Annotated in this window: 46 protein-coding genes, 1 tRNA gene and 1 pseudogene (1 of these 48 running past the window's edge); 18 read left to right on the top strand and 30 right to left on the bottom strand. The window is 35.4% G+C overall.

Going from position 1 to position 57,671, the window contains the following annotated elements:
- The 3 genes from acs to B2145_RS11490 all read right to left on the bottom strand — a co-directional run.
- Positions 1-740: the 5' portion of an acetate--CoA ligase gene (acs, locus tag B2145_RS11500; protein ID WP_291102331.1), read on the bottom strand. It extends 1,168 nt beyond the left edge of the window; the window shows 740 of its 1,908 coding nt (coding positions 1-740); the start codon lies at positions 738-740; its stop codon lies off the left edge, out of view.
- Between the two features lie 125 nt (positions 741-865).
- Positions 866-1,426: an acetate uptake transporter gene (locus B2145_RS11495; RefSeq protein ID WP_291102329.1), complete on the bottom strand. Its 561-nt coding sequence runs from the start codon at positions 1,424-1,426 to the stop codon at positions 866-868.
- Between the two features lie 468 nt (positions 1,427-1,894).
- A tRNA-Phe gene (locus B2145_RS11490) sits at positions 1,895-1,967 on the bottom strand.
- Between the two features lie 98 nt (positions 1,968-2,065).
- Here B2145_RS11490 and B2145_RS11485 point away from each other — a divergent pair.
- The 6 genes from B2145_RS11485 (at position 2,066) to B2145_RS11460 (ending at position 8,329) form a co-directional block, all read left to right on the top strand.
- Positions 2,066-2,800, top strand: coding sequence for a type III pantothenate kinase (locus B2145_RS11485; protein ID WP_291102327.1), 735 nt, complete (start codon positions 2,066-2,068; stop codon positions 2,798-2,800).
- Positions 2,793-4,043, top strand: coding sequence for a hypothetical protein (locus B2145_RS11480; RefSeq protein WP_291102325.1), 1,251 nt, complete (start codon positions 2,793-2,795; stop codon positions 4,041-4,043). Before B2145_RS11485 ends, B2145_RS11480 begins: the two co-directional genes overlap by 8 nt.
- A gap of 49 nt (positions 4,044-4,092) precedes the next feature.
- Positions 4,093-4,647 carry an LPS export ABC transporter periplasmic protein LptC gene (gene lptC, locus B2145_RS11475; RefSeq protein ID WP_291102323.1) on the top strand — a complete coding sequence of 185 codons (555 nt, stop codon included), beginning with the start codon at positions 4,093-4,095 and terminating at the stop codon, positions 4,645-4,647.
- Between the two features lie 16 nt (positions 4,648-4,663).
- Positions 4,664-4,858, top strand: a complete 195-nt coding sequence (locus B2145_RS11470) for a hypothetical protein (RefSeq protein WP_291102321.1) — start codon at positions 4,664-4,666, stop codon at positions 4,856-4,858.
- Positions 4,859-4,861: 3 nt separating this feature from the next.
- Complete coding sequence (locus B2145_RS11465; protein WP_291102320.1) at positions 4,862-6,121, top strand: hemolysin family protein; 1,260 nt, start codon at positions 4,862-4,864, stop codon at positions 6,119-6,121.
- A gap of 108 nt (positions 6,122-6,229) precedes the next feature.
- Complete coding sequence (locus B2145_RS11460; RefSeq protein WP_291102319.1) at positions 6,230-8,329, top strand: peptidylprolyl isomerase; 2,100 nt, start codon at positions 6,230-6,232, stop codon at positions 8,327-8,329.
- A gap of 59 nt (positions 8,330-8,388) precedes the next feature.
- Here B2145_RS11460 and B2145_RS11455 read toward each other — a convergent pair whose 3' ends face one another.
- Both B2145_RS11455 and B2145_RS11450 read right to left on the bottom strand, forming a co-directional pair.
- Positions 8,389-9,309, bottom strand: coding sequence for a GYDIA family GHMP kinase (locus tag B2145_RS11455; RefSeq protein ID WP_291102318.1), 921 nt, complete (start codon positions 9,307-9,309; stop codon positions 8,389-8,391).
- 118 nt (positions 9,310-9,427) lie between these two features.
- A complete protein-coding gene (locus tag B2145_RS11450) occupies positions 9,428-10,750 on the bottom strand; it encodes a hydroxymethylglutaryl-CoA reductase, degradative (protein ID WP_291102317.1) in 1,323 nt (440 codons plus the stop codon).
- Between the two features lie 180 nt (positions 10,751-10,930).
- Between B2145_RS11450 and B2145_RS11445 the strand changes: the two genes are divergently transcribed.
- The 4 genes from B2145_RS11445 (at position 10,931) to B2145_RS11430 (ending at position 16,894) form a co-directional block, all read left to right on the top strand.
- On the top strand, positions 10,931-13,099 hold the full coding sequence (locus tag B2145_RS11445) for a S9 family peptidase (protein ID WP_291102316.1): 2,169 nt from the start codon (positions 10,931-10,933) through the stop codon (positions 13,097-13,099).
- A 26-nt stretch (positions 13,100-13,125) separates the two neighbouring features.
- Positions 13,126-14,820, top strand: a complete 1,695-nt coding sequence (locus B2145_RS11440) for a peptide MFS transporter (protein WP_291102315.1) — start codon at positions 13,126-13,128, stop codon at positions 14,818-14,820.
- 1 nt (position 14,821) lies between these two features.
- Positions 14,822-16,333, top strand: coding sequence for a peptide MFS transporter (locus B2145_RS11435; protein ID WP_291102314.1), 1,512 nt, complete (start codon positions 14,822-14,824; stop codon positions 16,331-16,333).
- A 96-nt stretch (positions 16,334-16,429) separates the two neighbouring features.
- Positions 16,430-16,894, top strand: coding sequence for a thioredoxin family protein (locus B2145_RS11430; RefSeq protein ID WP_291102313.1), 465 nt, complete (start codon positions 16,430-16,432; stop codon positions 16,892-16,894).
- 2 nt (positions 16,895-16,896) lie between these two features.
- On the opposite strand, the gene B2145_RS11425 is transcribed toward B2145_RS11430, so the two are convergent.
- The 4 genes from B2145_RS11425 to surE all read right to left on the bottom strand — a co-directional run bounded on the left by B2145_RS11425 (position 16,897) and on the right by surE (position 21,630).
- Positions 16,897-18,885 (bottom strand): ComEC/Rec2 family competence protein, encoded by a 1,989-nt coding sequence (locus B2145_RS11425; RefSeq protein ID WP_349677725.1) that lies wholly within the window; start codon positions 18,883-18,885, stop codon positions 16,897-16,899.
- 213 nt (positions 18,886-19,098) lie between these two features.
- Entirely contained in the window at positions 19,099-20,211 is a 1,113-nt protein-coding gene (lpxB, locus tag B2145_RS11420) for a lipid-A-disaccharide synthase (protein ID WP_291102312.1), read from the bottom strand.
- A 374-nt stretch (positions 20,212-20,585) separates the two neighbouring features.
- Positions 20,586-20,858: a hypothetical protein gene (locus tag B2145_RS11415; protein WP_291102311.1), complete on the bottom strand. Its 273-nt coding sequence runs from the start codon at positions 20,856-20,858 to the stop codon at positions 20,586-20,588.
- Positions 20,851-21,630, bottom strand: coding sequence for a 5'/3'-nucleotidase SurE (gene surE / locus B2145_RS11410; RefSeq protein ID WP_291102310.1), 780 nt, complete (start codon positions 21,628-21,630; stop codon positions 20,851-20,853). Before surE ends, B2145_RS11415 begins: the two co-directional genes overlap by 8 nt.
- 209 nt (positions 21,631-21,839) lie before the next feature.
- Here surE and B2145_RS11405 point away from each other — a divergent pair, with 209 nt between their 5' ends.
- Together B2145_RS11405 and B2145_RS11400 are read left to right on the top strand one after the other, a co-directional pair.
- Complete coding sequence (locus B2145_RS11405; protein WP_291102308.1) at positions 21,840-24,107, top strand: carboxy terminal-processing peptidase; 2,268 nt, start codon at positions 21,840-21,842, stop codon at positions 24,105-24,107.
- A 260-nt stretch (positions 24,108-24,367) separates the two neighbouring features.
- On the top strand, positions 24,368-25,231 hold the full coding sequence (locus tag B2145_RS11400; protein WP_291102306.1) for a DNA/RNA non-specific endonuclease: 864 nt from the start codon (positions 24,368-24,370) through the stop codon (positions 25,229-25,231).
- A 1-nt stretch (position 25,232) separates the two neighbouring features.
- Here the strand turns inward: B2145_RS11400 and rodA are convergent, their stop codons facing one another.
- From rodA to purH, 6 genes are all read right to left on the bottom strand, one after another.
- Positions 25,233-26,468, bottom strand: a complete 1,236-nt coding sequence (rodA, locus tag B2145_RS11395) for a rod shape-determining protein RodA (RefSeq protein WP_291102304.1) — start codon at positions 26,466-26,468, stop codon at positions 25,233-25,235.
- A gap of 17 nt (positions 26,469-26,485) precedes the next feature.
- Positions 26,486-28,417 (bottom strand): penicillin-binding protein 2, encoded by a 1,932-nt coding sequence (gene mrdA, locus B2145_RS11390; RefSeq protein ID WP_291102303.1) that lies wholly within the window; start codon positions 28,415-28,417, stop codon positions 26,486-26,488.
- Complete coding sequence (locus tag B2145_RS11385) at positions 28,414-28,920, bottom strand: rod shape-determining protein MreD (RefSeq protein ID WP_291102301.1); 507 nt, start codon at positions 28,918-28,920, stop codon at positions 28,414-28,416. Before B2145_RS11385 ends, mrdA begins: the two co-directional genes overlap by 4 nt.
- Positions 28,913-29,737 (bottom strand): rod shape-determining protein MreC, encoded by an 825-nt coding sequence (gene mreC, locus B2145_RS11380; RefSeq protein ID WP_291102299.1) that lies wholly within the window; start codon positions 29,735-29,737, stop codon positions 28,913-28,915. The genes B2145_RS11385 and mreC overlap by 8 nt, the downstream gene beginning before the upstream one ends.
- 99 nt (positions 29,738-29,836) lie before the next feature.
- Positions 29,837-30,865, bottom strand: a complete 1,029-nt coding sequence (locus B2145_RS11375; RefSeq protein WP_291102297.1) for a rod shape-determining protein — start codon at positions 30,863-30,865, stop codon at positions 29,837-29,839.
- Positions 30,866-30,918: 53 nt separating this feature from the next.
- Positions 30,919-32,445 carry a bifunctional phosphoribosylaminoimidazolecarboxamide formyltransferase/IMP cyclohydrolase gene (gene purH, locus B2145_RS11370; RefSeq protein ID WP_291102295.1) on the bottom strand — a complete coding sequence of 509 codons (1,527 nt, stop codon included), beginning with the start codon at positions 32,443-32,445 and terminating at the stop codon, positions 30,919-30,921.
- Positions 32,446-32,608: 163 nt separating this feature from the next.
- On the opposite strand from purH, the gene B2145_RS11365 reads away from it, so the two are divergent.
- Positions 32,609-33,859: an ABC transporter permease gene (locus B2145_RS11365; protein ID WP_291102293.1), complete on the top strand. Its 1,251-nt coding sequence runs from the start codon at positions 32,609-32,611 to the stop codon at positions 33,857-33,859.
- 42 nt (positions 33,860-33,901) lie between these two features.
- Here B2145_RS11365 and B2145_RS11360 read toward each other — a convergent pair whose 3' ends face one another.
- The 3 genes from B2145_RS11360 to B2145_RS11350 all read right to left on the bottom strand — a co-directional run bounded on the left by B2145_RS11360 (position 33,902) and on the right by B2145_RS11350 (position 35,220).
- A complete protein-coding gene (locus B2145_RS11360; protein ID WP_291102292.1) occupies positions 33,902-34,363 on the bottom strand; it encodes a hypothetical protein in 462 nt (153 codons plus the stop codon).
- Positions 34,364-34,368: 5 nt separating this feature from the next.
- Positions 34,369-34,908 (bottom strand): Panacea domain-containing protein, encoded by a 540-nt coding sequence (locus B2145_RS11355; RefSeq protein WP_291102290.1) that lies wholly within the window; start codon positions 34,906-34,908, stop codon positions 34,369-34,371.
- A gap of 132 nt (positions 34,909-35,040) precedes the next feature.
- Positions 35,041-35,220 (bottom strand): hypothetical protein, encoded by a 180-nt coding sequence (locus B2145_RS11350; protein ID WP_291102288.1) that lies wholly within the window; start codon positions 35,218-35,220, stop codon positions 35,041-35,043.
- A 151-nt stretch (positions 35,221-35,371) separates the two neighbouring features.
- Here B2145_RS11350 and B2145_RS11345 point away from each other — a divergent pair, with 151 nt between their 5' ends.
- Positions 35,372-36,997, top strand: a complete 1,626-nt coding sequence (locus B2145_RS11345) for a site-specific DNA-methyltransferase (RefSeq protein WP_291102286.1) — start codon at positions 35,372-35,374, stop codon at positions 36,995-36,997.
- Between the two features lie 48 nt (positions 36,998-37,045).
- Positions 37,046-39,679: a DEAD/DEAH box helicase gene (locus B2145_RS11340; protein ID WP_291102283.1), complete on the top strand. Its 2,634-nt coding sequence runs from the start codon at positions 37,046-37,048 to the stop codon at positions 39,677-39,679.
- A gap of 60 nt (positions 39,680-39,739) precedes the next feature.
- Here B2145_RS11340 and accD read toward each other — a convergent pair whose 3' ends face one another.
- The 3 genes from accD to B2145_RS11325 form a co-directional block, all read right to left on the bottom strand.
- Positions 39,740-40,594 (bottom strand): acetyl-CoA carboxylase, carboxyltransferase subunit beta, encoded by an 855-nt coding sequence (gene accD / locus B2145_RS11335; RefSeq protein ID WP_291102281.1) that lies wholly within the window; start codon positions 40,592-40,594, stop codon positions 39,740-39,742.
- 78 nt (positions 40,595-40,672) lie between these two features.
- Positions 40,673-41,740 (bottom strand): class II fructose-bisphosphate aldolase, encoded by a 1,068-nt coding sequence (gene fbaA / locus B2145_RS11330; RefSeq protein ID WP_291102279.1) that lies wholly within the window; start codon positions 41,738-41,740, stop codon positions 40,673-40,675.
- Between the two features lie 52 nt (positions 41,741-41,792).
- Positions 41,793-44,348 (bottom strand): BamA/TamA family outer membrane protein, encoded by a 2,556-nt coding sequence (locus B2145_RS11325; RefSeq protein WP_291102277.1) that lies wholly within the window; start codon positions 44,346-44,348, stop codon positions 41,793-41,795.
- 37 nt (positions 44,349-44,385) lie between these two features.
- Here B2145_RS11325 and B2145_RS11320 point away from each other — a divergent pair, with 37 nt between their 5' ends.
- Positions 44,386-45,117 carry a TrmH family RNA methyltransferase gene (locus tag B2145_RS11320; protein WP_291102275.1) on the top strand — a complete coding sequence of 244 codons (732 nt, stop codon included), beginning with the start codon at positions 44,386-44,388 and terminating at the stop codon, positions 45,115-45,117.
- A 4-nt stretch (positions 45,118-45,121) separates the two neighbouring features.
- Here B2145_RS11320 and B2145_RS11315 read toward each other — a convergent pair whose 3' ends face one another.
- The 4 genes from B2145_RS11315 to B2145_RS11300 are packed head-to-tail and all read right to left on the bottom strand — an operon-like array spanning position 45,122 to position 47,453.
- Positions 45,122-45,841: a porin family protein gene (locus B2145_RS11315; RefSeq protein ID WP_291102274.1), complete on the bottom strand. Its 720-nt coding sequence runs from the start codon at positions 45,839-45,841 to the stop codon at positions 45,122-45,124.
- Position 45,842: 1 nt separating this feature from the next.
- Entirely contained in the window at positions 45,843-46,574 is a 732-nt protein-coding gene (gene ubiE / locus B2145_RS11310) for a bifunctional demethylmenaquinone methyltransferase/2-methoxy-6-polyprenyl-1,4-benzoquinol methylase UbiE (RefSeq protein ID WP_291102272.1), read from the bottom strand.
- 48 nt (positions 46,575-46,622) lie between these two features.
- Complete coding sequence (locus B2145_RS11305) at positions 46,623-47,108, bottom strand: dihydrofolate reductase (protein WP_291102270.1); 486 nt, start codon at positions 47,106-47,108, stop codon at positions 46,623-46,625.
- A 3-nt stretch (positions 47,109-47,111) separates the two neighbouring features.
- Entirely contained in the window at positions 47,112-47,453 is a 342-nt protein-coding gene (locus tag B2145_RS11300; protein WP_291102268.1) for a 2TM domain-containing protein, read from the bottom strand.
- Between the two features lie 237 nt (positions 47,454-47,690).
- Here B2145_RS11300 and B2145_RS11295 point away from each other — a divergent pair.
- A pseudogene (locus B2145_RS11295) lies at positions 47,691-47,987 on the top strand (isoamylase early set domain-containing protein).
- Between the two features lie 290 nt (positions 47,988-48,277).
- On the opposite strand, the gene B2145_RS11290 reads toward B2145_RS11295, so the two are convergent.
- From B2145_RS11290 to B2145_RS11270, 5 genes are all read right to left on the bottom strand, one after another.
- The gene (locus B2145_RS11290; protein ID WP_291102267.1) at positions 48,278-49,312 is read right to left on the bottom strand and encodes a zinc-dependent alcohol dehydrogenase family protein; all 1,035 of its coding nucleotides are present in this window, start codon (positions 49,310-49,312) and stop codon (positions 48,278-48,280) included.
- A gap of 287 nt (positions 49,313-49,599) precedes the next feature.
- Positions 49,600-51,687, bottom strand: a complete 2,088-nt coding sequence (locus B2145_RS11285) for a beta-galactosidase (RefSeq protein WP_291102265.1) — start codon at positions 51,685-51,687, stop codon at positions 49,600-49,602.
- A 478-nt stretch (positions 51,688-52,165) separates the two neighbouring features.
- A complete protein-coding gene (locus tag B2145_RS11280; protein ID WP_291102263.1) occupies positions 52,166-54,844 on the bottom strand; it encodes a glycoside hydrolase family 2 protein in 2,679 nt (892 codons plus the stop codon).
- Between the two features lie 55 nt (positions 54,845-54,899).
- Positions 54,900-55,220, bottom strand: a complete 321-nt coding sequence (locus B2145_RS11275) for a response regulator (protein WP_291102262.1) — start codon at positions 55,218-55,220, stop codon at positions 54,900-54,902.
- On the bottom strand, positions 55,217-55,522 hold the full coding sequence (locus tag B2145_RS11270; RefSeq protein WP_291102260.1) for a hypothetical protein: 306 nt from the start codon (positions 55,520-55,522) through the stop codon (positions 55,217-55,219). Before B2145_RS11270 ends, B2145_RS11275 begins: the two co-directional genes overlap by 4 nt.
- 522 nt (positions 55,523-56,044) lie before the next feature.
- On the opposite strand from B2145_RS11270, the gene B2145_RS11265 reads away from it, so the two are divergent.
- Positions 56,045-57,625, top strand: a complete 1,581-nt coding sequence (locus B2145_RS11265; RefSeq protein WP_291102258.1) for an alpha-N-arabinofuranosidase — start codon at positions 56,045-56,047, stop codon at positions 57,623-57,625.
- The last annotated feature ends 46 nt before the right edge of the window (positions 57,626-57,671 follow it).

The raw sequence follows: 57,671 nt of genomic DNA, 5'->3' as shown, positions 1-57,671 counted from the left end.
ATAAATAAGGGATCTTCTGCATCCATGATTTCGGCAACATTATTATCCGAAGCTTCGTCCAAAAGGGGTTGTAACCATTGGTCACGACCTTGTTTCATGACTATTGGAGTATGGGTTCTTTTGGCTACCAATACTTTTTCTACACAGGGACAATTTATCAGTGCTTCATCTATTATTCCTTTCAAATCGACTGATTTGTTGCCGCGAAATCCCCCATCTGATGTGATGACCATTTTGCATTCGCTGTCATTTATTCTGGTTGTCACTGCTGAAGAGGAGAATCCTGCAAAAACAACCGAATGTATGGCGCCAATTCTTGCACAAGCTAAAACAGAAACCGCCAATTCCGGTATCATTGGCAAATAAATACAAACTCTATCGCCTTTCCCAATACCTTGTTCCCGTAGTACATTTGCCATTTTTGAAACTCTCACATACAGTTCGTTATACGAAATGTGTAGCGCTTCCTCGTTTGGGTCATTTGGTTCAAAAATGATGGCTGTTTTCTCGCCTCTTTTGGAAAGATGCCTGTCAATACAATTTTTAACGATATTTACCTTGGCATCCACAAACCATTTTATTTTGGCTTCGGACATGTCAAACTCCATTACTTTTTCGCATTCTTGGTACCATAAAAAGTTTTCGGAAGCAATTTTGCTCCAAAATTTTCTTGGTTCACGAACAGATTTGTTGTAATGTTTGAAGTACTGTTCTAAATTCTCGATTTTGTAATAACTCATATCAGATTTTTTTCTATTTATAAAAGTCTTGGTGCTAAAGTCTAAAGTTAATGAATTTTAAAACCTATTGTCTGTCAAATATATGAATAGGTATTTTATGGTTGTTAAAAGAAACTTGCGTTATTTTATAGAGGCAATATTTTTCTTCCTAATTTTTCGTTGATTATTATTGCGGCTCCTTCATAAAAGGCAAAAAAACCACAAAAAATTCCCTCATAACCCGCAATTCTATGAATATTTTCATTCCCAGTAAAACTAGCGGCAGACAATAGTATAAATAAAACAATTAGAGAACCAAAAATAAGTTTTCCAATAGTGTTTCCGTTAAGTGTTCCTATGAAAAAAGCCAATGTAAATAAACCCCAAAGGCCCAAATAAAATCCCATTGAAATCCCATCAGGTTTTGCTACTCCTAACAAGGGAAGCATCCATAACGCGACAAGTGATATCCAAAAAAAACCATAGGATGTGAATGCCGACATGCCAAAGGTATTTCCTTTTTTCCATTCCATAATTCCAGCAATCACTTGCTGTGTGCCACCAATAAACAATCCCATTCCCATAATCATTGAATTGAGTTCGTAGAATCCTGCATTATGAAAGTTTAATAAAATAGTAGTCATCCCAAACCCAAAAAGTCCTAATGGTGCTGGATTGGCTGTAGTGTCTTTGATAATTTGTTCCATAAAGATTAAATAAAATTTAAAGTTATTTTTGTTAGTTTCAATATGTAATTTTTATTCCTTCTAATTGAGGAAAAGCCACTTTCTGTTTATATAAGTAGTAAAAACGACATAATGTCGTGTTTTTAAATTATATGAAATGATGCAATGTATTGATTTTAAATTGTTTTAATTGAAATTACCTCTTTTGACTTTACGACTTTTAAACTTTTGACTTACTTAGAGTTCACAAATATATCAAACATGTTCTATTTTTTCGAATAATTTTTTTTATTCCGTTTTTACAACCCTTGATTTAAGCCGTTTAAGGCAAATAAACCTGTAGTCAAAAGTCTATGACACTTTGCTTAAATCCTGAAGGATAAGGTAATTAGTATAATGGTGGTCAAGGCTTTTTGAAAAATCAGAAACAGTCAAAAGGGTATGAAAGCAAAAAACCCATCACACAAAGCGGATGAGTTTTTTTTAAAGTGGTACCTCCAGGGATCGAACCAGGGACACATGGATTTTCAGTCCATTGCTCTACCATCTGAGCTAAGGTACCGTTCTTAATGCGGGTGCAAATATAGAATGATTTTTAATTTATACAAAACAATTATTAAAAAAAATCTATTCGTAACTTCGCGTCGTTAAATATAAATTATGATTTTAGCTATTGATATTGGGAATACCAGAATTAAAGGAGCTGTGTTTGAGGGCAATACCATCTTGGAGACATTTGTTTTTATGAAAACAGAACTCCAAAAAAGCATTCAAAACATTTTGAAAACCCATAAAAAGATAACCAATTTAGTTGTCGCATCTGTCTCGGATGTCGAAAAACAATCTTTTTCTGATCTTAAAAGCACTCTTAATATTCATTTTGTTTCCCATAATGACCCATTTCCGTTTTTCAACGGTTATGAAACGCCCCAAACTTTAGGAATTGATCGAATGGTGCTTGCATCGGGTGCAACTCTTCAGTTTCCCAACCGGAACCGGTTGGTTATTGATGTTGGAACTTGTGTAACCTATGATTTTATTGATGAGAATAATAATTATCTTGGCGGAGCCATCACGCCTGGATTACGATTACGGTATGAAGCATTACATTATTATACTGCAAAACTGCCATTGTTAACCCCGGAAAGTCCAAAACATTTCATCGGAAAATCAACCTCAGAATCAATTCATTCGGGTGTGGTAAATGGGTTGGTTTATGAGATTGACGGTTTTATAGACGAATATAAATCACTTTATTCAAATTTTATAATAATTTTAACTGGTGGAGACACAGATTTTTTGGCTAACCGATTAAAAAATACCATATTTGCCAATTCAAATTTCCTTTTGGAAAGTTTGAACCAAATATTTCAATATAAAATCAAAAATGATTAAAAAAATTATAATAAGCGCTTGTTTGTTTTTGTCATTAATGTCTTTTGCCCAAGAAGGAACTTCATCACCATATTCTTTTTATGGAATTGGTGACGTTAGATTTAAGGGAACGCTGGAAAATCGTTCCATGGCTGGATTGTCAATAATGCCGGACAGTATTCATATCAATTTGCAAAACCCTGCGGGTTTTGCAAATTTGAAATTGACCACTTTTAGCCTTGGAGGAAGTTATAATACCACTAAATTGAAAACCGATAGTCAATTGGCAAGTACACGAAGGACAACGTTGGATTATCTGGCTATAGGGCTGCCTTTGGGGAAATTTGGGGTAGGTTTTGGATTGATTCCATATTCTTCGGTGGGATATAAAATTGAATCTATAAGTACAGATGTTACCCAAAACAGCAAACGTTTTAACGGAACAGGCGGTTTGAATAAAGTATTTTTGGGGTTGGGATATAAAATAGCCCCAAATTTAAGCATTGGTGCCGATGTGCATTATAATTTTGGAAAAATAGAAACGAATAGTCTAGAGTTTTTCCCATTTGTTCCCATAGGTTCCCGTGAATTGAATACTGCCTATTTATCGGGAGTGAATTTTGATTTTGGAATGATGTACCAATCCAAAATCACTAAAAAACTAACCTTTTTCAGCAGCATGAATTTTTCTCCGGAGAGCACCCTAGTGTCTCAAAATACGAGAAATATTTCTACGGTAACTTTTGATTCAGCGTTCGATATAAGAGTTGTCGATGAACTTGAGAATCAAAAAAATCAAACCAATTTAAAATTACCAAGTAAATTTTCACTCGGGGCAGGAATAGGGGAATCTCGAAAATGGCTGTTAGGGGCAGAAATCACTTTGCAAAACAAAGGTAGTTTAGCTAATAGTTATAATAAAATTGACAACGTAACCTACGAAAAATATACAAAATACAGCGTTGGTGGATTTTATATCCCCAACTACAACTCGTTTACGAGCTACGCCAAGAGAGTCGTTTACAGGGCAGGTCTTAAGTATGAAAAAACGGGAATGGTAATCAATTCAGAATCGATAAATGACGCAGGGCTTACCCTTGGAGTAGGGCTGCCTGTAACAGGTTCTTTTTCCAATGTAAATTTTGGCTTTGAATTGGGAAAAAAGGGAACGACGGCCTCGAACTTGGTTCAAGAAAATTATGCCATCCTGAGCGTAGGTTTTTCACTTAATGATAAATGGTTTGAAAAGACAAAATTCCACTAATACTCAAAGAGGCACTTAATAATTACACATAACTTTGTAAGTTTAGCGTATGACTTCATTAAAAAAATACAGAATCCTTCCATTTGTCACGGTTATTGCCGTGACACTGTTTTTTGGATGTGAAAGTAATTTTAAAGAAGTGCAAAAAATAAATTTTTCGGAGTTTGTGCCCAATGGTGATGCTGATAAAATAAACTTGAAATACACGGATTCCGGTCGTATAAAAGCCATTTTAGTGAGTCCAAAAATGCTGGAGTTTTCCAATGTGGATTTTCCCTTCACGGAATTTCCAAAAGGAATTGATGTTACTTTATATGACAATAAGGCGAAAAAAACATTTATTAAATCAGATTATGCTGTTTCTTACAGGGTGACAAATATTATTGATTTAAAAGGGAATGTAAAAATCACGGCTCAAGACGGGCAAACACTGGAAACCGAGCAATTGTATTTCGACCAAAAGAATGACTGGTTTTTTACCGAAAAAAACTTTAAATTCACAGACCCGAAGGGAGTTTCAAACGGACAAGGAATCGATTTCAGCAAAGATTTCAAAATCATCAACTCACAAAAAATAATGGGCGAAGTCGCCACAGCCGAATAAATCTTACACCTAAATTATGAGTTACCTTAAATACACGCCCTACATTTATCTCGTCTTTGGAGCCTATTTTATTTATGATGCGATTATCAAATGGAATGACGTCAATGCAACACCTCGGTTAAGTCTTGTGATTGCAGGACTGGCCGTATTTATGTTTTTCTTCAGAAGAAGATTTGCAAAGAAGTTTGAAGACAAAAACAAGAAACCCTAATTTATGGAAATTAGTATTATAATATTGTGTCTAATACTATGCGCCTTCTTTTCGGGAATGGAAATTGCTTTCATTTCTTCCAATAAAATTTATCTTGAAATAGAAAAAAAACAAGACAGTTTTCTTTCTGGCATCCTAACAAAACTCACCGAAAAGCCATCTAAATTTATCGCTGCCATGCTCATTGGAAACAATGTGGCACTGGTGGTTTACGGGTTTTTTATGGGAGATTTATTGATGCATTGGATAGCGTTTTTGGGGTATCATTTTTCCGAATTTTTGAATTTGATAATTCAAACCCTGCTGTCCACAATAATTGTTTTGATAACATCAGAGTTTCTGCCAAAAGTTTTTTTTCAAATTTATGCTAACACGCTCATGAAGTTTTTTGCGCTTCCGGCTTATGGTTTTTATGTTTTGTTTTATTTTATCTCTTCCTTTTTTATCTGGGTTTCGGATTTTGTCCTGAAAAAATTCTTTAAAACCGAAGGGGATTATATTCCATTATATTTTAGTAAAGCAGAACTTGGAAATTATATTACCGAGCAAATGAGTACCATTGAAGATCACGAAGAGATGGATTCTGAAATTCAAATGTTTCAAAACGCCTTAGAGTTCTCGGGAGTAAAAGCCAGAGACATTATGAGTCCCAGAACCGAAATCGTGGCGATCGACCTGTTTGATTCTGTGGCTGACTTAAAAGAATTGTTTATAGAAACAGGATATTCCAAGATTGTGGTTTATCAGAACTCGCTCGATGACATCATTGGTTATGTACATTCATTTGACTTATTCAAAAAACCCAAAAGCATCAAGTCGATCGTAATCCCTGTTGAATTTGTACCCGAAACAATCTATATTAAAGACGCAATGAATTTGCTTACCAAAAAGCGAAAAAGTGTAGCCGTCGTGCTTGACGAATATGGAGGGACGTCTGGAATAATAACGATAGAAGATATTGTGGAAGAGCTTTTTGGCGAAATTGAAGACGAACATGATTCAGATGAGGAATTGATTGAAAAAGAAATTGAAGATGGCGTTTATGTTTTTTCGACCCGGTTTGATGTCGAATATTTGAACCAGACCTATAAACTCAATATTCCTGAAAGCGATTCTTACGGAACCCTTGGTGGTTTCATCGTAGATTTTACTAAGGAAATTCCTCAAAAAGGCGATGTGATTACCATAGGAATCTATCATTTTATAATTGAAGAAGCCACAAACAATAAAATAGAATTGGTCAAAATGACAGTAAAAGATTGATTTTTTTTATTAAATTAAAATTTCTTGTAAATTATAACGCTACGAGTATAATTATTAATTAGATAATTGTATTTTCGCAAACTGAATATAAAATTAACAACAATAAAAATGGCAGTTTTAGCAAAAATTAGACAACGTTCCGCTTTAATGATAGTAGTTATTGCATTCGCATTATTTGCATTTCTAGTACCAAGTCTTTTTAACAAAGGGAACTTTGGTAAAAGTTCAAAAGATGTGGGAAGCATAAATGGAAAGGATATTTCATTTGAAGATTTCAGGGTAAAAGTAAGTAATGTTGAAAAAAGTGGCGAAGGGATTACTTCAACAGCAGCGGCTAATAGAGTTTGGGATCAAGAAGTTTCCGTGGCCTTACTAACCTCTGAATTTGATAAATTAGGATTGAGAGTAGGTGAAAAACACATAATGGAAGTTTTGAAAACAGATCAAAACATTGGAAAAAATCCACTTTTTTTGAATGCTGCCGGAGTTTTTGACGTTGCAAAATTCAAAGAATACTTCAAATCAAATCCAGAACAAGCAAAGGTTTTAAAAGAAAGAGAAAAGGACGCCGAGCTTAACGCCAAGTTTCAAATTTACAATACTTTAATAAAATCAGGTATTTATACCACCGAAAGTGAAGGAAAATTGAAATATGAAATGGAAGCAAACAAAGTGAATTTTGCTTATGTTGCCGGATTATATTCAACAATTAAAGACAGTGAGGTAAAAGTTACCGATGCAGAGATTGTGGATTTTATGAAGAAAAACGAGAAAAAATACAAAGCCGATGAAACTCGTGAAATAGAATATGTTTTGATTGAAGACAAAGCTTCGGCAGAAGATGAAAGTGATATTAAAGCAAAAATAAACGGATTGTTGTCAGGAAGCGTGGTTTACAACCAAGCTAAAGGTAAAAACGACACTTTGCCAGGATTCAAATCAGCGAAAAACACAATCGAGTTTGTAAATTCAAATTCTGATGTTCCTTACGACTCAACCTATGTTGCCAAAAAAGATTTGCCGGCTGTTGACGCCGATAAATTATACAACTTGGCTCCAGGAGAAATTTATGGTCCTTATGTATTTGGAAAATACTATTGTATTTCAAAATCATTGGGCAGAAAAGTGGGTGTAAATGCAAAGGCAAGTCACATATTGATCAGCTATGAAGGAACTCAAGTTCCAAACCAAAAAGAAAAACGTACAAAAGAACAAGCTAAAGCAAAAGCAGAAGCTATTTTGGCCCAGGTTAATGCAAATCCGGATAGTTTCCTGATGTTAGCTTTTACAAATTCTGATGATTCATCGGCGCAACAAGGGGGTGATTTGGGTTATTTTGGTCAAAACCAAATGGTAAAACCTTTTAATGATTTCGTTTTCAACAATCCTATTGGGAAAGTTGGGTTGGTTGAAACGCCTTTTGGTTTCCATATCATCAAAATTGCGGATAAGCAAGACGGTATTCGTTTGGCTACCATAGCCCAAAAAATTGAAGCTTCAGAGGCTACTTCAGACAAAGTGTTTACAGAGGCAACTAAATTTGAAATGGAAGCAACCGATAAAGATTTTGATAAGGCAGCTGCAGCAATGAAGCTTACCATTGCGCCTCCAGTTACCGTGAAAGCCATGGATGAATCTTTCGGTTCTTTGGGTAACCAAAGAAATATTATAAGATGGGCATTTGAAGACGGGACTGATCTAGGAGTTGTAAAAAGATTTGAAGTGGCCAATTTAGGACACGTGATCGCAAAAGTCATAAAAATAAATAAGTCAGGATTGGTGGCCGTTGATTTGGTTAGACCTTATGTGGAACCTATTCTTAAAAACAAGAAAAAAGCGGAGTTGATTAAGGCCAAAATGGCTGGAACTTCGTTAGAAGCTATTGCAAAAACCACTGGTTCAACGGTACAACAAGCAACAGACGTTACGATGGAAAATCCGGTTTTGACAGGCGGCGTGGGTCAAGAACCTAAAGTGGTAGGAAATGCATTTGCATTGGCGGCCGGCAAATTGTCTGCTCCAATCGAAGGGAATACTGGAGTTTATGTGGTGAAAAACATCAGCATCGTGAAAGCGCCAGTTTTGAATAACCATAAAGATTATGTAGCTAAACTAAAAGCTCAAAGCGCTGGTGATAGCAACAGAGTTATTCCTGCATTAAAAGGGAATGCCGAAATTAAAGATAATAGAAAAGATTTTAATTACTAGATGAAAGAGTTTTAGTCATAAAAAAATCCCGTTCGCCAAGCTGAACGGGATTTTTTATTTTACAGAATCATATCTTTGTACGAAAGTATTGTTTCATAACCTTTTTCCTTGAAATATGCTGTTGGATTTTTTTTTGAAATTACCAAAACGAAATCACCGCCCCAAGCCCCAAGACTTTTTATTGCGCCATTAAAATCAGGAAACAAGGATTCTTTTGCGGTTTGCATTTTTAAAATAGTGTTCATTTCGGCTTCATGTTTTTCTATCGCCAAGGCGAAATCTTGAAGGGTTTTTGCGTTTAAAACGGCTGAAGTTATTTTGTCGTTCCCGGCAATTGTTTTTACCAGATCTTTATTCTTGTTGTTATAATAGGAAGCGATTGCCGCTTTGCTGCTCTGTTTTTTATCGAGATAAACAAAATGTAGATTTTCCGAGAATGCAGGGTCAAAATTAATTTTTTCGACAATAGGCTTGCCATTCTTCAAATAATACAAAATAGGGCCGTCATTTTGAGCACAGGCAATATCGTATCCGCTACCGCCAAAACTATTTTTCAATAAAACAAAGGCGTCAATTTGCAACCATTGTGCAATATTATTGATCAAGGTAGAGGAGGTTCCCAAACCCCAATTTCTGGGAAATGTAAGTTGGGTTGTAACAATATATCCTCTTGATTGATTGATAATAAAATCAGGATTTAACAAATAGGCTTCGTGCAGGATTTTCAATAAGGTGTTTCTTGTTGATTCTGTTTTATCAAGAGTATTATTTTTGGAAATTTCCGTAAATAAAAAAGCATCTTCAAACCAAATACTTCCGTCCAAATCATGACTCGTCCATTTTATTTCTTGATTATCGCCTTCTTCAACAATCAAGTTTTGCCCAAATTTGGTAGGCAATGCAAAAGCTTTTGCACCATCCAAAACCAAATATTCTCCGGTAATTAAAAGTTTTCCGTTACTGTAAAATTCTTTTTTCATAGTATTCGCCACGAAGGCACAAAGTCGCAAAGTTTTTTGAACGACTAATTTTAAATAAAAAATCAGTGTAAATCTGTTTTGTCACCCTGAGCTTGTCGAAGGGCGTTTAATCTGTGGGCTAAATCGGTCTTCTTAAATTTTCAATATATTCAACAACGGCGCTGTGTGAAACAACGTGGTGTTTGAAATGTTTCTGAATCAAAAACCGTTCTTCATCATTGGCCTCAAACTGGTTCAGGATGTTGTTCAAATGCATTTTCATGTGTCCGTCTTGAATTCCCGTAGTTGTCAACGAACGCAAAGCGGCAAAATTTTGTGCCAAACCGGCAACGGCCACAAACTGCATCAATTCCTTTGCGGAAGGGTTTTCCAACATTTCCAAAGACAATTTTGCCAAAGGATGAAGCGCTGTCAATCCGCCAACGGTGCCTAAAGCCAACGGAACTTCCAGCCAAAAAGTGAAAATATCATTCTCGATTTTGGCGTGTGACAAACTTGAATAGTTTCCGTTTCGGGAAGCATACGCATGGATTCCGGCTTCGACAGCGCGGAAATCATTGCCCGTGGCAAGCACAACGGCGTCGATTCCGTTCATAATTCCCTTGTTGTGGGTTACCGCTCGGTAAGGCTCAACTTCGGCGATTTGAACCGCCTGAATGAATCTTTCGGCAAATTGCCTAGGATTCGGAATATGTTTTTCCACTAAATAGTCAACAGGGCAGGAAACTTCGGCGCGAACGATGCAATTGGGTACATAATTCGAAAGGATACTCATCACGACTTCGATATTTTTTTCGGTTTCTGAAAACAAATCGTGAGCTAAAGCCTCTTCTTTAAGGGTTTTGGCAAATTGCTCCAAACATGAATTGATAAAATTGGCGCCCATGCTGTCTTTGGTATCAAAAGTGGCATGCAATTGGAAGTAATTGGGCAGCAAATTGGTTTTGTCTTTCAGCACAATATCCAGAATTCCTCCACCCCGTTTTCGCATGTTTTTGGTGATGCTTTCTGTATCGGCAAAAAACTTGGCTTTGGTTTGGGTAAAGAATAGCGCTAGTTTTGATTGATCACCTTTGAAAATAAAATGGACCTGTCCTATTTTTTCGGTGTCGATGACGGTGGCTTTAAATCCGCCGCGAGTGGACCAGAATTTGGCTGCTTTTGAAGCAGCGGCCACCACTGAACTTTCTTCAATCGCCATTGGGATGGTGCTGTATTTTCCGTTAATTAGAAAATTGGGCGCAACTCCAAGCGGAATATAAAAATTGCTTATCGTGTTTTCGATGAATTCATCGTGTAGTTTTTGAATTTTTTCGTCAGAATTCCAATAGTTTTTTAGCAATGCTATGGCTTCCGAAGGATGGGTAAAATATTTCTTGGCAATCCAGTTTATCTTTTCTCCTTTGGATAATTTTGAAAATCCGGCAATGGGGTTGTTCATTCTCAATTGATTATGGTATAATTGGGGGCAAAGATACGGTTTTAGCTGTTTTATTTACTAATGTGACTTATTCAATAACTTGGTAAGTTTGATATTGTTTTTAACATTTAACACATGAAATGTGAGATAATTGTAAATTTTTCACTAAAATTGAACTGTTTTTAAATTTAAATCAATATTATGTATTCAAAAAAAATTACGGCATTGCTTCTGTTTTTGTGTTTTACTCTTTTTGGGCAACAAAAAATCACCGTTGAAGCCATATATAATGGAGAATTTCGAGCCAAAGGAATGGACGAATTGAAGTCCATGAAAAACACGAATCAATATACGGTTTTGAATTTTGATGAAACTGCCAAAAGTATGCAAATCGATTTGTTCGATTTCGCAACCTTAAAAAAAGTGGCGACTCTAATCGATACCAAAAATCAGTATAAATTACTTGGCGGAATCGACAGTTATTCGTTCAGTTCAGACGAAAAAATGATTTTAATTGCCAATAACACCCATAAAATTTACCGTCATTCCTTTACTGCCGACTATTTTCTGTACGATATTGAAACCAAGGAATTGACCAAGATTCTGGAGCAAGTGCAAGAACCTACTTTTTCGCCCGACGGAAAAAAGATTGCTTACGCCAAGGAAAACAATCTTTTTATCTATGATATTACTGCCAAAACAAATAGTCAAATTACCACTGATGGAATGAAGAACACCATCATCAACGGAATTACGGATTGGGTTTATGAAGAAGAATTTGCTTTTGTAAGAGCATTTGACTGGAGCAAGGACAGCAAAAAACTAGCCTATATCCGTTTTGACGAGAGTCAGGTTCCAGAATTTTCGATGTCAATATTTCACAAAGATTTGTACCCAACAATTGAAACTTTCAAATATCCGAAAGCAGGCGAAAAAAACTCCTTGGTTTCCTTGCATCTTTTTGATGTGAATGCAAATACTACAAAAGATGTAAATCTTGGAAATTACAATGATTTTTACATTGCCAGAATGAAATGGACGAACGATGTCAATATTTTGTGTGCGCAAGTGTTGAATCGCCATCAGGATAATTTGGATTTAGTATTCATCGATGGAAATTCAGGAACATCAAAAGTGGTTTTGAACGAAAAAGACAAAGCATACATTGATGTTACCGACAATTTGACGTTCTTAAAAGACAATAGTTTTATTTGGACTAGCGAAAAAGACGGTTTCAATCATATTTATTTATATGACAAAACAGGAAAATTGAAAAACCAAGTCACAAAAGGCAATTGGGAAGTGACATCCTATTATGGTTTTGACGAGAAAACCAATGCCGTTTTTTATCAATCGACAGAGAATGGTTCAATCATTAGAGATGTATACCGCATTGGTTTAAACGGAAAAAATAAAGCCCGATTGTCACAAAATGTTGGAACAACTGCAGCAACTTTTAGTCCAAATTTTCAATATTACATCAGCACGTTTTCTAGCGCAACACAGCCAACGATTTATTCTTTGAATGAAGCCAAAACGGGAAAACAAGTTCAAGTTATAGAAAACAATGAAGCATTGGCCACAAAATTAAAAGCCTACGATTTGCCACAAAAAGAATTTTTCGTTCTAAAAACCGAAAAAGGAAACGAATTAAACGCTTGGATCATGAAACCAAAAGATTTTGACCCTTCAAAAAAATATCCTGTTTTTATGATTCAATATTCAGGACCTGGATCACAACAAGTAGCAAATCAATGGATTAGTTCTAATGAGTATTGGTTTACGATGTTGGCACAACAAGGTTATATTGTTGCTGATGTCGACGGTCGCGGAACCGGTTTCAAAGGCGCCGCTTTCAAGAAAGTGACCCAAAAACAATTAGGAAAATATGAAGTTGAAGACCAAATTGATGCGGCAAAAGTGATAGGGAATTATCCGTATGTGGACAAATCAAGAATAGGTATATATGGGTGGAGTTTTGGTGGATTTATGGCTTCGAATTGTATATTGAAAGGAAATGATGTTTTTAAAATGGCGATTGCGGTTGCTCCGGTTACCAATTGGCGTTTTTATGACAGCATTTATACTGAAAGATACATGGAAACGCCACAAGAAAACCCGAATGGTTACGATGATAATTCACCAATCAATTTTGTTGAAAAATTGAAAGGGAAATTTTTGTTAATTCACGGTTCGGGAGACGATAATGTGCATGTGCAAAATTCGATGCAAATGATGGAAGCCTTGATTCAAGCCAATAAGCAATTCGATTCCCAGATTTATCCCGATAAAAATCACGGAATTTATGGTGGAATGACTAGGATACAGTTACACAATAAAATGACTAATTTTATCAAAAATAATTTATAATATAAACCAAAACCAAAATAACCAATATGTCGGAAACTCAAGTAAAAACAGCACATCCAAAAGGACTTTGGGTGTTATTTGGAACAGAAATGTGGGAACGCTTCAATTTCTATGGAATGCGTGCCTTATTGACCTTATTTCTCGTAAATTCTTTATTGATGAAAGAGGAAGATGCTTCCTTAATTTACGGGGGCTTTCTGGGTCTTTGTTACTTGACTCCAATGTTGGGGGGATTTATTGCCGATCGTTTTTTTGGAAATAGAAATTGTATTTTACTGGGGGGTTTGATGATGGCCATTGGACAAATGATGTTGTTTGCAAGCGCAAGTGTTTTTGGCGAAAATTTAGGTTTAGCTACCACTTTGATGTATTCTGCATTGGGAATAATCGTTTTTGGTAATGGATTTTTCAAGCCGAACATTTCAAGTATGGTGGGAAGTTTATATCCTGTACAGGAAAAAAGCAAACTGGATACTGCTTTTACCATTTTCTACATGGGAATTAATTTAGGTGCTTTTTTAGGACAATTTATTTGCCCGATGTTGGGAGACGTGAAAGATCACGGGGGAATTAGAGATATTCATGCCTTCAAATGGGGATTTCTTGCCGCTTCAATTGCGATGCTTATTGGGACTTTAGTCTTTTATTTACTAAAAAATAAATATGTTGTCACTCCGGAAGGAAGGCCATTGGGAGGATTGCCTTCTAAAAACACGGCATCTGATTTTGAAGAAGGAGAATCACAAAATGCTGTATTTACATCAAAATCATTGGTTTTGGCAGTAATAAGTTTTATCGGATTGTATTTTGCCTTTCATTTTTCGGTGGATGGTACCAATGTTGTTAAAACAGTTATTTATCCTGTCATTTACGCAAGCGGAATAACATTGGCAGGACTGATTTTGTCGGATAGTTCTTTGACAAAAGTTGAAAGAGACCGAATAATCGTAATTTATATTGTGTCCTTTTTCATCATTTTCTTTTGGGCGGCATTCGAACAAGCAGGGTCTTCCTTAACGTTTATTGCCGATAATCAAACGGATAGAACATTTATGTTTGGCTGGCAAATGCCCGCTTCAATGGTTCAAATTTTCAACGGATTGTTTGTTGTTCTTTTTGCAGTGCCATTTAGTATGTTGTGGGATAAATTAAGAGCAAAAGGCAGAGAGCCTATATCGCCGGTAAAACAAGCGATTGGACTAGCTTTAATGGCATTAGCGTATTTCATCATTGCCAATAATGTGAAAGATTTAGGCAATAATGGTTTACTTGCCATAAAATGGTTAATCTTGTTATATTTAATACAAACTTGTGCCGAGTTGTGCTTGTCACCAATAGGTTTGTCATTGGTTGGAAAGCTTTCGCCAAAGCGTTTTTCTTCATTGTTATACGGCGTATTTTTCTTGTCGAACGCTTCGGGTTATGCATTGGCAGGAACTTTGGGTTCTATCTTGCCGTCAACGGGAGACAAATTCAATAAAGCAAAAGAGTTGGGAATTGACTTACAAGGAGTTTTGGACAAAACGATTACGCCTACGGCAGAACAATTAAAACTATTGTCAACCAATCAAATTAGTGATCATAATCCAATTTTTGCAGGGGTTGAAATCCACAATTTATTTGAATTCTTTATGGTGTTTGTAATTTTGACAGGATTGGCAGCAGTAATTCTGTTTGCATTGACACCTTTCTTGAAAAAAATGATGCACGGCATTCGATAATATGGAACAAAACTTGAGTATTGAACAAATACAAAATTTCAAAGGCAAGTATCCCAAGCAATTGTGGTACTTGTTTTTTAGTGAAATGTGGGAACGTTTCAGCTTCTACGGAATGCGCGGAATGTTGGTTATTTTTATGGTCAATCAATTGATGATGAACGATAAAGTTGCCAACTTGCAATATGGAGCCACTCAAGCTTTTGTTTACGCATTTACATTCATAGGAGGTTTATTTGCTGACAAGATCTTGGGTTATCGAAAATCCTTGTTTTGGGGAGGGATTTTAATGATTGTGGGAAGCATAATTCTTGCAATTGACCCCAAACAATTTTTCTTTTTTGGAATCAGTTTTACCATCATTGGAACTGGATTTTTTAAGCCAAACATTTCCACAATGGTTGGAAAACTATACAAAGACGATGATAATCGTAGAGACGCCGGCTTCTCTTTGTTTTATGCCGGAGTAAATCTTGGCGCTTTAATCGGGGGTTATTTATGTATTGCCGTTGCCAATGGAAATATGCTTTCTTCAATAGTTCCTGTGCATTTAAGATGGAACGTTGCTTTCGGTTTTGCTTCAATTGTTATGATTATCAGTTTGTTGACCTTTGTGCAAACCCAGAAATCACTTGGCGAAATCGGGATTTCCCCTTTGCTGGATTTAGAAAATTCCAAAAGGAAGACTTATGAATATCTTACTTATATTGGTTCAATAATAGTGATTCCGGTTGTTATCTTGTTGGTTTCAAATTCAGGTTACACGGATATATTTATGTATATTATTGGTCCGTGTTCTATAGCGTACCTACTTTATGAAATGAAAAACTTCTCCATTCAAGAAAATAAAAAACTATTAGCCGCATTAGTTTTTATCTTATTTTCTATCGTATTTTGGGCCTTTTTCGAGCAAAGCGGTGGTTCTTTGAGTCTTTTTGCGGCAAGTAATTTAAGCAAAACAGTTCTTGGAGTTCATTTAGACCCTAATGGAGTCAACAATTCAGCCAATTCACTTTTTGTAATTGCTTTTGCGGCGTTGGTAGGATTAGTTTGGCTTTGGATGGGCAAAAGAAAAATTGAGCCCAATACGGTTGTCAAATTTGGTTTGGGATTCCTTTTCCTTGCGGGTGGTTTTTATGTATTTTATTACACTAAATTCTTTGCTAATACCGATGGTATTACTTCGTTGGACTTATTTACTTTTGGTTGGTTTGTGATCACTTTTGGCGAATTGTGTTTGTCACCAATAGGGATGTCAATTATGACCAAGTTATCGCCACAAAAATTGCAGGCAGTAATGATGGGAATGTGGTTTCTTGCCAGCGCTTACGGTCAATATTTCGCAGGACTGTTAGGTGCCAATATTGCAGGGGCTTCAGAAAATGCATCCAATGTTGAAAAACTTATAGTTTATGCCGATGGTTACAAACAATTAGCGATTTATGCCTTAATTGCAGGATTGATTTTGATATTGATTTCACCTTTGGTCAAAAAATTAATGCAAGAAGTCAAATAATTTACTAATTTTGGGCACTATTCTTGAGAAGATAGATTTAAAATTTACATTAAAATGAAATCAAAGATTCACGAATTCCAAAAAAAATATAAAATTATGAGTAAAAAGACATTTATAATTGTAGCATTCATATTGGGCTCTTTCGCAGTTCAAGCACAGGAACTTGTTTGGCAAACCGACATTAAGAAGGCAATGGAAATTTCCAATAAAACCCAAAAGCCAATGTTGTTGTTTTTCACGGGAAGTGATTGGTGCGGTTGGTGCATCCGTTTGCAAAATGAAGTATTGAAAACACCCGAATTTGCTGTTTGGGCCAAGAAAAACGTGGTTCTTGTGGAACTCGATTTTCCAAGAAGAACACCGCAAAGCGACGAATTGAAAAATCAAAATGCCGGAATGCAACAAGCTTTTGGCATCCAAGGTTATCCTACCGTTTGGTTCGCTACTGCCAAGCTGAAAGAAGGAAAACCTAGTTTTACGGGAATAGGGAGTACGGGCTATGTTGCCGGCGGATCAGCGGCTTGGCTTGCTGTTGCCGATGGAATTCTGAAAAATAAATAATTTCAATTTAATCTATAAAATCCCTTTTCACCGGTTGCGTGAAAAGGGATTTTTTCTTTTACACAAGTGGCTTTCCACAAGTCAATATAAGTTCTGTAATTCGAAGCATCGGCCACGACCATTTTGGGTTTCGTGGTTTTGAACAAACGATTGAGGTTTATCTTCGGGGATTGGGTGAGTATCAATATATCTGGATGAATATTTTTTGGATAAACTCCCAAACTATCCAAAATCAGGATCTTCTTTCCATTGAAAAACAGCAGATTTTGTAATTTATTTTTAGTTTTTAATTGGCTAAAATTTCCCATTAAATAGGAATTTAGGGGTTTGTTTTTAAGACCTATTTTCAAAAGACTATCATTGGCATAAAGGGTGACATTTTCTCCATTTCGTTCTGTAATCAGGGTGGTTTTTTTTGAATTGAAAACCACCAGTTCCTTTTGGTTTTGGATAGTCCAACGGGTTTCAAAATAGGTGATTTGAAAAATTATTATGGCAATTAATACCAATGCCAATTTGTTGAAACTTGGTTTTTGGAACCAAATAATGGTGGCAATAATCAACAAATATAAACTCGCTAAAAAATACCAGTTGAATGGAATATCCCGGATGATAAATTGTTCCAATGAGGCAATCGAATTGATGATTTTATCCAAAATATATATGCTCCATTCCAGTGATTTAGCCAGATAAAAAGGAACATAATCGAATGCCGCCAAAACCATTACCAAAACTCCCAAAGCCATTATGATGCTCAAAAACGGAATTATCACCAAGTTAGTCACGAAAAATAATCCCGGAAATTGGTGGAAATAATAAATGCTTAACGGAAATGCGCCAATTTGTGCCGCAAATGAAACCGTAAGAATTTCCCAAAAGTAATTTCCGATTTTGTTTTTTGGCGACCAAAGTTGGTACAATAACGGTTGTAGCCAAAGGATGAAAAATAAGGCAACATAACTCAATTGGAAACCCACATCAAATAAAAACGAAGGTTGAAACAGCAAAATCAACAAGATGGAAACCAGTAATGTATGGAAAATATAAGTGCTTCTTCTCAAATACATTCCGATGGCAACAAACGAAAACATTGCGACAGAACGAACCACAGATGGAGCCAATCCGGCAATTATTCCAAAAGACGACAAGGAAAATAGAATGATTATCAACTTGATAAAAGAACCTCGTCGTGTGTTGGGAAACGGCTTGAGGAGGAAAGTCACAAACAGCAAAATAAAACCAATATGCAATCCCGAAACCGATAAAATATGAACGGCACCGGCGTATTGATAATCCCGAATAATATCTGGCGAAATATCCTGTTGTTGTCCTAAAATCAAGGCAGCGGCAACATTGAGTTCGGCTTTGTTGAAGTTGCTTTTCTCCAGATTTCGAATGATTTTCGTTCTTAATTTGGAGGAATAATACCAAGCGTCTTTGTTGATTATCGAACCTGTTTTGATGTTGGCGGCATCAGTATAAATTTGGGCATAGATTTGTTTTCCTTCCAGATATTTACCATAATCAAATTGGTTTGGGTTTTTAGCGGGAATGTTTTTATACAAACTGCCATTGATTTGCAAATGGGTTCCTATTTCTAATGAATGATTCAAACTGTCTTTTCGAACATTCAATAAAATTCTGCCCGTATAAATCGAATCATCTATTTTGTTTACAAGGACGATATAGCGGTCATTATAGCTGGAACTTTTCAGTTTTTCCCTAATCGTTACCGATAGTAAATGAGGCTTTTCAAAAATCGTTTTACTATGGATGTAATTGCTTTTCTGGAATGAATCAGTGTGGATTATTTGGGTCGTTGCTCCAATGCCAAAAGCAAGAAAATAGGTGGTTAAACCAAAATACATTGCGTTTGTAATGCTTCGTTTGGACAAAAAAAAGGCAATGCCAAAAGCAAAAACGGCAATTAAAAGCAAGGCAATGACCAATTGTGGATTAGGTTTTAAGTAATAGGCGAGAAGTATGCCCATCACAAACCCAATCGTTATCCTCGCTAAGGGAAATTGCAGCACTTTCATCAAACTAAAGTACAAATTTTTTAACAAGAAATAATTTAATGCATTTATAAATCGTTCGGTACGATTAAAAAAAACACCAATTGATGTATTGTGATTTTTAGCGTGATGCCTTATGAACTCGTTTTTTAAGTTCAGGAAAGAAAGAAACTAACTTTTTTTGATGAATTATAGTAAATCGGCCACAATCAATTTTGCTGTTTTCTCGCTGGCGCCGATGCCTCCCAGCTTTTCTTCCAATACATCATACTTCTGCAAAAGGATTTCACGATAATTGGGTTTCAGAATTTTTTTCAATTCTTCGCTAATGCGTTTTGTGTTGCAATCCTCTTGAATCAATTCGGTAACCACTTCCTCATCCATTATCAAGTTGACTAATGAAATGTATTTTAGGGTAATGATGCGTTTTGCAATTTGGTACGAAGCCCAACTGCCTTTATAGCACACCACTTCCGGGACTTTGAAAAGGGCCGTTTCAAGTGTGGCTGTACCCGATGTTACCAATGCTGCATTCGCAATTTTCAATAAATCGTATGTTTTATTCGATACAAATCGTATGTTTTCATTGGTAATAAAACCTTCATAAAAAGAAAATTCCTGACTGGGTGCGCCGGCAATCACAAATTGGTATCCCGGAAAATCATTGACCACGCTCAGCATTACCGACAACATTTTGGTAATTTCCTGTTTACGACTGCCAGGCAAAATGGCAATGATGGGTTTTTCGTTCAATTGATTTTCTGTTCTAAAAACGGCAGCGTCAATTGTGGGTTGGTTATGAATAGCGTCAATCAAAGGGTGGCCAACAAATTCAACCGGAAAATAATGTTTTTTTTCATAGAAATCTTTTTCGAAAGGAAGAATCACGTACATTTTATCAACATCAGATTTGATTGCAGCAATTCGGCTTTCTTTCCAAGCCCAGATTTGAGGTGAAATATAATAATGGGTTTTGAAACCGCATTCTTTTGCCCATTTTGCAATTCGTAAATTGAAACCGGGATAATCGATAAAAATGATTACGTCAGGCTGAAATGCTGTAATGTCTTTTTTACATATTTTGATGTTGCCTAAAATAGTTTTCAGATGAAAAAGCACTTCGACAAAACCCATAAAAGCCAATTCCTTATAATGTTTTACCAATGTTCCGCCAACTTCCTGCATCAAATCGCCTCCCCAAAACCGAATATTGGCATTGGGATCTTCTTTGTACAAGGCTTTCATCAAATTAGAACCGTGTAAATCGCCCGAAGCTTCGCCTGCTATTATGTAGTATTTCATTTTTGAAGTTTGATCAAATTTAGTTTTTTAGCCACGAATTACACGAATTTTCACAAATTAAATTTAAGACTATAAAATTAGTGTAATTAACCCGTTGGGTGTAATTCAATTTCTATTTTTTAAACATATAGAAACATAGTTATTGTTAATTTTAATTAGTCGTTTCACTTATTTTTAGAATACTTAAGCTATGTTGAAACCAAGAATTGGTCTATCTCAATCTTTTTTCTATGTTTCTATGCGTTTCATTTTTTCTATTTCTAAAAATTAAATAATTGCACCCATCGGGTTGTAACTAGTATTTTTAGATATTTGGAATTCGTGAAAATTTGTGTAATTCGTGGCAAAATAATTATTAGTACAGTCCTTTAAATTTATACAAAAAAAGTAAGAATGGCAATAATAATAACGGCCAAAACCACGCCGCGAGCCATAATTTCTTTGTCCAATTTCAATAAAATGGCAAAAGCCACCAAATCAAGAATGGAACCCAGTGTCATTATTTTGCCGAGTTGGCCTTGAGGTTTCATAGTTTGAATTCCTGCCATAAATTCAAAATCAGTGAAAAAGGTTATAAAAATATAACTGCCAAGAATGGAAGCCAAAATTCCAATTATAAAACCAATCAATAATTCTATCTTATTCATTCCATTTCCAGGTATTGAGTTGTTGTATGGCGTGATGCGCAGTCAAATCGAATTGTACCGGAACCACCGAAACATAGCCGTTTTCGAGTGCCCATTCATCAGTGTCTTCTCCTTTATCTTGATTGACGAATTCGCCGGTAAGCCAATAGTAATCTCTTCCTTGGGGAGTTTTTCGTTTGTCGAATTTTTCCATCCAAATGGCTTTCGCCTGGCGGCAAATTTTAATTCCCTGAATTTCCTTCTCCTTCAATTTTGGAAAATTAACATTCAACACCACGTTCTCGGGAAGGCCGTTTTCCAAGACTTCCAGGGTAATTGTTCGAATAAATGATTTTATTTGTTCGAAATCGGCATTCCAATCATAATCCAGTAACGAGAAACCTATGGCAGGAATTCCTTCGATTCCAGCTTCTACGGCGGCACTCATCGTTCCTGAATAAATCACGTTTATCGATGAATTGGAGCCGTGATTAATGCCAGACACGCATAAATCAGGTTTCCTTTTCAGGATTTCGTTTACGGCCAATTTGACAGAATCAACAGGGGTTCCGGAGCAACTGTATTCCAGGATGGGGTCATTTTCTTTGGAAATTTTATTGATGTACAAAGTGTCATTTATTGTGATGGAATGACCCGTGGCACTTTGGGCACTGTCCGGAGCCACAACCACTACCGTGCCTATTTCGGTCATAACGGCAATTAATGCCCTGATTCCGGGAGCCAAAATCCCATCGTCATTGGTTACCAAGATTAAAGGTTTGGTTTTTTTCATGCGATATGTTTTCAAATTAACATTGTTAAGTTTTAAGGGAAGAGGTGTGCTAATACAAAATGTTTTTCCCTGAACAAAGAAAACAAAATTAATCCGGTTCGAAGATTAATCGCAAAACAAAAAAAACAATTTTATACCTTTAACAAAAATTTATGCGAGCCCTTCATTTATTGGCATAGTTTTTACCGTAATTTGAATTTTAAATATTTATGAATACTACTATCAGCTTTATGAAAAGAAATTATAAAATACTCCTCGCCGTTGTATGCCTCTCGGCAACGCTGTTTGCGTTTAAAATTAATTCATCCAAAAGCGGGGATCCAGAAAAAGATAAATTACTATTGGAGTTATTGACGTTTGTAATTGAGAAAGGACATTATAATCCTGCCACAATTGACGATACATTTTCTAAAGGAATTTACAAAGATTATATTCAGGCATTGGATCCTTCAAAGAGGTTTTTCCTGCAATCAGATATTGATGAATTTTCAAAATTTGAAACCAAACTCGACGATGAACTGATTAATAAAGACTTGACTTTCTTCAATCTTACTTACGAACGTTTGATAAAAAGAATGGCAGAAGACAAAAAACTGTACAAAGAAATTTTAAGTACTCCTTTTGATTATACCGTAGACGAGACTTTTGATACGGATTATGAAAAAGCGCCTTATGCCCAAAATGAGCAAGAATTAAAGGAAAGATGGCGCAAACAAATCAAGTTGTCTACACTTTCGTCATTGGTAGACCGCTTGAAAATACAGGAAAATAAAGAGAAAGGGATTGTTGATAAAGACAGCACAAGCACTTCGGTTGTTTTAAAACCAGGAGAGTTTTTGAAAGATTCAAAAAAAGACAAAAGCGACAAATCATTGGTTAATGATAAGCCGAAAACTTTTGAAGAGTTAGAAAAAATTACCCGTGAAAGTTCTTTAAAATCGTTGGATGAATATTTCGGTTTTATGAACGATCTAAACAGGAATGATTGGTTCTCGGTATATTTAAATTCAATTACGGCTCGTTTTGACCCCCATACAAATTATTTAGCTCCCGAAGAAAAAGAGCGTTTTGATGTGAGTATTAGCGGAAAATTCGAAGGAATTGGCGCGCGTCTTCAAAAGAAAAATGATTTCACTGAGATTACGGAACTTATTTCCGGTGGTCCAGCTTGGAGGGGAAAACAACTTGAGGCAGGCGATGTAATAATGAAGGTAGCCCAAGGCAGTGATGAAGCGGTTGATATTGTTGGGATGCGTCTGGATGATGTTGTCAAAAAAATTAAAGGAACTAAAGGTTCTGAAGTCCGACTTACCGTAAAAAAAGTGGATGGAACGATTAAAACTATTTCCATAATAAGAGATATTGTGGAAATTGAGGAAACGTATGCGAAGTCGAGTGTTGTGGAAAGAAATGGATTAAAATACGGTGTCATTTATTTGCCAAAATTCTACATCGATTTTGAAAACAAAGACGGGAGAGACGCCGGTAAAGACATAGCTATTGAAGTGGAATCTTTGAAAAAAGCGGGAGTAAACGGAATTGTGCTTGACGTGCGCGATGATGGTGGCGGATCACTGTCAACGGTTGTGGATATAGCGGGATTGTTCATTGAGCAAGGGCCAATTGTGCAAATTAAATCGGCCGGAAGAAAAAAAGAAGTGTTATTTGACAAAGACAAAAAAATAGAATGGGATGGTCCTTTGGTAATAATGGTCAATAGTTTTTCCGCATCAGCTTCAGAGATTTTGGCTGCGGCCATTCAAGATTATAAAAGGGGAATCATCATTGGCAGTAAACAAACCTATGGTAAGGGAACGGTGCAAAACGTGATTGATTTGAATCAATTTATGAGAAATAGTGATATGGGAGATTTGGGAGCTTTAAAAACCACAACCCAGAAATTTTATAGAATAAACGGAGGTTCTACACAACTGGAAGGAGTAAGTAGTGATGTCGTTATGCCTGACAGATATGCTTACCTGAAAATGGGAGAGCGTGATGTGGACAATGCCATGCCTTGGGATAAAATTGATCCTGCCCAATATAATGTTTGGGATCATACCGCAAATTTTGATAAAGCTATTTTAAATAGCAAGAAAAGAATTGCCCAGAGTTCACAGTTTCAATTAATCGAAGAAAATGCAAAATGGATCGATGACAGAAGCAAAGAAAATGTGTATAGTCTAAAATTTGAGGATTTTAAAAAAAATCAGAAAGCAATAGAAGAAGCCAATAAGAAATTCAAATCAATTGCGGATTATGATTATCATTTAAAGTTTTCTTCTTTGCCTTTGGAAGCCGAAGCCATGAAAAATGACATTTCCCTTAAAGAAAAAAGAGACAGATGGCATGAAGGTTTGTCTAAGGATATTTATGTTGAAGAAGCGTTAAATGTGTTGGATGATTTACAATCTAAACCCGTTGCAAAAAAGAATGGTTCCGATAAATTGAAAAAGGAAAAATTAGTTAAATCATAAGAAATTATTTTATTATTGAATGAATCATAACAGTCATTAACTGCTATTGCGCCCCAGAAATCCGAAAAGAATTTCTGGGGCGTTTTTATTTTTGGATTTATTTTGGTTGACTTTTTGTGTCGTTGTCGATACATTTTTCCCACTTGATTGTCGGAAAATAAATCAAATTCATTTCAATTTCTATTATCTTTATGGCTGTGGAAAATGACTTTGAACTGCACCGGGATGTGGGTGAAAGCACTAATTTAGTATTTAAAAAAATGAAAAAAAATCTATTATTTGTTTCAGTAATTCTGTTGCTTAGCCTTGCGACTTTTTCTTATAAAAACAGTTTTGACGAGGGAAATTTGATTTCCTCGTCTAAACACAACCCGACAAATCAATCTGGTTTTTCTGAAAATCAAAAGTATTCTGGAGGCAATAGTAAAAGTCAAGAGCAAAGTCGATTTTTTGATTTTCAACCCACATCAACCACAAATCAAATCGTAAAACACGAGTATTACACCTTGTCTTATGACGAGAAGTACGAGCAAGCGGAATGGGTTGCCTACGAATTAAAGCAAGGTTATTTGAAAAATAATCATTTGAAAAGACCCAGGTTTATTGAAGATCCAAAGGTAGAAACAGGTTCTGCCGATTGGCGGAACTATAAAAAATCAGGATACGACAAAGGGCATCTTTGTCCGGCGGCTGATATGGAATTTGCAATCAACGCCTATAATGATACTTTTTTTACTTCAAACATTTCGCCACAACTGCATGTTTTCAACAATGGAGTCTGGAAAAGATTAGAAGAAAAAGTACGTTATTGGGCGGGTAAATATGATGGCATTTATGTGGTTACAGGTGGCGTTTTAGAGCCTTCGCTAAAAACTATTGGAAAAGAAAAGGTTTCGGTTCCCAAGTATTTTTACAAAATTTTATTGGATGAATCTCAAGGGAAATATAGAATGATTGCTTTTTTGGTCCCAAACGAAAAAAGTGACAAACCATTATATGATTTTGTGGTTTCGGTTGACAGTATCGAGAAAATGACTGGAATCGATTTCTTCCCTAAAATGGATGATGCAACAGAAAACAGTTTGGAAAAAAGCAGTGATTATAAAGCTTGGAGTTTTAATTAACTTACCACTCATTCACTTTATTGGCATCCATTTTTATGAAAATAAAGAGTAAAATGGTGAACCCCCAAAGTCCTGAACCTCCATAGGAAAAGAATGGCAACGGCACACCAATGGTTGGAAAAATCCCCAAAACCATGGCAATATTCACGAAGAAATGAATGAATAAAATACCTGCCACGCAATAGCCATAGACCCTGCTAAATTTTGTTTTTTGTCTTTCGGCTAGGTAAATTATCCTGAGAAATAATCCCACAAAAAGAGCAATCACAACCAGAGAACCTATGAATCCCCATTCTTCTCCCACGGTTGTAAAAATATAATCGGTGTGTTGTTCGGGTACAAATCCTCCTTTGGTTTGGGTGCCTTCAAGAAAACCTTTTCCTAACCAGCCACCGGATCCAATGGCTATTTCGGATTGATTTGTATTATAACCAATGCCTTTTGTGTCTACGGATTTTCCCAGTAATAAATTAAAACGATCTCGGTGATGTTGTTTAAAGACATGTTCGAAAACATAATTTACTGACAGGACGAATCCAGAAATCAAGGCAAAAAGGATACCGCTCAATACAATATTTCTTTCGGACAACCTTGACTTAAAATGCATAATCAGAATTACCAATAATGAGATTAGAATTACATATTGAGGTTGTAATACAAGCGTTAACACAAATAAAAGGATGGTGATAAACCCAGTCCAAACGTACCAAGCAGGCAATCCTTCGCGATATAAAACGATAATAAAAATACTATAAATCAATGCGCTTCCTGGGTCAGGTTGAGGTAATATTAGCATCACCGGCAAAAACACGATGGCTAAGGCCTGGATTTGCCGATTGACATCCTTTAAATTGATTTGTGAATCGCTTAAATATTTGGCTAATGCCAATGCTGTGGCGGCTTTGGCAAATTCTGACGGTTGAAGCGTAAAACTTCCAAAACTATACCAACAGCGTTGGCCTGCAATTACTTTCCCAAATGCAAATAATCCCAATAATGATAATAAGGAAATCCCAAAAATTATACTGGCATATTTTTCGTAAAATTTCCCGTCAATCGCAAGGATGATGAAAATCAATGGAATTGTTAATAGTATGAAAATAAGCTGTTTTTCATAAGTGTCTTCTAAAGAGGATAACGAGGAAGAATATATATTCAACCATCCCATTATTACTAACATAATGTAAATGATGATACAAATCCAGTCGAGGTTGTTCGTTATACTTTGATTTTTCATTTGAAATGAATCGCTTATTAATTTTCCTTTGTGGAATCTATTTTTATTTTTGGAACTATTGTTTTACTTTTCAAAATTGAATCCTGCTTTCTTATTTGCATTTTTACCACATCAGAAAGACCTCCTAATTTAGCATATCGATCTTGTAAACTTCTTTCAAGTGTTCTTTTTTCCAAGTCAGTTCTGGTGATTTTTCCTCTAAGGTATTTTTCAATCATCAAACTGGCGATTGGCCCTGCAATTGTAGCTCCAAAGCCTCCATTTTCGACCAAAATTGCTATGGCAATTTTAGGATTGTCTTTCGGAGCAAAAGCCACAAAAATGGAATGGTCCTCCAGTTTTGTCCTTACGCCATTAATTTTTGCAAAATTCTCGGCAGTTCCTGTTTTACCGCAAATATCGATGCCTTCAACTCGGAGCGCATAAGCTGTTCCCAAATTATAAACATCAAACAAACCACTAATCATGGGTTTAAAATATTGTTTATCTATTGTGGTTACGTGCTTTGTCGTAAACTTGGTGTCAATTTTTCGTCCTTCAATTTTCTTGATGATATGAGGGGTGTAATAATACCCTTCATTGGCGACAGCCGCCATCATATTGGCAAGTTGAATGGGTGTCATCAAGACTTCACCTTGTCCTATGGCATTTGATATAATAGTTTTCCCACTCCAACCCCAATCAGGATACATTTTTTTGTACGTTTTCGAATTGGGAATTTTTCCTTTTTTACCAGTAGGTAAGTCATAACCCATAAATTGCCCGAGTCCAAAACTTTTTATATGATTACTCCAAATATCGACCGCGTAAGGAGCTTTATATTTTCCGATGGTTCGTAAGAAAACATTCGAAAAATAGGCGTTACAAGATTTATAAATTCCAATATGAAGATCACGAATGCCTCCGCCACAATGGCATCCTTGAAATCTACCGGGAGCATAAGCAAAACCGTGATTGCATATAAAAGTAGTTTGTTCGTCTACCACTCCTTCTTGAAGACCAACAAGTCCTGTCATAATTTTAAAAGGAGAACCGGGAGGATATTCTGCCAGTAACCCTCTGTCATAAAGAGGTTTTGCAATGGAATCGCGGGACAATAAGGTGTAATTTTTAGATCGTTGTCGACCTACCAATATCGAAGGATCATAAGACGGGGCGGTGACAAGGGCCAAAATCTCTCCAGTCTTGGGTTCGATAGCGACAATTCCACCTCTTTTATTAATCATTAATTCCTCTCCATATTTTTGAAGTTCTGCATCAATGGTCAAATTGATGTCTTCCCCCTGCACGGCAATTGTATCGTATTTTCCTTCTTTGAAAGAGCCTATTTCACGATTGTATTTGTCTTTTTGAATGTATTTCACACCTTTAATTCCGCGTAAAATTTCCTCATAACTTTGTTCTACACCTTGTTTTCCTATTAAATCACCACTGTTATAATAGGGATTTTCGGCAACTAATTTTTCGTTGGCTTGAGTAATAAAACCAAAAACATTGGCTCCAAAATTAACCTGATAATCTCGAAGGGAACGTTTTTGAAAATAAAAACCTTCAAATTTTCGTATTTTTTCCTGAAATGCCGCAAATTCGCTTTTATTCAATTGAGGCAAAAACACTGAAGGCAATCGAGGACTATATATTTCGGCTTTAGCCATTTTTTTAATAAAATCCTCTTTTGTGATATCCAGTAATTGACAAAATTCCAAGGTGTCTAAATTTTTTATATCTCTTGGAATAACCATAATATCATAAGAAGGTTGATTGGCGACCAATAACTTTCCATGTCTGTCATATATATAACCTCTTTCAGGATAGTCATATTTTATTTTTATGGCATTATTATCTGATTTCAATTTGAAAGAATCATCAATGATTTGCAAATAGAAAAGTCGTATTACAAGTAATGACGCTGCAATAATAATTAATGAAGGGAGCAATATTTTTCTCATCTTCTATTCGGCTTAATAAGATATATTATTATGATGCAGAGAATAATTGTAAATGCCGTACTTAATAGGGTTTGTAGCAATATGTCCCAAAAAAAGCTAAATTGAAATGCTTCAAGCAAGAATAACGTAAAATGATGAATTAATGCCGCCAGTAATATGAACGAGAATCTTTCAGGTGTCAGTACATCATTTAACTTTATGGTTTGGTATTCGTAACTTAAGCCGAAAGAAAATTTAAAAATATAGGGTCTATAATAGGCTAAAACGATACAGGCTGTCGTATGGATGCCTCCTGAATTACTGAACATGTCCATAATAAATCCGAGTAAGAAACTGGCTAAAAGCAGACCGGATTTATTGCCATTAACAGGGTATAATATTATGAAAAGTATATAGGGAAACGGACTTATATAACCCAAGAAATTCATATTATTGAAAATAATAATTTGAACCGCTAATAGCAGAATGAAACGAAAAACATTGACGAATAATGCGCTATTCATTTTTTTCTCCCTTTTCTAAATTAATAATTTCTTCCCGATTCTTACTTTTGAGAATATAAACGTGACCTAGACTTGTCATATCATTAAAAAGTTTAACCTCTATTTTAAAATAATGTGTCTGAGTGTCAGTGTATATTCTTTCAATAGTTCCAATGTTGATGTTTTCAGGAAATATTACCGATTGCCCACCAGTTACGATGGTATCTCCTTTTCTTATGGATGCTAATCTAGGAACATCTATTAATTGAACAAAACCAGTGCTTTTTCCATCCCAAATCAAAGATCCAAAATGATTAGATTTTTTTAGTTTTGCGTTTATTTGAGATTTTATATTCAAAATACTTATCACCGTTGAATATCTTGGCGAGGTGTTGTCAATTATCCCTACAATTCCTAAACTATTAATCACGCCCATATCTGGTTTTACGCCTTGAAGACTTCCGGAATTCAAGGTTAAATAGTTTTCATGGGCATTAAAGGAATTATGAATTACTTTTGAAACTATGATGTCTGCGGGATGTAATCCTTTTATGCTGTCTAATTTTGGAATTGAAGCAGTGTCTTTTATGTTGAAAAGGAGGCTTCTCAATTTTGCGTTTTCAAGTGCCAAGGCATCATTTTGGGTTCTTAAATGCAAGTACTCACTAATATTATTGATTTTTTCGTAGGCACCTCCACTCAAAAAATTGGCGGAACTTATTATTTTGCTTCTATGATAAGAATGGGATTGAATGGTAAGAAATAACGAAATACCCAAAAGCAGCAAAAACAGTAATCTATTACTGTTTTTAAAAATAAAATTAAATATTTGCTGCATTTTTTACCTGTATAATGTTGTAAAACTGTATGTCATAATCTAATTGTGGGTCACTGTTCAATGTTCCAATAACTTTCGGGATGGATTATTATAAACAGACTACTTAATCAAAATGCTTTTAAATTTTTGAAGATTTTTTAGTGCCATACCCGTTCCCCGAACCACTGCCCTTAAAGGATCTTCAGCGATATAAACAGGCAAATCAGTTTTTTGAGAAATTCTTTTGTCAAGTCCTCTCAACATCGATCCGCCACCGGCAAGATAAATACCTGTGTTGTATATGTCTGCGGCTAATTCTGGAGGAGTTTGAGAAAGGGTTTCCATCACGGCATCTTCAATTCTTTGAATCGATTTGTCCAATGCTTTTGCAATTTCTCGGTAGGAGACCGCTACTTGTTTTGGTTTTCCGGTAAGTAAATCTCTTCCTTGAACCGACATGTCTTCTGGAGGCGTTTCTAAATCTTCGATTGCGGCTCCAACTTGAATTTTTATTTTCTCGGCAGTACTCTCTCCAACAAAAAGGTTGTGTTGCGTACGCATATAATATACAATGTCATTGGTGAAAACGTCACCGGCAATTTTTACCGATTTGTCACATACAATCCCACCCAAAGCGATTACGGCGATTTCTGTTGTACCGCCACCGATATCTACAATCATGTTTCCCTTTGGCTGCATAATGTCTATGCCAATACCTATAGCTGCTGCCATTGGTTCGTGTATCAAATAAACTTCTTTTCCATTTACTCTTTCACATGATTCTTTCACCGCTCTCATTTCCACCTCAGTTATCCCCGAAGGAATACAAACAACCATTCTAAGTGCCGGAGTAAACATTCTTTTTTTTAATGCAGGAATGCTTTTTATAAGCATGCTGATCATTTTTTCGGAAGCATCAAAATCAGCAATTACGCCATCTTTCAATGGCCTTATTGTTTTAATGTTTTCATGGGTTTTACCTTGCATCATGCTGGCTTCCTTACCAACAGCAATGATTTTTCCAGATACTCTGTCACGAGCAACTATTGATGGACTGTCAATTACGACTTTATCATTGTGTATGATTAAAGTGTTTGCGGTACCAAGGTCTATCGCAATATCCTCGGTCATGAAATCAAAAAATCCCATAAGTTTTCGTGGGTTTAAAAGTTATAAATTTGTGACGTACAAAGCTAAACAAATTAATGTTTGAAATGACGTGTTCCTGTAAATACCATTGCAACTTTATTTTCGTTGCAATAATTAATGCTCAATTCGTCTTTTATCGATCCGCCTGGCTGAATTACTGCCGTTATTCCTGCTTCTTTTGCAATTTCTACACAATCCGGGAAAGGGAAAAAAGCATCGCTTGCCATCACGGCTCCGTTTAAATCGAATCCAAAGGTTTTAGCTTTTTCAATGGCTTGCAATAAAGCATCCACTCTTGATGTTTGTCCAGTTCCTGAGGCAATAAGCGTTTTGTTTTTTGCAAAAACGATCGTATTTGATTTTGTGTTTTTGCAAATTTTTGATGCAAAAAGTAAATCTTCGACTTCTTGAGGCGATGGCGATGTTATAGTAACGGTCTTTAGGTCAGAAATAGTATCTGTCTTTGCATTTTTATCTTGAACCAAAATTCCGTTTAAGCAAGTTCGAACTTGTTTCTGAGGTAATTCCACTTCATTTTGGACTAATATAATTCTGTTTTTCTTTTCCTGTAAAATGGCAATGGCAGCATCATCATAACTTGGAGCAATCACCACTTCACAAAATAATTTGTTTATTTCAGTTGCAGTTGCTACATCTATTTTTGTGTTTGCAATCAAAACTCCTCCAAATGCAGAAGTTGGATCGCAAGCCAAAGCGTCAACATAAGCTTGACTTATCGTCTCTCTTGTGGCAATTCCGCAGGCGTTATTGTGTTTTAAAATGGCAAATGTTGGACCGTCATTTTTGAATTCGGCAATCAAATTTACTGCTGCATCCACATCAAGTAAATTATTGTATGACAATTCTTTTCCGTGAACTTTTTTGAACATAGATTCAAAATCTCCAAAGAAATAGCCTTTTTGATGTGGGTTTTCGCCGTATCTCAAAATCTGTCCATTGTCAATGCTAACTTTAAAAATAGTTTCGTCAGTGTTGAAATAGTTGAAAATTGCCGTGTCGTAATGGGAAGAGACATGAAATGCTTTGGTAGCAAATAATCTTCTGTTTTCCAATGTTGTTGTTCCATTTTGATCGGTAATCAAATTTAAAAGTAAGCTATACTCATCAACCGATGGAACGATTACGGTGTCTTTGAAATTTTTTGCGGCAGCGCGAATTAACGAAATTCCTCCAATATCTATTTTTTCGATAATGTCGCTTTCACTTGCGCCAGAGGCAACTGTTTTTTCAAAAGGGTACAAATCAACAATTACTAAATCAATTTGCGGAATATCGTATTCCTGCATTTGTTGCACATCAGTTTCGTTGTCCTGACGATTTAATATTCCGCCAAAAACTTTTGGGTGCAATGTTTTTACTCTTCCGCCAAGGATAGAAGGATAAGAAGTTACATCTTCGACTGGAACAACCGGGATGCCAAGATTTTTGATAAAATCTTCGGTACCGCCAGTGGAGTAGAAGGTAACGTTTTGCTCGTGTAATTTTCGTATGATTGGTTCTAAACCCTCTTTCGAAAAGACGGAAATTAATGCAGATTTGATTGTTTTTGTTGTGTTCATTGTGTAGTTGGAATTTTATCGTGCAAAAGTAGTTTTTTTGGCGATAAAATTCAAATGTATTTCTGTAACAATATTTTAAAATAGAGGACAAATAGACAAGTGAATTTTTATTAGGTTTTTGAACAAAATTTATGGAATTTTACAATAACACAAATTAGGTATCATGCTGGTTTATTTTCGATTATTAAAAGAGAGTTTCAGTTTTGCGATGACCGCCTTGCGAAGCAACAAACTGCGCACAATTTTGTCGTTACTTGGTGTTACCATTGGAATTTTTTCAATTATCGCAGTGCTTGCCGCCGTCGATTCATTGGATAGAAAAATCACGAAAGATTTGAGCAGTTTAGATAAAAACACCATTTATTTAATGAAAATGTCATTTGGACCCTCCGAAATTCCGCAATGGAAGAGAGAACAGTTTCCCAATGTGAAATATGGCGAATATGTTTATTTGAAAGGCGCAATGACCAATACCGACCAAATGGGCTATCAAATTTTCACCAAAAGGGAATCCATCAAATACGAATCAAAAACAGTTAGCGACATCAATATTGTTCCCGTTTCCCACGAATTTATAGATATTCAAGGCTTGGAGTTCGAGGAAGGAAGATTTTACAGTGAATCCGAAGCAAATTCTGCTGCGCCTGTGGTGGTTATAGGGGATGAAATTGCAAAATCATTATTTGGAGACGCAGAGCCAATTGGTAAAAAAGTGCGTTTGTACGGACAGAAATTTTTGGTTATTGGGGTTTTGAAAAAACAGGGTGCCGGATTATTTGGAAACAGCAACGACAGTTCGGCTTTTATTCCCGTTAATTTTGTTAGGCAATTGTATGGCGACAATAATAAGGCATTGGTAAATGTTATCATTTTAAAACCTCAAAAAGGGATTGATATGGAAGCGTATAAAGCCGAAATCTCCCAGAAATTGAGAAATTTTAGAGGTTTGAAATCGGGAAATATCGATAATTTCTTCATTAATGTTTTCTCGGGATTCACGGATTTAATAGACGGAATTATTTCCCAAATGAACCTTGTAGGCTGGATAATTAGCGGTTTTTCACTTCTTGTTGGTGGTTTTGGCATTGCCAATATTATGTTTGTTTCCGTTAAAGAAAGAACAAATTTGATAGGAATCCAAAAATCATTGGGAGCCAAAAACAAATTTATATTATTTCAATTCCTGTTTGAAGCGATTATTCTTTCCGTGATTGGAGGAATAATTGGGTTGTTTATGGTTTGGGGAATTGCGCTTATTTTGACTAAAGCTTTGGATTTTGAATTCGTTCTGGGAATTGGCAATATTGTTTTAGGAACTGGGTTGGCCGCGGTAATTGGATTGATTTCGGGAATTCTTCCTGCTATTGCTGCCTCAAAATTAGATCCCGTGGAGGCGATTAGAACGGGGATGTAGTGTTCAGTTTGCAGTGTTCAGTTTGCAGTCGCAGTTGCAAAACTAAAGTTCATCCTTTATTTTAATCAATTCACTTTCAATATTCAGGTCGATAAAATCTGATTTCAGCATACATTTCAAAAGTCTTTTCAAAAAAACATTAGGCAATTTTTCTTTTAGAACAATATTGTTTTCGTTATATTTCAGAAAAGAAGATAGATTTTCTTTACGAATATTATTTCTGAAAAATATAAAAGTGTCTTTATCAAAACTGAATTTATTTTCACCTAATGCAGTATCCTTTTGAACAAAAAAATACGGGATGTTTCCGGCAACTAAACAGCCATAATGGTCTGATGGCAAATTCAATTTGTTTTGTGAAGTGGTTAAAGTATGAATGATATAAGCAAATTCATCGTTACGATTAATTACAATCAAGAATTTGTCTTTACTGCCGTTTCCGTCTTGAAACTGATAATCCTCAATTAGCAATAAATGTCCTTGTTGTAAGATTTCGTCCAGCATAAAAACTAATTAATGCTTTCTTGGAAGGATAAGGCTTCAAAAGAAGATTTTGCAGCCATTTGTAAAATAGGACTGTCTTGCAACAAGTCATTAAATTCAATAGAGTGATTAGTAATTTTACTTATTTTCTTGAAATGATTTTTCAAATCGTGTTTAGAAACCATTTTATGCCAAAGCGAACCTTCCTCGTGCAAGAATTCAATTAATTCATTTGCATTCCAATTTCCATATTTAAAAACAACTGTCTCTAATAGCTTTAATTCATATCTATTGAAAATGGTTTCGTCGAAATTGCCATTCGGTTTCAAGAAAATTTCTTCTGAATTTCTATCAGCGTTGAATTTTTTCTCTAATTGAACCGATTGTAGCAATGACAATTCTTTACCTTGATAATTGAAAGTTTCTTGTTTTGTGATTTCATTATAAACATCAATGGCAACCGGGCCTTTTTCCCAAACTTTATAATCTAGCCAAGTTACTGGCACGCCTGTTTCCTTGATGGAAGTTTCGTCAAGAATGTAGAGCAGTTTCAACGTTTTTGTCATAGATAAATACTCTATCTGTGAGGCAAAATAGTTTAAAACATTGCCGATTTTATCGTTATTTATTCGTCTAAACATAGGTAAATATAAAGAAATATTTCAATATTATTTGTTAAAGGACTGCAAATGTACGTTTTATTTAGTGATTTTTAAATCTTTGATTAATTCATAAGGTTCTGTTTCAAGAGCTGAAGCAATTTTAAAAAATAAATTCATTGTCATACCTTGATTTTTATCAAAAATTAAGCGGATTGTTTTTTCATCACAACCTACTTTTTTTGCAAACTGAAGTTTATTCCCTTTATATTTTTCCATAAAGAGAATATAGATTCTTTTAGTTAAGGTTTCCTTTATATTGTCTAGCTGTGTTTGCACAAAACAAATAAAACCATCAAAAAGAAAATAAATGATTTTATCATTCGGAGTTTTATCCGAAACTTCTATATTTGGGCAAACTAAAAAATAAATGCCTACACTACATTGGATTGGGAAAGATAAAATTATCAATCATCATCAAGAAGTTCCTTACAAAGTATTAAATCACGAATATGGTTTTTATGAAAATGGAAAAACTGATTCTTCTGCTGATTCTAGAAATCTCATCATTAATGGGGATAATCTCGAAGCGCTTAAATCATTATTACCCAAATATGAAGGCAAAGTAAACTGTATTTACATCGATCCGCCATACAACACCGGAAACGAAAGTTGGGTGTACAATGACAATGTCAATTCTCCAAAAATTAAAAAATGGTTAGGAAAAGTTGTTGGCAAAGAAAGCGAAGACTTAACACGGCACGACAAATGGTTGTGTATGATGTATCCACGATTGAAATTGCTTCACAAATTATTGGCTAAAGAAGGAGCGATTTTTATTTCTATTGATGATAATGAACAAGCTAATTTGAAACTAATGTTGGATGAGATATTTGGTCATAAAAATATAATTGCAAATTTAATATGGGATTTAGGAACTGGTACACAAGCAGGACACTTTGTTAGAGCTCACGAATATATTTTATCTTATTTTAAAAACAAAGATTTAGTGCCAAATTTCAGAGGAGGAGAAGGTATAATTGAACATTCTGCATTAAAAAAAATATCATTTAAGAATCCATCAGTTGAATTTACATTTCCATCAGGAACAAGATGGGATGCTCCCGATGATTATGAGTTGTTTGAAACTTGGGGTGGTTCCGAAAAAACTACAATTGTTAATGGTAGGATGATTGCCAAAGATGGAAAATTAAAAGAAGAAGTTGTTTTAAGTGCAGGTTTTGCACAAAAAAATCAAATGATATCTTGGTTTAATAACCAAATAACATTTGATAGTAAAGGACAACTTGTTACCAATTTTTATTTTAATAAAAATGGAATATTGCGTTACGAAAAAGAGAGAAGTGTTATAAATCCTCCCACAGTTTTAAAAGAAATAGCCAGTACAAAAAATGGAAGTACTAATTTGCAAAGTATTTTTAATGAACAAATTTTTGATTTTCCAAAACCAGTTGAATTAGTTCAATATCTCGTTGATTTAATAACAGACAAAAACTCCATAATCCTAGACAGCTTCGCAGGTTCAGGAACAACAGCACACGCAGTTTTAAACCTAAACAAGCAAGACGGTGGCAATCGTAAATTCATTTTAATTGAAATGGAAGATTATGCCGAAACCATTACTGCCGAACGCGTCAAAAGGGTAATCAATGGTTATGCAGATAAAGAAGCAACAGGAGGAAGTTTTGATTATTACACATTAGGTGAACCACTTTTTGATGAAAACAATAACTTAAACGAAACCGTTGGCATAGAAAAAATAAGAGAATATGTTTGGTTTACTGAAACTCGAATTCCATATACAATTCAAAAATTGACTTCCCCATTTTTAGGAATTTATAACGACACCAGTTATTATTTCATCTACGAAAAAGATAATTTAACCACGCTGGATTATGATTCCTTAGCCCAATATGTGCAACAAAAAGCCGAACGTTATATTATTTATGCTGATAATTGTTTGTTGCCAGAAACTTTTATGAGAGAAAAAAATATTGAATTCAAGAAAATTCCTCGCGACATAACCCGTTTTTAAAAAGCTTTGTCAAAGTTTTGAACTTTGACAAAGTTGAACAAATAAACTATGGAACTAAAAACCTATCAAAAGCAAGTCATAGATGATTTGCAACTTTATTTCGAGTATTTGCAAAACCATAAAAAAGCGGATAAAGCTTTTAATTCTTTTTGGCAGGAAAAAGTGGGTTTCTATAATCCAATAACTGGCGAAGGAATGCGTCCTTATCAGAATACCGTTCCAAATGCAGTGCATTTGAGTATAAAAGTACCAACTGCTGGAGGGAAAACCTTTATTGCCTGCAATGCGCTGAAAACTATTTTTGACGCAATGCCGGACACAAAAGCAAGAGCGGTGGTTTGGCTGGTGCCTTGGAGTAATTTGTTAGACCAAACCGTACGAAATCTTTCCAATCCCGATCATCCGTATTGTCAGAAATTAAATTCCTTGTTCAACAACAGAGTTCAGGTGTATGAAAAACGGGATTTGTTGCAAGGTGCCAATTTCAATCCATCATCAGTTCAAGAACAATTGAGTATTATGGTTGTGAATTTTGCTTCCATAAGAGCCAAAAACAAAGAGGACAGAAAATTTAATGAGCAAAATTCTAATTTATCCAGTTTCTCCGATTCTATTGATGATGCAATTGTTTTAGAAGGTACAGAAAAAGAAGCGTTAATCAATGTTATTAGAAGTTTAAATCCAATTTTGGTTGTTGACGAAAGTCACAATGCCGAAAGTGATTTGAGTGTCGAAATGTTGAATAATCTTAATCCAAGCTTCATTTTAGATTTGACCGCAACTCCCAAACAAAATGCCAATATTGTGAGTTTGGTTTCTGCCATTGAACTCAAAAAAGAACACATGGTCAAGTTGCCAGTCATAGTTTACAATCATCAAAATATAGAAGGTGTTATAGAAAGTGCGTTGCATTTGCAAAATAAATTGGAAACCGAAGCTAAAATTCTCGAAGAAAACGGTGGAAAATACATTCGCCCAATAGTTCTTTTTCAAGCCCAACCTAAAGGGAAAGAAGACAATACGACTTTTGATAAATTGAAAGCCCAATTGATTGCTGTTGGAATTCCAGAAGAGCAAATCAAAATTAAAACTGCCAATAAAGATGAGTTGAAAAATGAGGATTTAATGAGCAGGGATTGTCCAGTTCGTTACATTATCACCATCAATGCCTTGAAAGAAGGTTGGGATTGTCCGTTTGCTTATATCTTGGCTTCCTTGGCTGATAAATCTTCGGAAGTGGATGTCACCCAGATTTTGGGTCGTGTTTTGCGTCAGCCCTATGTGATGAAACACAATAGCACAATGTTGAATTTATCGTATGTAATTACTGCATCGGTTAAGTTTCAAAACACTTTACAGAATATTATAAAAGGGTTGCAACAATCAGGATTTAGTGAAAAAGATTATCGAGAAAAAGATAGTATGCCCGAAACTATAAAAGAGGAAGCAAAGCAAGAAACATTGGATAATTTTCTTTTTCCGGAGCAAATAGAAGTTGTTGAAGAAAATAATATTGATGTTCAAAAAATTCATTTCAATCCTAATGAAATAAGTCAAAATGTAAACACAACGGTTTTTGAAATAGAAGAATTAGCTATTGCACAGAATGAGGAATTTCAAAAAATGATTGCCAATCAAGAAAATTCAAATACAGTTCAACAAATTTATTCAGAAGTGGGTATGAAAGTGAAACAATATAAAATGCGTGAAAGTGTTGCAAAACAAGCACAGGAAATTGTATTACCAAAATTTGTAGTTGAAGTTCCTCAAAATGAATTTCTTTTGATGGAACAAGGCGACACGCAATTGTTAGACCGAGTTAATCTTCTGAAAGATTTTAAACTTTCAGATAAAGACATTCAAATTCCTTTCAAAAGTATTTCTTCGGATTTATATAAAATTGATACTGAAAAAACGAATGACGGCGGTTATAAAATGGTTTCGTTCAAAATAGAAAATGTGGTTCAGGAAAAAATGACGGAATACATTTTAGCCAAACCTAAAGAAGGACAAATTAAAGATTTAGCGCATTTTGCAGTCAAGCAAATTGATAAATTACCACCCATTGCCGATAATGAAATTAAGAAATACGTCAATAGAATTTTGGAGAATATGTCTGCACAAGAGTTGATTGATTTCAATCAATATAAACTGACATATTCCGATTCGATTAAGGAAAAAATTAATCAATTAGCTGATATTTATGCAGAAGAGAAGTTTAATGATTGGCTCGAAATTCCTAAAATTAAAACGGAACCCAATTGGAAATTTGAAACAGCCATAATTCCGACAAGAATTGGAAATGACATTGGAAATTCGTTGTACGTTCACGAAGGCGATATGAATGGGTTAGAAGAACAATTTATTTTGGAAATTTCCAGCTCATCAAATATTGCTTTTTGGCATCGCAATTTAGGAAGAGGTAAGGGTTTTGCCTTGAATGGTTATAAATCCAATCATTATCCCGATTTTATTTTGGTTACCAAAACCAATAAAGTAATCGTTGTTGAAACCAAAGGTTCCCATTTGAATAATCCTGATACTGCGGCAAAGTTGAGGTTAGGAAAATCTTGGGCTCGGCTTTCGGGTTCTAATTACAATTATATGATGATTTTTGATAAAAATGCGATTGATGGAGCTTATAATTTAGAGAAGGCAATTTCATTGATTAAACAGATGTAGAATAAAATTTGTTTGGACAAGACAACTCATAAAAAATCCCGATTATCTCGGGATTTTCATTTATCTAATATCAATATTCTGTATCAAATCGATATACAAATTGATGGTGTCTTTCAGTTCTTTTCTCGGTGTGATAAAATCCAGAAAACCGTGTTCGAGAACAAATTCTGCCGTTTGAAAACCTTCCGGCAAATCTTTTCCGGTGGTGTCTTTCACGACTCTTGGACCAGCAAAACCTATTAATGCCCCGGGTTCAGAAATGTTGATATCGCCAAGCATCGCGTAGGAAGCTGTTGTTCCTCCAGTTGTTGGATCAGTACATAGCGAAATATAAGGAATTTTTGCTTCGGCTAACTGAGCCAATTTAACAGAGGTTTTTGCCAATTGCATCAATGAATAGGCCGCCTCCATCATTCTGGCCCCACCTGATTTTGAAATCATTACAAATGGAATGTTGTTTTTGATGGAATGGTCAATGCCACGGGCAATTTTTTCGCCCACAACTCCACCTATTGAACCGCCAATGAAGGCAAAATCCATACAGCAAACCACCAAATCTTTTCCTTTTGATTTTCCAACTCCTGTTCGAACCGCATCATTCAATTTGGTCTTGGCCATAGTGTCTTTCAAACGATCCGAATATTTTTTGGTGTCCACAAAATGCAATGTGTCTTTCGAAGTCATTTTTGCATCCAACTCCATGAATTCATTATTGTCGAACAATATTTCGAAATATTCCTTGCTGCCAATTCTAACGTGAAAATCATCCTCTGGACTTACGTATAAGTTGCGTGCCAGTTCATCGGCATCAATAACTTTTCCGGTAGGAGATTTGTACCAAAGTCCTTTTGGGACATCCATTTTGTCTTCGGTAGCCGTTGTAATTCCTTTTACTGTTCTTTTAAACCAAGCCATATTTTTTTTGTTTATTTGGTTTAAGGTTTAAGGTTTAAAGTTAACGTGAGCAACTTTAAACTCTAAACTTTAAACTATTTACAAAGTATTCACATTATTTAAATCTGCAAATGCTTGTTCCAGTCTTGCGTTGAAAGTAACTTCACCTTCACGCAACCATTTTCTTGGATCGTAATATTTTTTGTTAGGAGCATCAGCACCAGTTGGATTTCCAATTTGAGTTTTTAGGTATTCAATATTGTCTACCATAAAGTCACGAATACCTTCAGCAAATGCAAATTGCAAGTCAGTATCAATGTTCATTTTTACAACACCATAACTAATACCTTCCCTGATTTCTTCTAATGTAGAACCTGAACCACCGTGAAAAACAAAATCAACTGGGTTTGGTCCTGTTTTGAATTTGTTTTGAACATAATCTTGGGAATTTTTCAAGATTTTTGGAGTTAGTTTTACGTTTCCTGGTTTGTAAACGCCGTGAACATTTCCAAAAGAAGCTGCAATTGTAAATCTTGGGCTTACTTTTAATAATTCTTCGTAGGCATAAGAAACTTCAGAAGGTTGTGTGTATAATTTTGAGCTATCAATGTCAGAATTGTCAACGCCATCTTCTTCGCCACCGGTGATTCCAAGTTCGATTTCTAATGTCATTCCCATTTTGCTCATTCTTGTCAAATAGCCTTTGCAAATCTCGATGTTTTCTTCAATTGGTTCTTCAGACAAATCGATCATGTGTGAAGAGAATAATGGTTTTCCAGTTGCGGTAAAATGTTTTTCGGATGCGTCTAATAAACCGTCAATCCAAGGCAATAATTTTTTTGCACAATGGTCCGTGTGTAAAATCACGGTTGCACCATAAGCAACTGCCAATGTATGAATATGCAAAGCTCCTGCAATTGCACCTGCAATCGCTGCTTTTTCATTGGCATTCGAAAGTCCTTTTCCAGCATTAAATTGTGCTCCTCCATTTGAAAATTGGATAATAACCGGTGCATTCAATTTTGCAGCAGTTTCAAGAACGCCGTTTATAGTGTTTGATCCCGTAACATTTACTGCAGGAAGTGCAAACCCTTTTTCTTTTGCGTATTTGAAAATTTCTTGAACTTGATCTCCTGTAGCTACGCCCGGTTTAATATTATGTGCCATCGTAATTTTTTTTAATTGTTTTTTAGTTTGCAAAAATAAGAATTAATTAGCATTAGAATGGATAATTTATTCCAAAATTTAAAACGGAGTGTCCAAAATTGTATTCATGAAACCACCGCCTGTTGATTTCATTTGCTGGATTGTAGGTTTTAAAACCAAAATCAAATCGGATAACAAAAAAACTTAAGTCATATCTAAGGCCAAATCCTGACCCTAATGCAATTTCTTTTAAATCTCTCAAGTTTTTAAAAGTTGATTTTTCATCGGTTACGTTATCCATTACATTCCAAATATTGCCCGCATCGGCAAATAGGGCACCTTTGAAAGCACCTAATATTTTAAATCTAAATTCCCCGCTTAATGCGATTTTCATATTTGCCTCATTGAAATCGTTTACGGCGCCGCTGCTTCCAGGGCCTAAACTATAGGGTTGCCATGCCCTATTGTCATTTGATCCGCCAGAAAAATAACTTCTCGAAAAAGGAATGTTGTTAGAGTTCCCAAATGGGATGGCAATGCCGAAAAAAGTTCTAACGGCAAACACCTTTTCTTTAGTTAAATCCCAATGCTTGATGTAATCAAATTCTGTTTTTATATATTCTGAATATTCTAGATTAAAAATCTCATAATTGCCTTTTTGGTTTTTGGGCAAGCCTGTAGCATTTGAAATTAATGATAAAAGAGAACCGGCGGATTCAATTTTTGTTTTGAAAAGATAAAAGGTATTGTCTTGTAAATCTGCCTTAGTTGTTTTTGTGAATGTATAACTGGAGGCTAGGATAAAATCATTCTCGGTGAGCCTGACTCTTCGTTCTTCATTGCTTTTTACGGTTGCATAATTTTTGTCTGCGGGCGTCAAGGATGTGTTGCCTGCCAAAACATCATTGGTAAAACCAGATGTTCCTTCCTCAATTTTTAAATCGCCATTTTCGTTAAAATAGGATGGGTTTAGATTATAAGCCTTTCCTATTTCATTCAAAGCTTTGTATGATGAACCATAAACATGAAAATAATTTTGAGGATTTAGATTTCGTACAAATTGTACATTAAAAAGATCAAGACGAGCCGTGTTGTTCTTTTTTGGGGTCCAATTATAAGAGAATGCCCCGGTAAAATTCTCTTTGTCCAACCCAATATTTTTTTGCGTTGCAAAGCCCACAGCAATAAGTGTCGAGGGAATCATACTTTTGGGAATGATTCTTTCTGTGGGGAAAGGCATAAAAATCCTCGGAATATTTAGTTTTAAATCAATTCCATATTCTGAAACATTAAAGAAATTGTTTTTGGGGTTTGCCAAATCTTTTGAGGATCCAATGTTTCCACGTCCCGAAACTTCTAATGTTTCGGCTCCACTAAACACATTTCTGATAGTTTCGGAAATACTTAATGCAATCCCAATGTCTTGTATGTTAGAATGGGTCACATCGAATGAGGTTCCAAAACTGTATCTTTTTCTAGGGGTCAAATACACTTTTGCGATTAATGAATGAGCCGTAGTGTCTCTTTTGTCTATCTCATATTGTATGGTTGGGTAGCTGAAAATTTTGAGATTATTCAAATAGCGCGTTGTTAAAACAGTTTTATTATCTGCAAACAAACTTCCTTTTGTTATAAAAACGGCATCGGTTATTGCTCGTGGCCTGTATTTTAGCTTGCTATGGCTGTACAAATGGAAATTGTTATAAGTGGTGCTGTCAGTAATGTTTAAATCGTTATTAGTGTTCGAATAATCGGTGTAAATATTCACATCGCTTATTTTATATATTTTGAAAGGTTCTGTTTTAGTGGTATCGTTCTCTTGGTAGGAATAATCATTTATCGTTAAATTTACATTTGCTTTGTTTTTTCCGTTAATGGTGTCAATGTCAAAAGTCACATAATTGGGTTGAAAATGATAAACGCCATTGTTTCTGAAATGAGTGGTAATTCTATTTTTTTCATTCTCAAAATCTTCCGTTTTATATTGTTTTCCTGATTTTATCAGGGTGTTCGATTTGTTTGTTTGAAACAAGGAATCTAATGCCGGAGTATGAATGGTTGTTTTTATTGAATCCAGTAAATAGGGATTTCCGGTAGTGACGGCATATTTTATTTTGATTTTTTTCGGGCTTAAAGTATCTAATTTGTAGCTGGCATTTACATTAAAAAAACCGTCATTAAAATAATAGTATTTTAATCGAAATACTGACTTGGCAGTTTTCACTGTGTCAACAATCACGGGAGGTTCCCCAGTTTTTTTTAAGAAATCATGAATGCCGTGATACCAAAAAGATTTCCCAAGCCTGTCGACTTGTTTTGCCGACAGCCATTTTGATTTTCTTTCATACTTTCCAGGATTATTTACAAACTTGGCCCGATAGGTGGAGTCCGGATTTGGGTTGGCCAGATTAAACAAATTCAGTCGCAAACGATAGCCCAGAATGGAACTGTTTGGTTTTTGGTACAATTGATTAATGACAATTTCGTTCTTGACGGCTTTATCATTTACCAAAATTTCGTTTTTAACAAGAAGGTGTTTTCCCTCTGGAACTCTTTTCACGGTATTACATGCCGAGATTATAGTTGCAATTAGAATAAATGCTGCTATTTTTGTGCTAATCTTTTTCAAGTGTTCAGAAATATTTAATTCAAAAGTACATTATTTTATGGTTAGTAAAAACCAAATAAAACTTATAACGGGTTTACAGCAAAAAAAATATCGATTTGCCCATCAATTGTTTTTTGCCGAAGGCATAAAGGTAATTCAAGAATTGGTGGAATCAAATTTTGAATTGGTTCATTTGTATACGACCCAAGACGATTTTGAGGATGTCCCGAATGACAAGAAAACACTAATTCACGAAAATGATTTAAAAAAAATCAGCGCATTGGCAACACCAAATACGTGTTTGGCGGTTTTTAAAATCCCGGTCGAGAAAAAAATCATCGAAACGGGATTAATTCTTGCCCTTGATTCTATCCGTGATCCAGGAAATCTGGGGACGATTTTGCGATTGTGCGACTGGTTTGGCATTGACCAGTTACTATGTTCAAAGGAGACGGTTGATATTTACAATCCAAAAGTGGTTCAGGCCACAATGGGTTCCATTGCCAGGGTCAACGTAAACTATATTGATTTGGCTTCTTTTATTGCCCAGACCAAATTACCCGTTTTTGGTACTTTTATGGATGGAAAGAACATTTATAAATCCATATTGCCTCAAGAAGGGATTATTATTATGGGAAATGAAGCCAATGGAATTTCTCCAGAACTTGAAAAATTAACTAAAAACAAGCTTGCGATTCCTCGTTTTGGAAATCTTCAAAAAACGGAAAGCCTTAATGTGGCAACTGCCACGGCTATTGTTCTAAGCGAGTTTAGAAGAAACAATTTTTAGTTCTTTAGTGAAAAGTAAAATTGATAAAAACTGCCCTGGTTTTTAGTGATTCGATATTGCTTGTCCAAGGACTGTTGGGGTCTTTATCGCGAATTAACTCATCATTAATCCCAAAAACGCCTCTTATGGAAGGGGAAAATATGAAGTATTCCGAAAAAAGATCGACGCCAAAACCAAATTCATAATTTGTAGTCCATGGTTTTACCCTAAATCGATTCTGTAAATTATCGTCTTGCGATTTTGAATTGCTCGACAAATTCAATGTTGCCGATACACCGCCTAACAAATAGGGACGAATATTTCCTGTCCTTAGAGAGGAAAATTTCACTAATAAGGGAAAGTGGAGATAAGTGCTGTTTACTTCTCTAAGTTTATCCGTAAGCGTGGGTTCTGTTGGGAAATAACTTGTTGGGTAATATAAATCCCTTTTTGTGTAGTACAGACCGGGTTCAAAACGTAAACTTATATATTCTTGAAGCTTCAAATCAGCGACAAGTCCCACATTGAAACCCGTGGTTTTTTTTACGAGTATGTCCGGACCAACGGTTTTGTAATCTATTTTGAAATCGTATGAATTAAACCCCAAATAAAAACCAAAATAAAGTTTTTGTTTTTGAAAATTTTCCAGATTGATAATAGGATCTTTACTAAACATGCTTTTAGTAAATTGAGCGTGTCCCTTTATGGCCAAGGCGAATAAAATTAAGACAACAGTTTTTTTCATGTTATTTTTTGGATGCCGAATAAATTGTAGCCACGCCAAATGTTTGCGGCATTGCAACTACATCTATAAACCCAATTTTTTTCAAAATATTGTTCAATGCTTCGCCATAAGGGAAAGCAGCTGCCGATTCGGATAAATAACCATAGGCAACATCGTCTTTCGAGAATAATTTTCCTATAATTGGCAGTATGTTTTCACTGTAAAAAGTATAGCCTTGTTTGTAGGGCGTTTTTTCAGGCACTGAAGTTTCAAGAATCACAAATACTCCATTTGGTTTCAATACTCTTAAGATTTCCGTCAATCCTTTTTCCAAATTCTCAAAATTTCTAACTCCAAAAGCCACCGTGATAGCATCAAAATAGTTGTCCTCGAAAGGCATATTTTCTGAATCGGCCAAAACCATTTCTATGGTATTGGACAAGTTTTTTTCGATAATTTTTCTTTTTCCCACTTCGAGCATTCCGGCCGAAATGTCCAATCCAATAATTTTTTTGGCATTAGTTTGTGCCATCAAAATAGCTAAATCACCCGTTCCGGTCGCGATGTCCAGAATTGTTTTTGGGTTGGATTTGGCAACAATTCCCAACACTTTTTTGCGCCATTTTACATCTATGCCGAAAGAAATAACTCGGTTAAGATGGTCGTAATTTCCGGAAATGGTGTCGAACATTTGTGCCACTTGTTCCTTCTTGCTTAATGTTGAATTTTTATAGGGTGTTATGTTTTTTGACATTTTCTAAAATTTGGGGCAAAGGTAAATTAGATTTTTGGATAATGGATTTTATTTTTTTCGAACAAATGTTTGAAAAGTAAAATCGAAAAGGTGTTTTTCGTCTTTTGGATGAAATGTCTCCGCGGATAATTCCCAAATGCTTGGGTCTATTTCCGGAAAATAAACATCGGCTTCAAACGAATTATGAACCCGGGTAATATCAAGCTGATCGGCCAAATGGATATATTGTTTGTAAATTTCACCACCACCTATAATAAATATGTTTTTGTCTGCTGGACAAATGGCTATGGCTTTTTCTAAATCTTGAACAACAATGCATCCCTCAGGCTCGAAGTTTTCTTGTCGACTAATAATTACATGAGTCCTGTTGGGTAAGGGTTTCGGAAAACTTTCAAAGGTTTTTCTTCCCATTATGATATGATGGCCAGAGGTAACTTCCTTGAAACGCCTGAAATCATTGGGCAAATGCCAAAGTAAATCGTTGTTTTTTCCTAGCGCATTATTTTCGGCTACTGCCGCAATCATGATTATCATTTTCTATTGAGGTTTGATGGAGGAATCTTCGTCTGCCTGTGTCTGCAATTGGGCTATTTTTTTTTGTTGTTGGGCAACAAGCCGATCGATTTGTTCTCTTTCCCAGTTTTTATTCATAAAGCGATCAGTAATATATATCTTTATGAAATGGAGAATAAACAGGAAAAACCAAACTGTTATTACCCAAATGGACCAATTTGAATCGTATCCAAAAACTAAAAAATGATTGGCAATGGCTAAAAATAAACTTCCAAGGAGGAATAAAACAAAATGAAAATAGAGTTCTTTTTTTTGGTTTAATCTTTTTCTGGCATATTCATATTGCTCATGTTGTTCTTTTTCCATTAAGAGAAATTTAGTGTATAAAGATAAAATTTATTTTGAAAAGTCACTATTATGATGCGGTATTATTTGACAAGAAAACATTTTCTGTTTCGGGATTTAAAATTTTAGATAATATAAATTAGGAATACACTTAAAAATTAAGGAAGTTTTTGCCATAGTCTTAAAACTTCATCCTTTGTATTGAATGTCCAAATGAATTTGTTTTCTTTGTTTCATAATTCTAAAAATGAAACAGTTATGTCAGTTAAAAAACAATTTGTAAAAACGAAACCAGTTTGTAAAGTTACATTTTCTGTAGAAGCAAAAGAAGCCGATACGGCTTCAGTTGTTGGGGATTTCAATAATTGGGATCAAAAATAAGGCGAATTATCAAAATTAAAAAACGGTACATTCAAAGGCGTTTTTGATTTGCAGAAAGAGGCTTCTTACGAGTTTAAATATGTCATTGACGGTAATTTCGTAAACGAGCCACAAGCTGATGGCTACCGTTGGAACGATTTTGCAGGTACAGAGAACAGCGTTCTAGAGGTTTAATCTTCTTGTTTTTTAAAAAATTAAATCCCCCGTGAAGCGGATTTTTTTGCTTTATATGTACTTGATGGGTGTGAGTGGTACATGGGCTACAAAAGAGCGATGAAAACCATAACGGTTGGTATTAAAAAAGCAGCAGGTTTATGGATGCTTAACTTTCGGTTTTAAAATAAAAATAGCAGAAAAAGACCAGTCGTCAAGCCTGTACTTAATCTGCTATTTTTAGATACTGTGTTAGCAGTAGTTTGTTTTATATTTTAATAGGCATAGAATGAATTTTAATTATATTTCTGTTAGGTATTGATAATAATTTTCATAGCTTTTTCTTTAGAGCCATTCAAAAATACTTGATATGCTTTTTCAATTTCAGAAAGAGGAAAGCGATGCGTAATCATTTTTTTTAAGTCAAATTTATTTGCTGATACTGCTTTAATTAGCATTGGTGTGGTATTAGTGTTTACTAATCCGGTGGTAATAGTAAGGTTTTTAATCCACAATTTTTGTATTTCAAAATCAACTTTTACACCATGTACCCCTACATTTGCAAGATGTCCTCCTGGTTTTACTATTTCCTGACAAATATTCCAAGTTGCCGGAATTCCAACAGCCTCAATAGCAACATCTACGCCTTCTTCTGAAATTTTCTTAATAGCATCAATAACATTTTCGGCAGCAGGATTAATGGTATGTGTAGCTCCTAATTCTTTAGCCAGTTTTAATCTATTTTCATCCGTATCAATCGCAATAATTATTGAGGGAGAATAGAATTGTGAAGTTAATAACACGGACATGCCGACAGGACCGGCGCCAACAATAGCAATCGTGTCGCCTGGTTTTACGTTTCCGTATTGCACACCTATTTCGTGACCTGTTGGCAGAATGTCACTTAGCAGAACAGCAACTTCGTCATCAATTGTTGCAGGAATTTTAAATAAGCTGTTATCGGCATGGGGAATACGGACATATTCTGCTTGAACTCCATCTATCATATAACCCAATATCCAGCCGCCATCTTTGCAATGAGAGTATAATTGTTTTTTGCAATACTCGCAAGATCCACAAGAGGTGATGCAGGAGATGATTACTTTGTCTCCTTTTTTGTACTGAGTTACGCTTTCGCCAACCTCTTCAATAATTCCAATGCCTTCATGTCCTAAAATTCTTCCTTTGGCTATTTCAGGATTTTTACCTTTGTATATTCCTAAGTCAGTCCCGCAGATCGTTGTTTTTAAAACCTTAACGATAGCATCTGTAGGTTTTAAAATTTTTGGCATCGGTTTTTCTTCCAGAGCGATATTGTGATCGCCATTAAATACAAGTGCTTTCATTTTTTTATTTGTTATTAATTAAATTTTATTTGTTCAAGTTACTGCTGACTTGTATATATTATATCTGATAAACTTCCCTCTTTATTTCTCTTAAATATATAAAAAATATACTACAAGTCATCAAAACAACTTTTTACTTTTTATAAACCTTAGGTGCTTGCAATGGAGAAAAAGAATTAAGCCCCACCATCTATAAATGTCCCGTAGGGACTATATTTATTGATATGTGACAAGGTTTAACTTTTTTTATCGGACAACAATGTAAATAAATCTATTCGAAATTTCAGCTAATCTTTCCAAACGAGCACATCGGCCGGTTGAAGTGTTGAATTTTCACCAATAATAATGGTCGCATTTGCAGGAATTTCAATCTTTACTGGTTGGCTGCTATAATTAATCGCAATCCAGAAACCACTGCGCCAAACCTTAACCACTCCTTCCGGTAAAGGCTCTGTGGTAATACCTATTGAATTGTAAAGTCTGGAAAGCACCTCTTTTTCAAGGCGGCCATCGTCTGAATCTGCGCCTATGTAAGTTACGGAGCCTTTCCCTAATTTTCGGTTTATTACTGCAGCAGCTCCTTTATAAAACTGGTCGTTATAACTAGCCCAAACTTCTGTTTTTGGATCACTTTCGAGAATGTCTGCCCAATTATTCCAAAGGTATTTTTCATTGTTCATCAATACTTCTGCATAAATATCGTCGGGTAATACATCATACATTTTAACTTTGGCTCCAATAAGTGGCCAAATCTTTGCCGCCCATTTATCCTGAAACAGTTTGCCATTTCGGTCCTTTTGACCTGTCCGGGCAGTTAAAACCAAATTGCCGCCCTCATTTACATATTTCGTTAGTTTTAAAATTAACGAATCATCAACAAGTTGATATGCGGGCAAAAGCAAAACTTTATATTTCGAGAAATCCCGCTCTTCAGAAGTAAAATCGATTGGAATAGTAAGCGAGGTCAAAGCATTGTAATATTTTGTCAAGTGTTTCTCATAACTCCATTGATTGGTTTGCTTCTGACCATCGGTATTCCATAGATTATCGATATTATACAAGATGGCAGCTTTTCGATCTGAATACTCGGCAGGTGCAATTGCAGATGGATTGTAAAGTTTGCGTAAAACTTTTATTTCAGACATAAACTGACTATATTCTAAACCACCTGAGGAAGGTGTAACGCCATCGGTGCCAACCATTCCATAATGGTATTGTTCGCCGCCAAACAGGGGTTGTCTGTAGCGATAGGAACAAACAAAACTCAGGTCGCCTGCGAAAGCGTTCCAAAGCCATGCCCTAACGGCACCGGGATAGGGTTGAGGGTTATACGATCCCCAGTTAACCTGACCTGGCTGTAATTCCATTACGCCTGTTGTTCCTTTGATGGAGCGGAACATGTCATTGGCAAAAGAAATGCGCCATGGGTCGCCCAAACGGAAACCCTGATTGCCTATGCCTTTTGTGTAGCCGGCTACAGGATACATGGTATAGCTTACAAAATCAAGATCGGCATTACGCCATACATCAACATCCCAATGGCCATGCATAAAGTTGCTGGTGACAAATTGGCTTTTTTGTATAATGTTTTTTAGCGTTTTGTATTGCAGACTAACAAAAGAAGCACATTCATCGGCCGAAAACCTCTTGAAATCCAAAACTGAGTGTGGACTTGCCGTTCCTGAGATAAGCAGTGACGGATTGGGTATTTCAATTTGTTCGAAACCTGAATAGGTTCCGCTCCAGAAAGCTGTACCCCATGCAGTATTAAGTACTTGTATAGTTCCGTATTTTTTTTGTAACCATTCTCTGAATTTTAATGATACTTCTGGACCATAATCTACGGTTCCATAGTGTGAGGGTTCGTTGTCAATTTGCCAGCCCCATACACGTTTATCATTGCCATACCGTTTGGCCATTTCGGTTACAATTTTTTCTGTCAGTTCCCTATATTTTTTGCTTGACCATGAATAATGTTCGCGGGTACCGTGCATTGCCTTTTGTCCATTTTCTTTCACGACCAATACCTCGGGATATTTCTTTGTAAGCCATACAGGAGGCGTAGCGGATGGTGTACATAAAATGACTTTAAGCCCGTGTTTGGCAGCCAATTCAATGGATTTATCAAGCCACTTAAAATCATATTGACCTTCGGTAGGCTCGAGCATTGCCCAAGCAAACTCTGCAAAATGGGTAAATTCAAAACCCATTTCAGCCATATTTTGAAAATCCCTGTCCCACTGCGAGCTATCCCATGCCTCAGGATAATAATACACGCCGGTTTCGATTAACTTGTCTTTCTTAAAATATCCTTGCGAATGGCAACTTAACGTCATTAAGGAGGAGACTATCAGTAAATTTATAATTCTTTTCATGGTTTGGATGTATAATGGTTGTTTGATATTTTATTTAATTTTTTTTGATCGTCAATGAATCATGACAGGTTCTTGGTTATATCTATATTCTATAATCACGCTAAATATAAAATATTTAACACAAATCAATCGTGAATTTCCGTTTTTCCTTTCTGATTATTCACAAAATCAAACATTTTTCGTTTCACTTTATTTTTCGTCCGTTTTTTAAGCTTTCTGCCAACTTGGATATATGTCTGCCAAAATCATCACAATCCAGCCATATTCGTGTGGCTTGGTCTGACAAACGCTGGTCTTTATTTCTCTAAAATATATAAAAAATATACTACAAATTATCAAAATAACTTTTTGCTTTTTGTAAACTTTATGTGCTTGCGCGGGAGCAGGATTCAATTGCTGCACTGCTGTTTCAATCTGGGATGAGCTTTTGGGAGGGTTTTTCGGTTGTTTTTTTAAATCTAAATACGATGAATAAACTCTATTTTTTATCTTCTATAAAAAAGGGACTAAATGGCAAGCCAGTTTCCGGCCAAAAACTAACCTGTGCTTCCTCATTGAGTTTTACAGACACTTCCTCAGAAATTAACGGTTTTACGGAAACATTAAGTCCATCTAATAAGACCAAAGGATCCTCACCATTTAAATCCTTCAATGATGCTTCTATCGTTATTTTCTTCGATTCACCACCTAAAAGGCTTACATAATTATCAGTATAATAAACAGGCAATACTCTTGTATTGGATTTGTTTTTTCTTAACTGTATATGAGTCATTATAGCAGGTTTTTCAGATGAATTACTTAACGTTAAATCAATATAACAATTTGCTCCTTCAATTCTTTTTACAGCTGTTGCATTAAGGGTAACAACAGGCATTGTATCTAATGCTTGCATGTTATCTGGCTGGGAGGACAATCCTTTCCAGTAAAAATTATCAGATATTAATTTTCCTTTTTTATCGAATAATTTTAACTTGATAAAATAAACTGAAGTAAGACCATCCGGTATTTGTAATACTGGCAAATCAGTGGCTCTGCTTTCAAGCGCATCAATCATAGAATCTGATTGTTGGATCAATTTTCCATCAAGGTTATATATAGCTGCATATACTTTTGCCTTTGTTAGAGCTGTAGGTGTTGCATTAATAATTTGGATATTTCCAACTTTTTCATTATACTGAATATGAATTGGCTCGCACGCTTTTCTAACCGCAAACAGTGAAGCGTTGGGCTCTAAATCATAATGGTACAATTGCCAAACAAAGCTTGGCTGAGCAGGATGGCTCATCCATGTAAGGATACCTGTAACAGGATTGAAAAGTTTGGCAAAACGCCCCTCATACATTGACCTATAAGACTCATAATTAGCCAACTGTGATTTTCTTACAAAATCTGCAAGGTTTTTGATTTTACCATATCTTTCGTTAATTATTTGAGGAAAGAGATCCCCTTTTTGTGCCCCTTTTGTAAAATCATGTTCCGCCCAATCATCGTTTATTACTTCCCAATCTTTTTGAGGCATCATTCCGTGTATGGATTCTAATGTTGGAATAGACATTGTACCACTTTCTGTTTTGAAAGCTTCCTCAATAGTATAGAACTCTCCAGGTTTTCTCCATGAATAGGGCCCATGCGATCTTACGCCTTTCCCATCTGTGGAACTTGCCTGATACAACCGACTTGGTTCCAATTTTGCCATCATTACTTTCAATGAATCATCTATTTGTTTTGGAGGAAAGCCCTCATTTCTGGCACACCAAACCGCAATACTTGGATGATTTCTGTAACGAAGAATTTTTTCCTTCACATTATATAAATACAAATTAATATCTGCAGGATTTGGACCGTCGCTTGGATTCGCTTGGAAAAATTCATCCCAAATCATTAATCCATATTTATCACAAAGTTCATAAAGCAATTCGTTGGTGCTTTGTCCTACCCAGTTTCTAATCATGGTATAATTAGCCAATTGGTGCATTTTTATTTGCGCTTCCAATCTTTCAGGTGTTACTCTCTTCATTGCCTCATCCATTCCCCAGTTACCACCTTTACAAATAACAGGAACTCCGTTTACAGAAACTGTAAGAAATTCTGAATTTGGAACAGAATAGGAATATTCACGGACCCCAAAATTAAGTTCGTGAGAATCAGAAACTTTTCCGTCTAACTCAAAACTCAATTTAAGTCTGTAAAGATTTTGTTTACCATATCCATTAGGCCACCAAAGTCTAGGGTTTTTAAGATTTAGTTGTTTAAAATTCTCAGGATTAAAAGTAATAATAGACGATGTATTTGGGGCAATAGTAACATTTTGTTGAAATGAAATATTTCCAATACTTCCTTTAAGAATTCCATTTTGAACTTTATTGGTCAGATTTTCAATAGTTGATTCGATTTTTACGGCTGCTTTAGAGGTGTCTGGCAAATTTAAGTCCGTAACAACAAAAGGGTCTTTTATTTTAACAGCATCTGTTGCAGATAAAAATACTTTTTGCCAAATTCCAGAATTCCTGTCTCTAATTGCAGGAATCCAATCCCATCCAATGGAGCAAAGAAAAGTTGGTCCATCGTAAGAAGTATACAGACCATTTTTCCCCATGCCAGTTGCAATAGTATGCTCATGAGAAATACCCGGATTTGGCTGGGGAGTAATTAAAACGGCAACAGCAGCTTCTTTACCAGCTTCAACAAAAGACGTAATATCAAAAATACCCCTTGCAAAAGCGCCTTTTATTTGACCCACTTTTTTACCGTTAATCCAAACATTAGCTTCATAGTTAATACCATCAAAATTCAACCATATTTTTTTCCCATCATAACTTTTAGGAATCATGAATTTTGTATTGTACCAATAATTGGTTCTGCATAAATACTCCGAAATCTTATCCGGACGATTGTTTTCACCGTATAAAGGTTCTGGATAAACGTTGTTGTTAACCAAACTAGTTAAAACAGTACCCGGTACTGTGGCTTTATACCAATTATTAGTTTGGTAATCAATTTTGGATATTTTTTCGCCATTATCCGAAACTTTTGCGATATCCTGCAATTGCCAGCCATCTGAAATTGTAACTTCGGGCAAGGTACTCTGAGCAACTGCTGACATAGAGAATAATAAAAATAAAATTATTCTATTTAAAGAAAATTTGAAGTTCTGCATATTATTAAATTTTATACTTGTTAACTTATATAATTTATTGTTTTGTGACATCAATTTAGTTATTAAAATACTTTTGTATTAGACTTTTTAATAAGTCTATTTTTATAGGTTTTGCAATATAATCAGTACATCCGGAGGCAATTGCTTTTTCCCTGTCTTCAGAGAGGCCATTTGCTGTTTGGGCAAGAATAATCAACTCTTTATTGAATTGGCAAATTTTTCGCGTGGCTTCATAGCCATCCATTATCGGCATATTAATGTCCGTCATCACCAAATCAAGATTAATCTTTTTTAGCAGTTTTAATTCTTTATCAATTATTTCATTTTGCACTAATTCAATTTTTGAGTTAATCTTTTTTGCGACTTCAAATTTCAAAGAAGAAATTTTGTTTCAGCAAGTGCTTCAAATTGATTTCTACTTTCTTCAAAATCTGGACTGCTCCACCAAACTTCATTAAAATCTTTGCCAATTATAGATGCAACTCTTGGAAGTTTGGAGTCCGCATTTGATTTATAAAAATTATATGGCTTATTTAATTTTAAATCTTCACATATTTCCATAAGCAATAATTCCCATGTTGGGAGTCCTAAATATTTCCTTAAAAAACCTGACCTAATAAATAAAAATGGTGAAGTTGAAAATTTTGAAATGTGTTGTTTGAATTGATTTACAAACATATTCTTTTGTTTAAATAAGGGTTGTTTTATTTGCGGTTTTTTGTAATCATGGCTAACTTATATATTGGTCTGACAAACGTCAGACTTTATTTTTCTCAAATATATAAAAAATCTACTACAAGTCACCAAAATAACTTTTTGCTTTTTGTAAACTTTATGGGCTTGCAAGGGAGCAGGTTTTAATTGTTTCATTATCGTTTCTGCGTTTGGGAGGGATTTCCGTTCGTTTTTTAAAATTTAAAAATTATTTTTTCCACCACTGTCAAAACTTCACCTTTAACATTGTAAATAAGTTAAAAAGGTGATGTTTCTTGGTTTCATATAGGAACTCCCTCCACATTTCAATAACAAAATAGCTTCTGTTTTAATGCAAAATAGGGGTTTGAAAATTTTGATGAAAAATTAGGGAATATTGTTTTTATTTAGATATATTTACTAAATGTAAATTTCACACTTATAATTTTTTGCGATTATAGAAGTTGAAAAAAAGAAAAGAATTTAACCCACAAAACATAATCTAATATGAAAATAACCAGAAGACTTATAACATCTATTGTGATAGTTTTAGCACTCTCGGATGTTTCGGCACAAAACGCCAAAATCAAAATTGATACGGATAGAACCATCGGGGAAATTAGTCCCCTGATATATGGAAACTTTGTGGAACATCTTGGCAGATGTGTCTATGGCGGTATTTATGATCCCAAATCCCCTTTGTCTGACAAAGACGGTTTCAGGAAAGATGTGTTAAAGGCGGCCAAGGATCTTGGCGTGGCAATCACAAGATATCCTGGCGGTAATTTTGTTTCTAACTACCACTGGGAGGATGGCGTTGGCCCAAACCGCATACCGAGAATGGAACTGGCCTGGTCGAGGCTGGAAACCAATCAATTTGGAACAAACGAATTTATGAATTTTGCCAAAAAACTAGGTACGGAGCCTTATTTTTCGGTGAATATGGGAACAGGTACCATTGAAGAAGCCCAACGATGGGTAGAATATGCCAATGTAAAAGGCAATTCATACTATTCGAAATTGAGAGAAAAACATGGATTTGCGGAACCTTACAATATCAAATATTGGAGCCTGGGTAATGAAATGGATGGGTTTTGGCAAATGGGTCATTTAAGTGCAGAGGACTACAGTAAAAAAGCAAGGGAGGCCGCAAAACTCATGAAATTGACGGATCCAAGCATCAAGCTCATTGCCGCAGGGTCGTCTAATTATCGTCCGGGTGCAGACCCTAACGAATGGAACGCCACAGTTTTGAAAGAGTTGAAAAATGTAGTGGATTATTTGGCGATACACATGTATGTAGGAAATCCAGATGACAACTATTACAATTTCATGTCAACGCCCCTTGTGATGGAGCAACGTACCAAACTGATAAAAGGTCTGATAAATAGAGAAATGGCAGATTCTGACCGCGGCGGCAGAGATCCGATATACATTGCTTGGGACGAATATAATGTGTGGTATCGGGCAAGAAGAGGCGCTTCCTCAAAAGGGGAAAGAGCATTGGAAGAAAAATATAACCTTGAGGATGCATTGGTGGTTGCTGGGTTCTTGAATGGATTTGTGCGTAACGCCGACGTTGTAAAAATGGCTAATATGGCTCAATTAGTCAATGTAATTGGTCCAATATTCACCAATGAAACAGGAATGTTTAAACAAACCATTTATTTTCCTCTTCAGTTGTTTGCTAAAAATATGCATGGAACGTCACTTGACGCATTTGTGGAATGTGAAACTTATGATACAGAGAAATTTAATATTGGAGTTGGTGAACAAACCACACAACAAAGCAAAGTTCCTTATTTGGATGTATCCGTGGCTTTAAATGGAGATGAGGTGACAATTGCTGTTGTCAACCGCCATAAAGATAAGGCGATTACTACTGACATTATTCTTCAAGAAGGAAGTTTTAACGGAAACTTAAGTGCCTTTGAAGTTAACGGTTCTGACATTAAAGCGCAAAATGACTTCAATTCTGAGAAAGTCACCACTACCGAAAAGGCAGCAATAAGTACACAAAGACAAAAAGTTACCTATAGTTTTCCTGCCCATTCATTCACAATGTTAAAGGGGAAAATAAAAAAATAGAGTTAATTAAATTGGCGAGTCAATAAAAATGGGTATATCTTTTTAA

The sequence above is a fragment of the Flavobacterium sp. UBA5153 genome (genome assembly GCA_002413745.1).
Classification (GTDB): domain Bacteria; phylum Bacteroidota; class Bacteroidia; order Flavobacteriales; family Flavobacteriaceae; genus Flavobacterium.
Note: the sequence above shows the minus strand (reverse complement) of the source record. Positions and strands in the feature narration are given on the sequence as shown.

Coding starts and splice junctions, on each gene's coding strand:
- B2145_RS11495 (WP_291102329.1), bottom strand. CDS start 1,426: ATGGAACAAATTATCAAAGACACTACAGCCAATCCAGCACCATTAGGA.
- B2145_RS11485 (WP_291102327.1), top strand. CDS start 2,066: ATGATTTTAGCTATTGATATTGGGAATACCAGAATTAAAGGAGCTGTG.
- B2145_RS11480 (WP_291102325.1), top strand. CDS start 2,793: ATGATTAAAAAAATTATAATAAGCGCTTGTTTGTTTTTGTCATTAATG.
- lptC (WP_291102323.1), top strand. CDS start 4,093: ATGACTTCATTAAAAAAATACAGAATCCTTCCATTTGTCACGGTTATT.
- B2145_RS11470 (WP_291102321.1), top strand. CDS start 4,664: ATGAGTTACCTTAAATACACGCCCTACATTTATCTCGTCTTTGGAGCC.
- B2145_RS11465 (WP_291102320.1), top strand. CDS start 4,862: ATGGAAATTAGTATTATAATATTGTGTCTAATACTATGCGCCTTCTTT.
- B2145_RS11460 (WP_291102319.1), top strand. CDS start 6,230: ATGGCAGTTTTAGCAAAAATTAGACAACGTTCCGCTTTAATGATAGTA.
- B2145_RS11455 (WP_291102318.1), bottom strand. CDS start 9,309: ATGAAAAAAGAATTTTACAGTAACGGAAAACTTTTAATTACCGGAGAA.
- B2145_RS11450 (WP_291102317.1), bottom strand. CDS start 10,750: ATGAACAACCCCATTGCCGGATTTTCAAAATTATCCAAAGGAGAAAAG.
- B2145_RS11445 (WP_291102316.1), top strand. CDS start 10,931: ATGTATTCAAAAAAAATTACGGCATTGCTTCTGTTTTTGTGTTTTACT.
- B2145_RS11440 (WP_291102315.1), top strand. CDS start 13,126: ATGTCGGAAACTCAAGTAAAAACAGCACATCCAAAAGGACTTTGGGTG.
- B2145_RS11435 (WP_291102314.1), top strand. CDS start 14,822: ATGGAACAAAACTTGAGTATTGAACAAATACAAAATTTCAAAGGCAAG.
- B2145_RS11430 (WP_291102313.1), top strand. CDS start 16,430: ATGAGTAAAAAGACATTTATAATTGTAGCATTCATATTGGGCTCTTTC.
- B2145_RS11425 (WP_349677725.1), bottom strand. CDS start 18,885: ATGGGCATACTTCTCGCCTATTACTTAAAACCTAATCCACAATTGGTC.
- lpxB (WP_291102312.1), bottom strand. CDS start 20,211: ATGAAATACTACATAATAGCAGGCGAAGCTTCGGGCGATTTACACGGT.
- B2145_RS11415 (WP_291102311.1), bottom strand. CDS start 20,858: ATGAATAAGATAGAATTATTGATTGGTTTTATAATTGGAATTTTGGCT.
- surE (WP_291102310.1), bottom strand. CDS start 21,630: ATGAAAAAAACCAAACCTTTAATCTTGGTAACCAATGACGATGGGATT.
- B2145_RS11405 (WP_291102308.1), top strand. CDS start 21,840: ATGAATACTACTATCAGCTTTATGAAAAGAAATTATAAAATACTCCTC.
- B2145_RS11400 (WP_291102306.1), top strand. CDS start 24,368: ATGAAAAAAAATCTATTATTTGTTTCAGTAATTCTGTTGCTTAGCCTT.
- rodA (WP_291102304.1), bottom strand. CDS start 26,468: ATGAAAAATCAAAGTATAACGAACAACCTCGACTGGATTTGTATCATC.
- mrdA (WP_291102303.1), bottom strand. CDS start 28,417: ATGAGAAAAATATTGCTCCCTTCATTAATTATTATTGCAGCGTCATTA.
- B2145_RS11385 (WP_291102301.1), bottom strand. CDS start 28,920: ATGAATAGCGCATTATTCGTCAATGTTTTTCGTTTCATTCTGCTATTA.
- mreC (WP_291102299.1), bottom strand. CDS start 29,737: ATGCAGCAAATATTTAATTTTATTTTTAAAAACAGTAATAGATTACTG.
- B2145_RS11375 (WP_291102297.1), bottom strand. CDS start 30,865: ATGGGATTTTTTGATTTCATGACCGAGGATATTGCGATAGACCTTGGT.
- purH (WP_291102295.1), bottom strand. CDS start 32,445: ATGAACACAACAAAAACAATCAAATCTGCATTAATTTCCGTCTTTTCG.
- B2145_RS11365 (WP_291102293.1), top strand. CDS start 32,609: ATGCTGGTTTATTTTCGATTATTAAAAGAGAGTTTCAGTTTTGCGATG.
- B2145_RS11360 (WP_291102292.1), bottom strand. CDS start 34,363: ATGCTGGACGAAATCTTACAACAAGGACATTTATTGCTAATTGAGGAT.
- B2145_RS11355 (WP_291102290.1), bottom strand. CDS start 34,908: ATGACAAAAACGTTGAAACTGCTCTACATTCTTGACGAAACTTCCATC.
- B2145_RS11350 (WP_291102288.1), bottom strand. CDS start 35,220: ATGGAAAAATATAAAGGGAATAAACTTCAGTTTGCAAAAAAAGTAGGT.
- B2145_RS11345 (WP_291102286.1), top strand. CDS start 35,372: ATGCCTACACTACATTGGATTGGGAAAGATAAAATTATCAATCATCAT.
- B2145_RS11340 (WP_291102283.1), top strand. CDS start 37,046: ATGGAACTAAAAACCTATCAAAAGCAAGTCATAGATGATTTGCAACTT.
- accD (WP_291102281.1), bottom strand. CDS start 40,594: ATGGCTTGGTTTAAAAGAACAGTAAAAGGAATTACAACGGCTACCGAA.
- fbaA (WP_291102279.1), bottom strand. CDS start 41,740: ATGGCACATAATATTAAACCGGGCGTAGCTACAGGAGATCAAGTTCAA.
- B2145_RS11320 (WP_291102275.1), top strand. CDS start 44,386: ATGGTTAGTAAAAACCAAATAAAACTTATAACGGGTTTACAGCAAAAA.
- B2145_RS11315 (WP_291102274.1), bottom strand. CDS start 45,841: ATGAAAAAAACTGTTGTCTTAATTTTATTCGCCTTGGCCATAAAGGGA.
- ubiE (WP_291102272.1), bottom strand. CDS start 46,574: ATGTCAAAAAACATAACACCCTATAAAAATTCAACATTAAGCAAGAAG.
- B2145_RS11305 (WP_291102270.1), bottom strand. CDS start 47,108: ATGATAATCATGATTGCGGCAGTAGCCGAAAATAATGCGCTAGGAAAA.
- B2145_RS11300 (WP_291102268.1), bottom strand. CDS start 47,453: ATGGAAAAAGAACAACATGAGCAATATGAATATGCCAGAAAAAGATTA.
- B2145_RS11290 (WP_291102267.1), bottom strand. CDS start 49,312: ATGAAAGCACTTGTATTTAATGGCGATCACAATATCGCTCTGGAAGAA.
- B2145_RS11285 (WP_291102265.1), bottom strand. CDS start 51,687: ATGAAAAGAATTATAAATTTACTGATAGTCTCCTCCTTAATGACGTTA.
- B2145_RS11280 (WP_291102263.1), bottom strand. CDS start 54,844: ATGCAGAACTTCAAATTTTCTTTAAATAGAATAATTTTATTTTTATTA.
- B2145_RS11270 (WP_291102260.1), bottom strand. CDS start 55,522: ATGTTTGTAAATCAATTCAAACAACACATTTCAAAATTTTCAACTTCA.
- B2145_RS11265 (WP_291102258.1), top strand. CDS start 56,045: ATGAAAATAACCAGAAGACTTATAACATCTATTGTGATAGTTTTAGCA.